The following is a 57671-nucleotide window of genomic DNA, read 5'->3' as shown; positions in this document are numbered from 1 at the left end:
CAATTCTCGTATCATCCTGATACTCGCCCCTCCGGGGCCGCCGCGAGCGGCGTTCAAAAGTGTTCCCGACACTTTTGTCGCATGCCCATGCTCGTGCAGAGAATTTCCTGATACCAGATAAACAAAAAACCCCAGCCGTCAGGCTGAGGTTTTTTGTTTTATTTGATGCCTGGCAGTTCCCTACTCTCGCATGGGGAGACCCCACACTACCATCGGCGCTACGGCGTTTCACTTCTGAGTTCGGCATGGGGTCAGGTGGGACCACCGCGCTACGGCCGCCAGGCAAATTCTGTTATTGACCGCTATGCTCGCGCATAACCATCAATCTAATCCTGAACTAAGCTGAAAATCTCTCTAAAACACCTTCGGTGTTGTAAGGTTAAGCCTCACGGATCATTAGTACTGGTTAGCTCAACGTATCACTACGCTTACACACCCAGCCTATCAACGTCGTAGTCTTCAACGTTCCTTCAGGACCCTTAAAGGGTCAGGGAGAACTCATCTCGGGGCAAGTTTCGCGCTTAGATGCTTTCAGCGCTTATCTCTTCCGCATTTAGCTACCGGGCAATGCCATTGGCATGACAACCCGAACACCAGTGATGCGTCCACTCCGGTCCTCTCGTACTAGGAGCAGCCCCCCTCAATTCTCCAGCGCCCACGGCAGATAGGGACCGAACTGTCTCACGACGTTCTAAACCCAGCTCGCGTACCACTTTAAATGGCGAACAGCCATACCCTTGGGACCTACTTCAGCCCCAGGATGTGATGAGCCGACATCGAGGTGCCAAACACCGCCGTCGATATGAACTCTTGGGCGGTATCAGCCTGTTATCCCCGGAGTACCTTTTATCCGTTGAGCGATGGCCCTTCCATTCAGAACCACCGGATCACTAAGACCTGCTTTCGCACCTGCTCGAGCCGTCACTCTCGCAGTCAAGCTAGCTTATGCCTTTGCACTAACCTCACGATGTCCGACCGTGATTAGCTAACCTTCGTGCTCCTCCGTTACGCTTTAGGAGGAGACCGCCCCAGTCAAACTACCCACCAGACACTGTCCGCAACCCGGATCACGGGTCTACGTTAGAACATCAAACATTAAAGGGTGGTATTTCAAGGTTGGCTCCACGCAGACTGGCGTCCACGCTTCAAAGCCTCCCACCTATCCTACACATCAAGGCTCAATGTTCAGTGTCAAGCTATAGTAAAGGTTCACGGGGTCTTTCCGTCTTGCCGCGGGTACACTGCATCTTCACAGCGATTTCAATTTCACTGAGTCTCGGGTGGAGACAGCCTGGCCATCATTACGCCATTCGTGCAGGTCGGAACTTACCCGACAAGGAATTTCGCTACCTTAGGACCGTTATAGTTACGGCCGCCGTTTACCGGGGCTTCGATCAAGAGCTTCTCCTTGCGGATAACCCCATCAATTAACCTTCCGGCACCGGGCAGGCGTCACACCGTATACGTCCACTTTCGTGTTTGCACAGTGCTGTGTTTTTAATAAACAGTTGCAGCCAGCTGGTATCTTCGACTGCCTTCAGCTCCACCCGCGAGGGGTTTCACCTACCGACAGCGTGCCTTCTCCCGAAGTTACGGCACCATTTTGCCTAGTTCCTTCACCCGAGTTCTCTCAAGCGCCTTGGTATTCTCTACCTGACCACCTGTGTCGGTTTGGGGTACGATTCAATGTTACCTGATGCTTAGAGGCTTTTCCTGGAAGCAGGGCATTTGTTACTTCAGCACCGTAGTGCCTCGTCATCACACCTCAGCGTTAACAGAAGTCCGGATTTACCTAAACTTCCCGCCTACATGCTTAAACCGGGACAACCGTCGCCCGGCTAACATAGCCTTCTCCGTCCCCCCTTCGCAGTAACACCGAGTACAGGAATATTAACCTGTTTCCCATCGACTACGCCTTTCGGCCTCGCCTTAGGGGTCGACTCACCCTGCCCCGATTAACGTTGGACAGGAACCCTTGGTCTTCCGGCGAGCGGGCTTTTCACCCGCTTTATCGTTACTTATGTCAGCATTCGCACTTCTGATACCTCCAGCAAACCTCACAGTTCACCTTCAACGGCTTACAGAACGCTCCCCTACCCAACAACACATAGTGTCGCTGCCGCAGCTTCGGTGCATGGTTTAGCCCCGTTACATCTTCCGCGCAGGCCGACTCGACCAGTGAGCTATTACGCTTTCTTTAAATGATGGCTGCTTCTAAGCCAACATCCTGGCTGTCTGTGCCTTCCCACATCGTTTCCCACTTAACCATGACTTTGGGACCTTAGCTGGCGGTCTGGGTTGTTTCCCTCTTCACGACGGACGTTAGCACCCGCCGTGTGTCTCCCGTGATAACATTCTTCGGTATTCGTAGTTTGCATCGGGTTGGTAAGCCGGGATGGCCCCCTAGCCGAAACAGTGCTCTACCCCCGAAGATGAGTTCACGAGGCGCTACCTAAATAGCTTTCGGGGAGAACCAGCTATCTCCCGGTTTGATTGGCCTTTCACCCCCAGCCACAAGTCATCCGCTAATTTTTCAACATTAGTCGGTTCGGTCCTCCAGTTAGTGTTACCCAACCTTCAACCTGCCCATGGCTAGATCACCGGGTTTCGGGTCTATACCCTGCAACTTAACGCCCAGTTAAGACTCGGTTTCCCTGCGGCTCCCCTATACGGTTAACCTTGCTACAGAATATAAGTCGCTGACCCATTATACAAAAGGTACGCAGTCACCCCATAAAGAGGCTCCCACTGCTTGTACGTACACGGTTTCAGGTTCTTTTTCACTCCCCTCGCCGGGGTTCTTTTCGCCTTTCCCTCACGGTACTGGTTCACTATCGGTCAGTCAGGAGTATTTAGCCTTGGAGGATGGTCCCCCCATATTCAGACAGGATACCACGTGTCCCGCCCTACTCTTCGAACTCACAACTTGTGCATTTTAGTGTACGGGAGTATCACCCTGTACCCTGCGACTTTCCAGACGCTTCCACTAACACACAAACTGATTCAGGTTCTGGGCTGCTCCCCGTTCGCTCGCCGCTACTGGGGGAATCTCGGTTGATTTCTTTTCCTCGGGGTACTTAGATGTTTCAGTTCCCCCGGTTCGCTTCATTACGCTATGTATTCACGCAATGATAGTGTGACGAATCACACTGGGTTTCCCCATTCGGAAATCGCCGGCTATAACGGTTCATATCACCTTACCGACGCTTATCGCAGATTAGCACGTCCTTCATCGCCTCTGACTGCCAGGGCATCCACCGTGTACGCTTAGTCGCTTAACCTCACAACCCGAAGATGTTTCGCTTCAGATTATGAAAATTTGAGAGACTCGAACATGTCTTAACCTCATTCTTTATTACGGAAGAATGAGACGACATGTCGTTTCAATTTTCAGCTTGTTCCGGATTGTTAAAGAGCAAATACTTCGCAGTACACCGTCACCGGTACACTCTGAAGTAAGTTTTGGTGCATGAAATGATGGTGGAGCTAAGCGGGATCGAACCGCTGACCTCCTGCGTGCAAGGCAGGCGCTCTCCCAGCTGAGCTATAGCCCCATCGATTTCGTAAAAACCTTATTTCCACCTCAATTTTTCACTGATCAAGGCGCAACTTAGCGACGCATACTGAGGTATGCGAGTCTGAGGTGCAACGCAGAACAGGGGAAAATTTGGTAGGCCTGAGTGGACTTGAACCACCGACCTCACCCTTATCAGGGGTGCGCTCTAACCACCTGAGCTACAAGCCTATAAGGTTTTACTGCTCGTTTTCTATCAGACAATCTGTGTGAGCACTACGCGGGTTGTATCTATTAGGTAAGGAGGTGATCCAACCGCAGGTTCCCCTACGGTTACCTTGTTACGACTTCACCCCAGTCATGAATCACAAAGTGGTAAGCGCCCTCCCGAAGGTTAAGCTACCTACTTCTTTTGCAACCCACTCCCATGGTGTGACGGGCGGTGTGTACAAGGCCCGGGAACGTATTCACCGTAGCATTCTGATCTACGATTACTAGCGATTCCGACTTCATGGAGTCGAGTTGCAGACTCCAATCCGGACTACGACGCACTTTATGAGGTCCGCTTGCTCTCGCGAGGTCGCTTCTCTTTGTATGCGCCATTGTAGCACGTGTGTAGCCCTACTCGTAAGGGCCATGATGACTTGACGTCATCCCCACCTTCCTCCAGTTTATCACTGGCAGTCTCCTTTGAGTTCCCGGCCGAACCGCTGGCAACAAAGGATAAGGGTTGCGCTCGTTGCGGGACTTAACCCAACATTTCACAACACGAGCTGACGACAGCCATGCAGCACCTGTCTCAGAGTTCCCGAAGGCACCAAAGCATCTCTGCTAAGTTCTCTGGATGTCAAGAGTAGGTAAGGTTCTTCGCGTTGCATCGAATTAAACCACATGCTCCACCGCTTGTGCGGGCCCCCGTCAATTCATTTGAGTTTTAACCTTGCGGCCGTACTCCCCAGGCGGTCGACTTAACGCGTTAGCTCCGGAAGCCACGCCTCAAGGGCACAACCTCCAAGTCGACATCGTTTACGGCGTGGACTACCAGGGTATCTAATCCTGTTTGCTCCCCACGCTTTCGCACCTGAGCGTCAGTCTTTGTCCAGGGGGCCGCCTTCGCCACCGGTATTCCTCCAGATCTCTACGCATTTCACCGCTACACCTGGAATTCTACCCCCCTCTACAAGACTCAAGCTTGCCAGTTTCGAATGCAGTTCCCAGGTTGAGCCCGGGGATTTCACATCCGACTTAACAAACCGCCTGCGTGCGCTTTACGCCCAGTAATTCCGATTAACGCTTGCACCCTCCGTATTACCGCGGCTGCTGGCACGGAGTTAGCCGGTGCTTCTTCTGCGAGTAACGTCAATCGCTAAGGTTATTAACCTTAACGCCTTCCTCCTCGCTGAAAGTACTTTACAACCCGAAGGCCTTCTTCATACACGCGGCATGGCTGCATCAGGCTTGCGCCCATTGTGCAATATTCCCCACTGCTGCCTCCCGTAGGAGTCTGGACCGTGTCTCAGTTCCAGTGTGGCTGGTCATCCTCTCAGACCAGCTAGGGATCGTCGCCTAGGTGAGCCATTACCCCACCTACTAGCTAATCCCATCTGGGTTCATCTGATGGCAAGAGGCCCGAAGGTCCCCCTCTTTGGTCTTGCGACGTTATGCGGTATTAGCTACCGTTTCCAGTAGTTATCCCCCTCCATCAGGCAGATCCCCAGACATTACTCACCCGTCCGCCGCTCGTCACCCAGGAGCAAGCTCCCCGTGCTACCGCTCGACTTGCATGTGTTAGGCCTGCCGCCAGCGTTCAATCTGAGCCATGATCAAACTCTTCAATTTAAAAGTGTTTGATGCTCAAAGAATTAAAACTGTTTATAAAATCAGTAGTCACTCTTCAAGACTTGATATTTATTTGCATCCGAAGATGCTGAGATATCAATCCTGCGAGTGCCCACACAGATTGTCTGATAAATTGTTAAAGAGCAGTGCTACTTTCTCAGTAGCGCGGGCTGTGCATATTACGCTTTCCCGCTGCGTAGTCAAGCATTTATTTTTCGCTTCACTCCGCCTGACACGCCGCTTTGCAAGCCGTTGTTCCGTGTCAGTGGAGGCGCATTATAGGGAGTTCTTCGGCGGTGACAAGCGTTTATTTAAAAAAACTTTCTGACCGCATTCTTTTTCGCCAACCCGCTTATTTACAACGCTATTTGGTGCTTAACTGTGCAATTTCACGGGCAAATCGGGCTACCTGCGGCCAATCGGTATAAACCACTTCTTTACTTGTATCCGTTTCACCGTCGGTCATTTTCATAATTAAGCGGATCATGAAGCGGTCCAGCCAGCCATAACGCGGGTAACGCAATGCACCGGCAAACACGGCACAATGATCGGGCTGCCAAACCGAGTTAAGCAAAAACTTACGGGTGTAAGGGTTTGTCTGCGGCGAACGTTTCTCTGGTTTACGGGCAACAAGGTTGACCGCGAAAAATGCACTCGCGCGCTCCTTCAACTGCAACTGATACTTCTTCACGAACGTCTCAACAGAGGCATGGAAATGGCCGTAGCGAATAGAAGCGCCAATGATCACCCGGTCGTAATTCGCCCAGGTAATTTCCTCGCAGCGATGAAGATTGACCACATCACTCTCCACGCCCAACTCTTTCAGTTCAGAAGAGATATAAGAAGCAATCTCACGAGTTTGACCATCTCGGGTCGAAAACAGAATTAAGGTTTTCACACAGGCTCCGGTTACTCGCGCCAGAAAGTAGGCGTGAACAGTACTAGCAGGGTAAATACTTCAAGGCGGCCAAACAGCATATTCACAATCAGGATCCATTTGGCCACGGGATTCATGCTGGCAAAGTTGTCGGCAACGACGCCAAGGCCCGGGCCCAGGTTATTGAGCGTTGCAGCAACAGAGGCAAAAGCAGAGAAGTCATCGACACCGGTCGCGATGATAGCCAGCATACTGACGATAAACACCAGCGCATAAGCAGAGAAGAATCCCCATACCGCTTCAAGGATTCGTTCCGGCAAGGCCCGGTTCCCAAGCTTGATGCTGTAAACGGCATTCGGGTGCACCAGGCGTTTCAGCTCGCGGTTACCTTGTTTAAACAGCAGCAGGATACGAATCACTTTCAAGCCACCGCCGGTAGACCCGGCGCAGCCACCAATAAAGGCAGAGCAAAGCAGCAATACCGGCAAGAATAGCGGCCAACGAGCGATGCTGTCCGTGGTAAAGCCCGCGGTGGTCGCCATCGACACGACCTGGAAGAAAGCCTGGTTCAGCGTCTGCCAGGCTGACTGATAGGTATTATGGAACCAAAGCACCAGCGTGCAGACCAGAACCAGCGAGAGCTGAACGCCGATAAACATCCGAAACTCCGGATCGCGCCAGTACACCTTGAGGCTGCGCCCGCTCAGCAGGGAAAAGTGCAGGCTGTAGTTACAGCCAGAGATCAGCAGGAAGATGGCAATGATGGTATTGATGGTTGGGCTATTGAAGTAGCCCACGCTCGCATCATGTGTCGAGAAGCCGCCAATGGCAATAGTAGAGAAGCTATGCCCGATAGCGTCAAACGCCGGCATCCCCGCGAACCAAAGCGCCAGCGCGCAGGCAATCGTCAGCAGGACATAAATAAGCCACAGCGTCTTTGCCGTTTCGGCGATACGCGGGCGCATTTTGTTATCTTTAAGCGGCCCCGGCATTTCTGCCCGATACAGCTGCAGCCCACCGACGCCAAGAATAGGCAAGATGGCCACCGCCAGGACGATGATCCCCATCCCGCCGAACCATTGCAGCATTTGCCGATAGAAAAGAATCGCATGAGGTAAAGAGTCCAGCCCCACCAGCGTTGTCGCACCGGTCGTTGTCAGGCCAGAGAAGGATTCAAAAAAGGCGTCTGTTACCGTCAGATTCGGCCGCTCGGCAAAGACAAACGGCAACGCACCCACGCTACCCAGCACGGTCCAGAACAGCACAACGATCAGGAAACCTTCTTTGGGTTTGAGATCTCTTTTTTCGCGGCGGTTCGGCCACCACAGTAAAGAGCCTATCGCCAGCGCAACAAAAAAGGTTTGGGTAAAGGCGCGGCCGGCACCGTCTCGATAGATTAGAGCCACTAAGCCGGGGAGTATCATGGTTCCGGAAAAGAGGATAACCAACAGGCCAACGATTCGGGTAATGGCGCGAAAATGCATTTCAGCCGCTTCCTTAAATATCTATAAATAACGAGGTGGGATTATTGTTCAAACGGCAATAAATGCAACGCACCGCGGCTAAAGTCACTCAACCTGCCGCTGAAGGCAGCCAACTGGGTTTGCGGCAATGCGACTCGCAGAGCAACGATGGCCTGGAAGTCGCTTTCCACGATGAAGCCATCGCTTTGCTTGAGCAGCGCTTCCACACCCGCCAGCTGCGAATAGTCGCACCGCAAAGTATATTCGGTTAACGGCACTTTGAGCACTGTCGTAAGCTGGTTCAACGCCAGCTGTACACCGCCGCCATAGGCTTTCACCAGGCCACCAGTGCCAAGCTTAACCCCACCGTAGTAGCGCACCACCACCGCAGTGATTTCACCAATACCCTTCCCCATCAGTTGGGCTAGCATGGGCTTTCCTGCGGTGCCAGCAGGTTCTCCGTCATCTGAGAAACCTAGCTGCTGCGAGTCATCCGGCGCGCCAGCGACCCACGCCCAGCAGTGGTGGCGGGCGTCCGGGTGTTCAGAGCGGACTTTCTCAACAAACGCTTTCGCCGCTATGACCCCGTCCGTATGGGCGACAAGGGTAATAAAGCGGCTTTTCTTGATCTCCTCGCTGACCGTGACAGGCTCAGCGGGGATTGGCCAGCTTTCCATTACGCGAGCTTCAGGTTACGCGTCATGTTTTCGATGCTGTTTTCATAGATAACGACGTTATCTTCAATGCGGATGCCGCCAAACGGCTTCAGGGCTTCAATACGCTTCCAGTCGAAGTGCTTGCTGTACTGCCCTTCACGCCACGGTGCCAATAGCGATTCGATAAAGTACAGACCTGGCTCGATGGTCAGCACCATGCGAGGTTCCAGCACGCGGGTACAGCGCAGGTAAGGATGCTGCGAAGGTGCAGCCAGATGTGTCCCGGTATCGTCCTGCATAAACCCGGCTACATCGTGAACCTGCAACCCAAGCGGATGCCCGATGCCGTGCGGCATGAACGGGGTAGTAATCCCGGCTTCCAGCATCGCCTCTTCACTGATGTCGTTCACCAGCTTGTGGCGACGCAGCAGCTTAGCCAGACGCTGATGGAACTGGATGTGGTAATCGGTATAACGCACGCCGGACTTCATAGTATCAATCAGCGCCAGTTGCTCTTCGTTCACGTCTTTAATCAGGTGGGCGAAATCGCTGTCGCTTTGTGTCGTCCAGGTCCGCGTCAGGTCTGCAGCATAGCCGTTATATTCTGCGCCAGCGTCCAGCAGGAAGCTGCGGATTTCTGCCGGTACGCGATGATCCAGCTTAGTGTAATGCAGCACCGAAGCATGCTCATTGAGCGCCACGATGTTGCCATACGGCACATCGGTATCGCGGTGACCGGTCGCCGTCAGGTAAGCGATGTTAATATCAAACTCGCTCATACCAGACAAGAAGGCTTCGTGCGCAGCACGGTGACCAACGACTGCCGTTTTCTGAGCTTCGCGCATGCAGGACAGTTCATAGTCCGTTTTATAAGCGCGATAATAATGCAGATAATCGATAACCCCTTTCGGGTTGATGTTAGCTGGCGTGATATCCAGCTGTAATGCACGCTCTGGCACCGGGCCAATGTAGCCAATATTGCCGCGTGCGGCAGGTAGCTGGCTGCCGATACCGTCGGCTTTTGGCAGCGCAATCACTTCAATATCATCAGTCCAGAAGGATTCCGGCAGCGGCTCCACGTTGTGCCAGTAATCCACCGGCAGATAGAACCACAGCTTCGGCTTATTCACGCCGTCCACCAGCAGCCAGCAGTTAGGCACCTGAGTCACCGGCACCCAGGCCTTAAACTGCGGATTTACTTTAAACGGATAGGCATGATCATCGAGGAAGACATTGAACAGCTCCCCGGAGTGAATAAGTAATGCATCAAGGTTAAAACGCGCCAGAACGTTGCGGGTACGCTCCTGTAGCGTTGCCACATGATCTTTATACAGCGCGGCCAGTGATTCCATAATTTATCCTTCTGTTTTTGTCTCTGTTCGCATCGCATCTTAGCATACCGGACAAACCACCGAGTTATTTCCGCCGCCTGTGATCGAGTTTGCAAATATTTAAAGAGAAATTTGCATTTCATTAACATCAATTCCACACTCCGCTTCATCTGGTACGACCAGATCCCATTGCTGGATTCAGGAGACTGACATGCTCTACCAAGGTGAAACCCTACATCTCGACTGGCTGGAAGACGGCATCGCCGAACTGGTTTTTGATGCCCCCGGCTCCGTCAACAAGCTGGATACGGCGACCGTCGCCAGTCTCGGCGAAGCGCTGGCCATACTTGAAAAACAGCCTAACCTCAAAGGCCTGCTGCTAAGTTCCAGCAAATCCGCCTTCATCGTTGGCGCCGACATTACCGAATTCCTGTCGCTGTTCCTGGTCCCTGCCGAACAGCTGACCCACTGGCTGCAATTTGCCAACAGCGTGTTTAACCGCCTGGAAGATCTCCCCGTCCCAACCATCGCTGCGGTGAATGGCTATGCGCTGGGCGGCGGATGCGAATGCGTTCTGGCAACCGATTATCGCCTGGCAACGCCGGATACCCGCATTGGCCTGCCGGAAACCAAGCTAGGCATCATGCCGGGCTTTGGCGGTTCCGTTCGACTGCCGCGTTTATTAGGTGCAGATAGCGCGCTGGAAATTATCACTGCTGGCAAAGATGTTAGCGCTGCAGAAGCGCAAAAACTTGGCCTAGTTGATGGTGTGGTAAAAACCGAAAAACTGCGCGATGGCGCCCTGGCAGTCCTCCGCCAGGCGATCAAAGGCGAGCTGGACTGGCAGGCAAAACGCGCCCCGAAACTTGAGCCGTTACGCTTAAGCAAAATCGAAGCCGGTATGAGCTTCACCATTGCTAAAGGCATGGTGGCGCAGATCGCCGGGAAGCATTACCCAGCGCCAATGACTGCGGTAAAAACCATTGAAGCCGCCGCCGGTCTTGGCCGCGATGAAGCCCTGAAGCTGGAAACCCAAAGCTTTGTGCCGCTGGCTCGCTCCAATGAAGCCCGCGCGCTGGTCGGCATCTTCCTGAACGATCAGTTTGTCAAAGGCAAAGCGAAAAAACTCACTAAAGATATCGAAACCCCTAAACACGCGGCCGTACTCGGCGCGGGTATTATGGGCGGCGGGATTGCTTATCAGTCCGCCTGGAAAGGCGTGCCGGTCTTAATGAAAGACATTAACGAGAAGTCGCTGGCACTGGGCATTAATGAAGCCAGCAAGCTGCTGAACAAACAGCTTGAGCGCGGCAAAATTGACGGCATGAAGCTGGCGCAGGTGATTTCGACCATTCAGCCAACGCTGGAATACGCCGGGTTCGATCGTGTAGACGTTGTCGTTGAAGCCGTAGTTGAAAACCCGAAAGTGAAAAAAGCAGTGCTGGCAGAAACCGAAGATAAGGTTCGCCCTGATGCCGTGCTGGCTTCCAACACCTCAACCATCCCGATTAGCGAACTGGCCAGCGTGCTGAAACGCCCGGAAAACTTCTGCGGAATGCACTTCTTCAACCCGGTGCATCGCATGCCGCTGGTTGAAGTCATTCGCGGAGAAAAAACCTCAGACGCCACCCTCGCCAAAGTTGTGGCATGGGCAAGCAAGATGGGCAAAACCCCTATCGTGGTCAATGACTGCCCGGGCTTCTTCGTCAACCGCGTATTGTTCCCCTACTTTGCAGGCTTTAGCCAGCTGCTGCGCGACGGCGCGGATTTCCGCCAGATCGACAAAGTGATGGAAAAACAGTTCGGCTGGCCGATGGGCCCTGCTTATCTGCTGGACGTGGTTGGAATTGATACCGCCCATCACGCACAGGCGGTCATGGCCGCAGGCTTCCCGCAGCGTATGAGCAAAGATTATCGCGACGCGATCGACGTTCTGTTTGATGCCGGACGCTATGGCCAGAAAACCCAACAGGGCTTCTACCGCTTTAAAGAAGACAGCAAAGGTAAACCGCGCAAAGAGCAGGACGAAGCTGTTGATAGCCTGCTGGCAGACGTGAGTCAGCCTAAGCGCAGCTTCAGCGAGGAAGAAATTATCGCCCGCATGATGATCCCAATGGTCAACGAAGTGGTTCGCTGTCTCGAGGAAGGCGTGATTGCCAGCCCGGCAGAAGCCGATATGGCGCTGGTTTACGGCCTCGGATTCCCTCCGTTCCACGGCGGCGCGTTCCGCTGGCTGGATACCCTGGGCAGCGCGAAGTATTTCGATATGGCGCAGCAGTACCAAAACCTCGGCCCGCTGTACGTCGTGCCTGAAGGCCTTAAGGCCAAAGCATCACGCAACGAGCCGTACTATCCCCCGGTCGAGCCAGCCCGCCCGGCCAGTGATCTGAAAAGCGCCTGAGGAGTGAATATGGAAAAGGTTGTTATTGTTGATGCCATCCGTACGCCGATGGGCCGCTCGAAAGGCGGCGCGTTCCGCAACGTACGCGCTGAAGATCTGTCGGCGCATCTGATGCGCAGTATCCTGTCCCGCAACCCGGCGCTCGAAGCCGCCGCGCTGGATGATATTTACTGGGGCTGCGTCCAGCAGACGCTTGAGCAAGGTTTCAATATTGCCCGCAACGCGTCGCTGCTGGCAGAAATCCCTCATTCGGTGCCTGCCACCACGGTGAACCGCCTGTGCGGTTCTTCCATGCAGGCGCTACACGATGCAGCACGCATGATTCAAACCGGCGATGCGCACGCCTGCCTGATTGGCGGCGTGGAGCATATGGGCCACGTGCCGATGACCCACGGGATTGATTTCCACCCAGGCCTCAGCCGCAACGTGGCAAAAGCCGCAGGCATGATGGGCCTGACGGCTGAAATGCTCTCCCGCCTGCACGGCATCAGCCGTGAAATGCAGGATCAGTTTGCCGCTCGTTCACACCAGCGTGCCTGGGCTGCCACAGAAGCCGGCCACTTCAAAGCGGAAATTATGCCGACCAGCGGTCACGATGCCGACGGCGTTCTGAAGCGCTATGACTTCGATGAAGTGATTCGCCCGGAAACCACGGTTGAAGGTCTGGCTGCGCTGAAACCTGCGTTTGATCCGGTCAACGGCACCGTCACCGCAGGCACATCTTCAGCGCTGTCCGATGGTGCATCCGCGATGCTGTTGATGAGCGAGACACGCGCCAAAGAGCTGGGTCTGAAAATCCGCGCACGCGTTCGCTCTATGGCCGTCGTCGGCTGCGACCCGTCCATCATGGGCTACGGCCCGGTGCCAGCATCCCGGCTGGCGCTGAAAAAAGCGGGCCTGACCGCGCAGGATATTGACCTGTTTGAGATGAACGAAGCGTTTGCAGCCCAGATCCTGCCGTGTATTAAAGATCTGGGGCTGATGGATAAGATCGACGAGAAGATCAACCTGAACGGCGGTGCGATCGCGCTGGGCCACCCGTTGGGTTGCTCCGGCTCGCGTATCAGCACCACGCTTATCAACCTGATGGAGCGTCGCGACGCGCAGTTTGGCCTGGCTACCATGTGTATTGGCCTGGGTCAGGGCATCGCAACCGTATTCGAACGCGTTTAATAAAAAACGAAACTGAGTTTAGTTGCCGTGTTTCCCGCCTGTCAGGGGCGGGTTTTTTATATCTGAAAGATAAAAAAAACCACCGACGATGCGGTGGCTTATTCTGACGACGAACGCCCTTAAATAAAGGAGAAAGCGTCGCCGAACATATGTTCAACCAGCGCCCCGCGCTCGTTGCAGAACAGTTCACGGGCAATTTTCGCCATTTCGAAACGGCCTGCGATATAGATATCGTGCCCGCTCAGTGAAGCGTGATCCTGCATAACGGCGGTGAGCACAGTCCCGCTCCGGCCACGCCAGCCTTCTTCCGGCTGCTCCACCACGGCTTCAACACGCAGATTTGGATGCTGCAGAGTTAACCCTTCCAGCTCGGCCAGATCGTAAAGATGCTTCTCTTCACGCCCACCCCAATAGATTGCAATCTCACGCTCAGGGTTACGCGCCAGCGCCGTCAGCAGAATAGAACGGACGTAAGAGAACCCAGTGCCGCCGGCAATCAGGATAAGAGGACGATCTTCGTCTTCACGCAGCCACGCATCACCGTGTGGCATATCGATCACAATTTCCTGTTCTTTCAGAATACGGTCCATGACCGCCATGGCATAGAGGTTGAGCTCAGAGGCACCAATATGTAGCTCAATGAACTCACGCTCGCTCGGCGTGGAAGCCATAGAGAACGGGCGCTTATCCCGCTCATCCATTACCACCATCAAATACTGCCCGGCCTGGAATGAGAAATCGCCTTCCGGCAGCAATCGAACGCGATATACCGTGTCGGTTATCGCTTCTACCGAGGTCACTTTACAGCTTAAGGTTGTCATGCGTCCCCTCTGTCGGGTCAATAATGCTAAACCGTAAAGGTCGCCGCTCAGGCGCCTTTGTCGTTATCAAAAATAGCCAGTTCATCCCAGATTGCATCAATACGCGCGCATACCTCAACATCTTTCTTGATTGGGCGCCCCCATTCACGCTGGGTTTCGCCCGGCCATTTATTGGTGGCGTCCAGTCCCATTTTAGAGCCCAGCCCGGAAACCGGGGAGGCAAAATCCAGATAGTCTATCGGCGTGTTATCTACCAGCACCGTATCACGGGACGGATCCATGCGCGTAGTGATCGCCCAGATAACATCGTTCCAGTCGCGCGCATTAACGTCGTCATCGCATACGATAACAAACTTGGTGTACATGAACTGACGCAGGAACGACCAAACCCCCATCATCACTCGCTTAGCATGCCCGGCATACTGTTTTTTGATCGTCACTACCGCGAGGCGGTATGAACACCCTTCAGGCGGTAGATAGAAATCAATAATTTCCGGAAATTGCTTTTGCAGGATGGGCACCAGCACTTCATTCAGCGCCACACCCAACACAGCAGGTTCATCCGGTGGGCGACCGGTATACGTTGAATGATAAATCGCATCCTGCCGCTGAGTGACATGGGTTACGGTGAATACAGGGAAGCTATCCACTTCGTTGTAGTACCCCGTATGGTCGCCATATGGGCCTTCCGGTGCCATTTCACCAGGCTCAATGTAACCTTCCAGCACAATTTCCGCACCTGCAGGAATTTCAAGATCGTTGGAGATACATTTCACGACCTCAGTTTTTGTCCCACGCAGCAGCCCGGCAAAAGCATATTCGGAAAGCGTATCCGGCACCGGCGTCACAGCGCCAAGAATAGTTGCAGGATCTGCGCCTAGCGCTACGGAAACAGGGAAACGTTCTCCGGGGTGAGCCTCGCACCACTCCTGGAAATCCAGGGCACCGCCGCGATGAGATAACCAGCGCATAATCAGCTTGTTTTTGCCAATCAGCTGCTGGCGGTAAATACCGAGATTCTGGCGCTCTTTATGCGGGCCGCGGGTGACCGTTAATCCCCAGGTAATCAGCGGGGCGACATCTTCCGGCCAGCAGCGCATGATCGGAATGCGATTAAGATCGACTTCATCTCCTTCCCAAACCTGTTCCTGGCAAGGTGCATTACGCAGACGTTTCGTCGGCATATTCAGAACTTGTTTGAACTGCGGCAGCTTATCAAACAGGTCGCGGAAACCTTTTGGCGGCTCCGGCTCTTTTAGGAAGGCCAGCAGTTTCCCGACTTCACGCAGGGCTGTGACATCTTCCTGCCCCATGCCCATCGCTACGCGTTTCGGCGTTCCAAACAGGTTACATAGCACCGGCATGGTGTAACCTTTCGGGTTTTCAAACAGCAAAGCCGGGCCGCCAGCTCGCAGCGTGCGATCGGCAATTTCGGTCATTTCCAGATTCGGATCGACAGGCAATGCGATACGTTTGAGTTCGCCCTGCTGCTCAAGCAGCGCAAGAAATTCGCGTAGGTCGTGGTATTTCATGCAATTTATCGTGACGTCGGATTTGGCCGTCATTATACGGACTTCACCGCCGGCATGCTGTATTTTTGTTAAATTAGCGTGAAACCAGCTGCCTGCGGCCGCTTCTGGACAGGTTATACTGAAGCTGTGTATCTCTGCGAAGGGCGTTTTGTTATTCTGACGCGCTTAAGCGGGCAAAAAGAGAAATTATGCAATCCTGGTATCTTCTTTACTGTAAACGTGGTCAATTACTGCGCGCCAAAGAGCATCTTGAGCGCCAGGAAGTTAATTGCCTTACACCAATGATCACGCTGGAAAAAATGGTGCGTGGTAAAAGAACTGCGGTCAGCGAGCCTCTGTTCCCTAATTATCTGTTTGTCGAGTTCGATCCGGAATCCATCCATACCACCACGGTGCATTCCACCCGTGGCGTCAGCCATTTTGTTCGCTTCGGCGCGCAGCCGGCAACGGTTCCGGAAACCGTGATTGATGAGCTGATGCACTTCCAGGCAGAGGATATCACCGACCCGGAAACACCGTACCCCGGCGACAGCGTGGTGATTACTGAAGGGGCGTTCAAGGGATTAGAAGCCATCTTCGCTGAACCAGACGGCGAAGCCCGCTCGATGTTGCTGCTGAACTTACTGAACAAGCAGGTGCAGCAAAGCATCAGGAATACTGACTTCCGCAAGGTTTAATGCAAAAAGGCCAGCAAATGCTGGCCTTTTTCTTCCCGAATCGCAACTAGCGCTGCATCTGCTCATCGTGCAGCCATTGGGCAACACGTTTTGAGAAGTACGTCAGCACGCCATCCGCGCCAGCACGCTTAAAGCACATCAACGATTCCATAATGGCCGGTTTCTCGGCCAGCCAGCCGTTCTGAATCGCAGCCATATGCATGGCATATTCGCCGGATACCTGATAAGCAAAGGTAGGTACGCCAAAGGTGTCTTTCACGCGGCGCACAACGTCGAGGTAAGGCATCCCAGGTTTAACCATCACCATGTCAGCCCCTTCCTGCAGGTCTTGCGCTACTTCCTGCAAGGCCTCATCGCTGTTAGCCGGGTCCATCTGGTAAGTCTTCTTATTGCCACCCTTCAGGTTACCGGAAGAGCCAATGGCATCGCGGAACGGGCCGTAGTAACAGGAAGCATATTTTGCGGCATAGGACATGATCTGGGTATTCACGAAGCCATCAGCTTCTAACTGTTCCCGGATTGAGCCAATACGTCCATCCATCATATCGCTAGGCGCAACGATTTCGGCCCCGGCTTCAGCATGGGAAAGTGCCTGACGAACCAGAATCTCGCGGGTGACGTCGTTGATCACATAGCCATCAGCGTCAATGACGCCATCCTGCCCGTGGGTGGTGTACGGGTCCAGGGCAACGTCAGTCAGCAATCCAAGCTCAGGCACAGCATCTTTCAGCGCACGCACAGCGCGCTGTACCAGGCCATTTGGGTTATAGGCTTCTTCTGCATGCAGCGATTTCCCGTCGCTTTCAATGACCGGGAACAAAGAGAGCACCGGTACACCCAGCTTCGCGACCGCCTCTGCTTCTTTCAGCAGTTGATCGATAGTCATGCGATAAACACCCGGCATTGACGGCACTTCCTGCTGCTGGTTGTGGCCTTCCATGACAAACACAGGGTAAATAAGGTCGTTTACCGTCAGTTGGTTTTCAGCCACAAGGCGGCGGCTGAAGTCATGGCGGCGTACGCGGCGCATACGGCGCCCGGGAAACGTACCGGGAAATGCATAGCTCATTTAACTTTCTCCTGATTAAAACCCAGTCGGAATAACCGACGAGCATTGTCATCTGTTACCTGCGCAAGCCAGGCCGGGTCTTCACCGCGCCATTCGGCGACCTTATTCAGGATATGGGGCAGATAACAGGGTTCGTTGCGGCGGGACGCAGGTTTTGGTTGTAGATCCCGGGGCAACAAATAGGGCGCATCGGTTTCCAGCAGCAATTGCTGAGCGGGGATAACCGGTAGTAACTCTCTTAATGCCAGGCCACGGCGCTCATCGCAAACCCAGCCGGTAATGCCGATAAACAACCCGCGAAGCAGGCAATCGCGGGCTTCCTCTTCAGTTCCGGTAAAACAGTGCAGCACCACGCCAGGCAGCTGATCCAGCCAGGGATCAAGTAACGTAAGAAAACGTTCGTGTGCATCCCGGCAGTGCAAAAATACAGGCATCATCAGCTCCGCGGCCAGCGCCAACTGGGCGGTGAAAGCATGCTCCTGCTCTGCCGGAGTGGAGAAGTTACGGTTAAAATCCAGACCGCATTCTCCGATAGCGACGACCTGGGGTGCCGCCGCTAAACGGCGGATGGCGTCCGCAGTTTCGTCATTCCACTGGCTGGCATCATGGGGATGTACTCCGGCGGTGGACCAGCAGTTTTCATATCGCTGCGCCATGAGTAACGCTTGTTCACTTTCATGGAGGTTGGTGCCGGTCAACATCATGCCACTCAGGCCAGCCTGCCATGCGCGTTCGACCACATCCTCGTGATCTTTTGCGAATTGAGAACTGGTTAGATTCACGCCAATATCAAACATCTCTCCCTCCAAACGACAACCGCCCCTGAGGGCGGCTATTTCATTACTGCTCTTTTTCCGAGCGCGTCTCTTCAGATTCAGGCTCATCATCTTCATCGCCATTACGCCCTTTACCGACGTAGAAGCGGGAGAAGAAGACGCCAACCTCAAACAGACAGTACATTGGCACTGCCAGAAGAGTTTGCGAGAAAACATCCGGCGGCGTTAACAGCATGCCGACCACAAAAGCCCCAACCAGAATATAAGGGCGCTTCTGTTTCAATGATTCCGGTGTCGTCACCCCCATCCAGCACAGCAGGATAATGGCGACGGGCACCTCAAACGCTACGCCAAAGGCCATAAACAGCGACATCACAAAGTCGAGATACTTCGTGATATCCGTCGAGACGACCACACCTATTGGCGCGGTTTTTGTCAGGAAGCCAAAGGCCAGCGGGAAGACGACAAAGTAAGCAAAGGCAATCCCGATATAAAAAAGCAGGGTGCTGGAGAACAGCAATGGCATCACCAGCTTACGCTCATGTTTGTACAATGCGGGGGCAACAAAAGCCCAGATCTGGTACAGAATGACCGGCGCGGCCAGGAACACCGAAACGTAAATGGTTAATTTTATCGGGGTAAAGAACGGTGAAGCGACATCGGTCGCAATCATCGTTGAGCCTAATGGCATGTGTTTGATCAGCGGCGCGGAAACCACCTGATAGATGTCATTAGCGAAATAGACCAGCGCCAGGAAAATCACCAGCACGGCGATCATGCTGTTCAGCAGACGCTTACGCAGCTCGATCAGATGGCTAATGAGCGGTTGGGTATCTTCAACAGCCATAGTTACGATTTTTCACCTGGAGGTTGCGTTGGGGTGACAGCAGGTGCAGCTTCGGGCAAAGGCTTCACCTGAGGCTCGGCAGCAGGTTCGACGACGTTTTCAACCGCCACTGGCGCCGGAGGCACAGCCTCTGACGGTACGGCATCAGGCGCAGCCGCCTGATGTGCCGCATTGGCTGGCGTTACGCCTTCATGACTTTGCTGTTCATCCTTTACCAGCGGGTTATGGATGGTATGAGCTTCGTCGCTGTTCTTTTCAGGATCGTGCTGGGTATAGGAACGCTTCATCGACTCAGCGGCCTGGCGCAGTTCGTCCATTGACGCCTTCAGTTCAGGCGTCAAATTATCCATACTGGCTTTCTCGACCTTTTTCAGGCTGTCCTGCAGTTCCTGCAGCTTCAGTTCCTGAGCGAGTTCGTTCTGCACCGTGGTAGCCAGAGAGCGCAGCGCGCGCACCCAGCCAACAACTGTTTTTACCGCCACCGGTAAGCGCTGCGGACCCAGAACAATCAGGCCAATCACAAACACCAGCAGCAGTTCGCCAAAACCAATGTCGAACACGGTTTATACCTGCTCTTTATCGTTGCTTTTTGCTTCGTCTTTTTTCACGTCGCTCGGTTTTTCAGAGAGGGATTTCGCTGTGAAATCAGCATCCTTCTCACCATTTTCTTTCTCTTTGCTGTCGTCGTCACTCATGGCTTTCTTGAAACCCTTAATAGACGCGCCAAGGTCTGAACCTAAAGAGCCCAGTTTCTTGGTGCCAAACAATAAAACAACGATAACAACAATGATTAGCAATTGTGGCCAACTGATGCCCATACCTACTCCTGAATAAAGATGTTAAGGCAATGAGAACCGCTATTATACGGCAATCACCCGTTAATTCCGATTAAAGTTCAGGCAGAGCGCCGCCAGCCAATCAGCCAGACAACGATTCCCCCCGCCATCAACCAGGCAGGCATAAAGTCCCACTCAGGTTTGTTGATCAGCAGCAGCGTCCCGCTCAATATAAGCGTGGCACCGATGCCGAACAGGTAACGCGACTGTCCCTGCCGCACGTGATGAAGTTGCAGGTCGCGCTGAATTTTATCAACGCTAAGCTGTAATTGCTTGCCCTGGCGCAAACTGTTGTACACCAGTTCCGGCAATTCCGGCATTTTTTCCACCCAAAAAGGCGCTTTTTCTTTGAAAGCACGTACCAGGGCAGGAATACCAACCTGATCTTTGATCCAGCTTTCCAGGAAAGGTTTCGCCGTTTTCCACAGATCCAGCTGCGGGTAAAGCTGCCTACCGACGCCTTCAACGTATAAAAGCGTCTTCTGCAGTAAAACTAGCTGAGGCTGAACTTCCATGTTGAAACGACGCGCGGTATTGAACAGGTTCAGCAGCACATGGCCAAAGGAGATCTCCGCCAGTGGCTTCTCAAAAATAGGTTCACAAACAGTACGAATCGCAAACTCGAACTCTTCGACATTTGTATCTGCCGGCACCCAGCCGGAGTCCACATGCAGCTCGGCTACTTTGCGGTAATCCCGATTGAAGAAGGCAATAAAGTTTTCTGCCAGATAGCGTTTATCGTCTTTGTTCAGCGAGCCGACGATACCGCAGTCGATACCGATGTATTGCGGATCTTCCGGATGGTCGTAGCTCACGAAAATGTTGCCCGGATGCATATCCGCATGGAAGAAGCTGTCGCGGAAGACCTGCGTAAAGAAGACCTGCACGCCACGTTCGGCAAGCAACTTCATGTTGGTGCCCTGAGCTTCGAGCGCAACGGTGTCGGAGACCGGAATGCCATAAATCCGCTCCATCACCATCATGTTCTCGCTGCAGTAGTCCGAATAAACCTCCGGCACATACAGCATCGGGCTATTTTCGAAGTTACGGCGCAGTTGGATGGCATTCGCCGCTTCACGCAGCAGGTTTAACTCATCGATCAGCGTTTTTTCGTATTCACGCACCACTTCCAGCGGACGGAGACGCCGGCCATCCGGCAGCAAACGCGGCACCCAGCGGGCGAGACGATAGATAAGCTTCATATCGGCTTTGATCACCGGCAAGATATCAGGCCGAATGACCTTAATCACGACCTCTTTGCCGCTCTCTTTCAGGCGTGCGGTATGCACCTGAGCAATGGAGGCGGAAGCCAGAGGCTTGATGTCAAAATCGTCGAACCAACTTTCAACGGGAATGCCACCCATCGCCAGTTCAATCTGTTTCTTCGCCAGCGCGCCGTCAAAAGGCGCAACTCTGTCCTGTAGCATAGCCAGTTGGTCAGCAATGATCGGTGGGAACAGATCGCGACGGGTTGAAAGCATCTGACCAAACTTGATCCAAACGGGCCCAAGCTCCTGCAGCGCAAGGCGAAGACGTTCTCCCAAAGGCTTATCGCGGTGACGATTCGGCATCCAGAACAGGCAACGCCGCCACAAACGTAACGGCAGGGTAATGCGCATTTTGGGAATCAGTTCATCAAGGCCATAGCTCAGAAAGGTACGGACAATGAAATAAAGGCGGCGAATTTCTCCTGGCGTCATTTGCCCTCCAGCTTATCCAGCCGTTTGCTGAGTGCGTCCACCAAGCGTGCCAGCGCTTCGGTTTCCTCTGAGAACCAGGCCACTTCCAGCGAACCCGGCGCAACACGCCACTCTTCAGTGAGCGCTTCCCCCAGATACTGCTGATTGCGGATCAATCCTTTCTTCAGCAGCTTTCCGCCATGACGCGCAAACTTACTGATACCTTCGGAGGCAATATCGCCTATATACGGAGCCAGCAGTTCCGCAGGGTCAAACTCCGCGAGATCCATCAACGATGCCAGATTTTGTACAACCTGAATGTCACCCGCCACGTCAAGTTCACCGCTGCGAATCAGAGCGGTGAGTTGCTGGCGATCGCGCAGTTTCGGCAGCACGCCGATATGGGTTGTGACGCTACAATCTGCCTCACCTTCCCACTGACTCAAGACGTCCAGCTGTTGTTCACTGAACACCAGTACCAACGGCGCTGAAAATTCTTTCAGGTTAACGCGCAACGTCTTGCCCTGCAGGCGTTGACGTGCGGATTTCAGGCTACGATCGCGCCAGAGGAAGGTGTTCAGCACACCTTCGATTCCGGCAGTCATCAGCGACATAAATGGCATCGCGGCTCCCTGTTAGAATTTATAGCCACGGTGCAGGGCGACAATCCCACCGGTCATATTGTAGTAGGTGGTGTTTTCAAACCCGGCTTCTTCCATCATGCCTTTCAGCGTTTCCTGGTCCGGGTGCATGCGAATGGATTCTGCCAGGTAACGATAGCTTTCGCCGTCCTGAGCCACCATTTCACCGATGCGCGGCAAAATGTGGAAGGAATAAGCGTCATAGGCTTTGTTCAGTGGCTCGAAAGCCGGTTTGGAGAACTCAAGCACCAGCAGGCGGCCACCAGGTTTGAGCACACGGAACATAGAGCGCAATGCAGCGTCTTTATCCGTGACGTTACGCAGGCCAAAGGAGATGGTGATGCAGTCAAAGGTGTTGTCCGGGAATGGCAACGCTTCGGCGTTAGCCTGCACGTATCTGACGTTCCCCACGATGCCGATATTGCGCAGCTTTTCGCGACCCATTTTCAGCATTGAATCGTTAATATCGGCCAATACGACTTCACCGGTCTCACCAACGAGACGAGAGAATTTCGCCGTCAGATCGCCCGTACCGCCCGCAAGATCCAGCACGCGCTGGCCACGACGCACACCGCTACAATCTATGGTGTAGCGTTTCCACAACCTGTGGATACCAAAAGACATCAGGTCGTTCATTACGTCGTATTTCGCCGCAACAGAGTGGAACACGTTCGCCACCATATCGACCTTTTGCTCTTTAGCTACGGTACGGAAGCCAAAGTGCGTTGTTTCCTGGGATCCGGACTCCTTGGATTCATCAACCATCTCAATGCCTGCTTAATAAAGAAAGTGTTCGGGAAGTGTAACAGAATGGGCGTGAAAGCCCTATGATTCAACCGTGCTACTCAGCCTCAGTTTAACGCTCTTCACCCGTGCGCGATGAAGACAAAGTATCGAATTCAGCCTCAGGTTCTTCGCCCTCACGACCCAGTCTAGCCGAATCATCCTCATCTTCCTGACGGGCTCGTTCGACCAGATCCGGATTCATCTCGCGTTTGACTTCTACGCCAAGACCGCGAAACGCATCCGCCTGAACCAGAATATTCCCACGCCCGGATGAAAGTTTTTTCATCGCCTGCCGGTAGTTATCCTGCGCCTTATCGAGGCTTTGCCCAATCGCAGACATATCATCCACGAACAGTCGCATTTTATCGTACAGGCGCCCCGCCCTGTCGGCGATTTGCTGGGCATTGCGGCTTTGATGTTCATAGCGCCACAGATTGGCAATAGTGCGCAGCGCCACCAGCAGCGTCGTCGGGCTCACCAGCATAATATTATTTTTCAGCGCTTCGCTAATCAGTTCAGGCTGCCTGTCGATAGCCAGCAGGAAAGCGGGCTCAACGGGAATAAACATCAACACGTAGTCCAGAGAACGTAGCCCCGGCAGTTGTTGGTAATCTTTGCGCCCCAGCAGGCGAATATGGCTGCGGACAGCGGCGATGTGCTCATTCAGTGCACTTTCACGCGTGAGTTCATCTTCACCATTGAAGTAGCGCTCATAGGCTACCAGCGTCATTTTTGCATCAATAACAACGTCTTTGCCCTGCGGCAGGCGAACGATAACATCCGGCTGCATACGACTGTTGTTTTCAAGCTGGATGTTTACCTGAGTCTGATATTCATGGCCTTCACGCAGGCCAGACGCTTCCAGTACCCGAGTTAACACCACTTCCCCCCAGTTACCCTGGGTTTTGTTGTCGCCCTTTAGCGCTTTGGTGAGGTTGAGCGCCTCTTGCGCCATTTGTGCATTGAGCTGCTGCAGATTGCGGATTTCATGCGTCAGCGTATGCCGTTCACGGGCTTCCTGACCAAAACTCTCCTGAACCTGGCGCCGGAAGCCATCTAGCTGTTCACGAAGTGGGGAAAGCAGCACGTTCAGGCTTTGGCGGTTCTGCTCTTCAACCTTTCGCCCGCTTTGCTCAAAAATACGGTGGGCCAGATTCTCAAACTGTTCGTTCAGCCGTTGTTCACTGTTAAGCATCTGGCGATGCTTATCTTCGGCATTGAGTCGGGTTTGCTCGAGCAATGTGGTCAGCTCGCGAATATCTGCTTCCTGCCCACTGTTGATTTCCATTTGGGCACGGACTTCACGGTTAAGCTGGTCGCACTCTTCCCGCCAGTGCTGGTTTTGCTGAAGCTCCTGCCGCGCGGCTGTAAGCTCGCCGTAGATTTCACGCTGTTCTCCATGCAAAGCCGCCAGCCGCTGCGCCGCCCGCAGACTGGCAATAAGCCAGCCGGTCAGCAAGCCCACCAGCCCGATGCCCAGCCCAAACAACAGTGAAATATCCATGCATCCCCCAAAACAATATCAACATCGGCAAAATAAAATTCTGCTGTATAAATGTCCAGATGAAAAGGGATTTTCCGGAAGGGAGTGCGCAAAGCATAAAAAAAGCCGGCGAGCGCCGGCCTTATGAACGGAAAAGCAAAACTACAGCAGGCGACGCGCCGCCTCGACCACGATTTTCACCGCGTGGCTTTCCGTTTTCTTCATCGTCTCAGCATTAGGAATCTCTTGCTGAGTACGGTTCACAATGACCCCGGCAACCATACCCGCACGCAGGCCCTGGCTGGAACACATGGTCAGCAGCGTGGCAGATTCCATTTCATAGTTCATCACGCCCATTTCCTGCCACTCTTTCATTGAGCCTTTGAAGCGGCTCACCACGCGGCCGGACAGCGTATCGTAACGCTCCTGCCCAGGGTAGAAGGTGTCGGAGGATGCGGTCACGCCGATGTGGGTCGTCGCGCCCACGGCTTTTGCCGCTTCAACCAGCGCAGTAGTACATGCGAAGTCTGCCACAGCCGGGTATTCCATTGGCGCGAAGTGCAGGCTGGCACCATCAAGGCGAACGGATGCGGTGGTCACGAGCACATCGCCCACGTTGATGTTCGGCTGAATCGCCCCGGTCGTCCCGACGCGCAGGAAAGTACGGATGCCAAGCTGCGCCAGTTCTTCAACAGCAATAGAGGTAGATGGGCCGCCGATACCAGTAGAACAGATGATCACCGGCTTGCCGTCGAGTTCAGCACGCCAGGAAGTGAATTCACGGTGGGAAGCCAGCTTAACCGGCTTGTCCATCAGCGCGGCGATTTTTTCCACACGCTCAGGATCGCCAGGGACGATGGCAAGCGTAGCCCCTTGCAGGTCATTTTTAGTGAGGCCGAGATGGAAAACATCAGACTTGGACATAACAGACTCCTCTGTTGAGTAGGTTTCAGGAGAAGCAAAGCGACACTTTACAGAACCCCTGAGCATAATTTCGTGATGACGCTCACTTTGAATGAAACAAATTACATTATTTGTATATTCACATGCGATCAGCATCACAATTAAGTGTCGATCGGGCTATTTTTTGAACTTTGACGGCGTTTTTTGCCCGCCAGATTTGCTACTAATCCTGGCTATAGTTATCACACTGCGCTAATGCTGGTTCGGAGAAAACCATGAAACAAAAGCAAACAACACATAACACACCGGGCGAAGGCTTCGCACCGGCGGCCTCACCCATCGCCCCCACTGCTTTGCTAACGCCGGACGACGCTATTCTTTCTGGGGAAACGTCTATTCCAAGCCAGGGCGACAATATGCCGGCTTACCACGCCAGACCCAAAAATGCCGATGGCCCGCTGCCGGTCGTTATTGTCATTCAGGAGATTTTTGGCGTTCACGAACATATCCGAGATATTTGCCGTCGGCTGGCGCTTGAAGGCTATCTGGCCATCGCCCCGGAGCTTTATTTTCGCCAGGGAGAACCGGGTGACTTCGCCGATATCCCCACGTTGTTAAGTGGCCTGGTCTCAAAAGTACCGGACAATCAGGTGCTGGGCGATCTTGATCATGTGGCCAGCTGGGCGTCACGCAACGGTGGCGACGTGCATCGCCTGCTGGTAACCGGTTTTTGCTGGGGCGGGCGAATTGCCTGGCTTTATGCGGCGCACAATCCACAGCTCAAAGCGGCCGTCGCCTGGTACGGCAAGCTGACGGGTGAGAAAACGTTGAATTCTCACCATCACCCGGTAGATATCGCCGTCAATCTTAATGCGCCAGTGCTAGGCCTGTATGGTGGCCAGGATACCGGGATCTCTCAGGAAAGCGTTGAGACCATGCGCCAGGCACTAAGAGCGGCCAATGCCAGGGCGGAAATCATTGTTTACCCGGAAGCCGGACATGCTTTTAACGCAGATTATCGCCCGAGCTACCATGAAGAGTCGGCCAAAGATGGCTGGGAAAGGATGCTCGAGTGGTTTAAACGCTACGGCGTGAGAAAGTAATAAGAAAGGGGGCTAATAAGCCCCCTTTGTGCCTGGCATCAAGCGGTGCGCAGATTCTGCGCCGCTTGCACCATGTTAGCCAGCGCCGCACGGGTTTCCGGCCAGCCACGGGTTTTCAGGCCGCAGTCCGGGTTAACCCACAGGCGCTCTGCCGGAACGGATTCCGCCGCTTTCTTGAGCAGGGCTTCAATCCATTGCACATCCGGAACGTTTGGAGAGTGGATGTCGTACACGCCAGGCCCGATTTCATTCGGGTATTCAAACTCTTTAAACGCCTCCAGCAGATCCATATCGGAACGGGAAGTTTCGATGGTGATCACGTCCGCATCCAGCGCCGCAATGGAGTCCATGATGTCGTTGAACTCGCAGTAGCACATGTGGGTGTGGATTTGGGTGTCATCTCGCACCACGGCGGCGTTCAGACGGAAGGCTTCCACGCCCCACTCCAGATAAGCCTGCCAGTCAGACTGGCGAAGCGGTAAACCTTCTCGCAGAGCGGGTTCATCAATCTGGATGATACCGATACCTGCGGCTTCCAGATCCGCTACTTCATCACGCAAGGCCAGCGCAATCTGCTTCGCGATAGTCTCGCGGGAAACATCTTCACGCGGGAAGGACCAGCAAAGAATCGTCACCGGGCCGGTCAGCATGCCTTTAACTGGTTTGTCGGTCAGGGACTGCGCGTATTTGGCCCACTCAACGGTGATCGGCTCCGGGCGACTGATATCACCGATAACAATCGGGGGCTTCACGCAGCGAGAGCCGTAGCTCTGCACCCAGCCGTTTTGAGTAAAGACGAAGCCGTCCAGATGCTCGCCGAAATACTCAACCATGTCGTTACGCTCGGCTTCGCCGTGCACCAGCACATCCAGGCCCAGACGTTCCTGCTCAGCAATCGCCTGTTTAATATGTTCGGCGATACCGGTCCGATAGTTGTTGGCGTCCAGTTTTCCCTTTTTGAAGTCCAGGCGCAGGCCGCGAATTTCAGTTGTTTGTGGGAAGGATCCGATGGTCGTCGTTGGCCAGGCAGGCAGGTTGAAGCGTTCACGTTGTGCCGCCGCACGGGCAGTGTAAGCATTCTGGCGCTGGCTGTCCTGAACGGTAATTTTAGCCAGACGCTCGCTGACAGCGGCATTGTGCACACGTTTGGACTGACGACGAGCCAGAATCGGTGCGCTCCATTCAGCAATTTTTGCGGTATTCCCGCTGTTTAACGCTTCAGTCAGCAGAGACAACTCGGCACACTTCTGCAGGGCAAAAGCAAACCAGCTTTTCACTTCGGCATCCAGGCGAGTTTCTACGCTCAGATCAATGGGACTGTGCAGCAGGGAACAGGAAGATGCCACCCATAGCTCACGTTTACCCACCAGATCTTTTAACTGAGCATATTTCTCCGTTAGATCGGCACGCCAGACGTTACGACCATTGATAACCCCCGCAGAGAGTAGCCAGTTTGCAGGCAGTTTCTTATGGATGTCATTCACGTCATCTTTGCCATGCACAAAATCAACGTGCAGACCCTGCACCGGCAGTGCGGTGATGGTGTTCAGGTTTGGCCCCACGCCTTCGAAGTAGGTGGTAAGCAGCAGCTTCACCTGGCCGGTCAGCGCGTCGTAAGCGAGTTTGAAGGCTTCCAGCCATGCTTTTGGCAGCTCCAGCACCAGCGCAGGCTCATCGATTTGTACCCACTCAACGCCACGCTTCGCCAATTCGGCCAGCACCTGCTGGTAGACCGGCAAAATATCTTTCAACAGGCCCAGGCGATCAAACGGTTCACCTTTCACTTTGCCCAGCCACAGGTAAGTCACTGGCCCAAGCAGGACAGGTTTCACCTTGTGGCCCAGCGCAAGCGCCTCGTCGACTTCTTCCAGCAACTGCGCCCAGGTCAGTTTGAACTGCTGCCCCTTAGTAAATTCCGGCACCATGTAGTGGTAGTTGGTATTGAACCATTTGGTCATTTCTGCGGCGGCGGCAGGCTCGCCGGTTGGTGCCCGGCCACGACCGATGCGAAACAGCGTATCGATATCGACGCTGCCGTCTTTGTTCTGATGACGAGCCGGCACATTACCGAGCAACAGGCTGGTGGTCAGAACATGGTCGTACCAGGCGAAATCGCCTACCGGCAGTAATTCGACGCCAGCTTGTTTTTGTTGGTCCCAGTGGCGGGCACGCAGTTCGCGGCCAACCGCCAGTAATTCTTCGCGGGAGGTATTCCCTGCCCAGTAGCTTTCCTGTGCTTTTTTCAACTCGCGCTTAAGGCCGACGCGAGGGAACCCCAGGGTGTGATTATGGATTGTCATGGTCTTTCCTCTATTCGGTGCGATGTATTTAGCCATCCAGATGTTTACACTTCTATAATCAGCAGGTACTGTATAATCCTCAAGCGCAATTTGTTCATGCCGAAGTGAAGGACTTTCATGATCGAGATTAAACACCTGCGGACGCTGCAAGCGTTACGACACAGCGGTTCGCTGGCCGCCGCTGCCGCCGCCCTGCATCAGACTCAGTCGGCCCTCTCTCACCAGTTCAGCGATCTGGAGCAGCGGCTCGGCTTCCGCCTGTTTATCCGTAAAAGTCAGCCACTTCGCTTTACGCCGCAAGGGGAGATCCTGCTGCAGCTGGCGGAACAAGTGTTGCCACAAATTGGCCGTGCCCTGCAGGCCTGCAATGAGCCGCATCAGACCCGGTTACGCATTGCGATTGAATGCCACAGCTGTATTCAGTGGCTGACGCCTGCGCTGGAGAATTTCCGCCAGCACTGGCCGCAGGTGGAGATGGACTTTAAATCCGGCGTGACGTTTGATCCGCAGCCTGCGCTGCAGCAGGGCGAGCTGGATATCGTTCTGACTTCCGATATTTTGCCGCGGAGCGGGCTACATTATTCGCCGATGTTTGATTTTGAAGTGCGACTGGTGATGGCGACCGACCACCCACTGGCGAAGAAAGAGAGCATTGAACCTGAGGACTTAACGCTTGAAACGCTGCTTATCTATCCGGTGCAGCGTGAGCGCATGGATATCTGGCGTCATTTCCTGCAGCCCGCAGGGGTTAGCCCCTCACTGAAAAACGTGGATAACACGCTGCTGCTGATTCAGATGGTGTCGGCACGGATGGGGATTGCCGCCCTGCCGCATTGGGTGGTGGAAAGCTTTGAGCACCAGGGCCTGATTGTCACCAGAACCCTGGGTGAAGGTTTATGGAGTCGGCTCTACGCCGCGGTACGTGACGGAGAACAGCGTCAGCCGGTGACCGAAGCGTTTATTCGCTCGACGCGCCAGCATGCCTGCGACCATTTACCGTTTGTGAAGAACGCGGAGCGACCCATCGGCGATGTACCCACAGCGAGGCCATTATCACCGTTCCCCCAATAATAAAGCTCGGCCAGTGGGGCTGCTCCTGCCAGATGGCAAGATTCACCAGCAGCCCGGCCGGGACGTGCACGTTGTTCATGATACCAAGCGTGCCGGCGTCCACCTGAGTTGCGCCATAGTTCCACATAAAATAGCCCAGCCCGGAAGCAACCACGCCAAGCCAGACCAAAATCCCCCACTGTAGCGTCGTGGTGGGGAGTTTCTGCGGATTGCCAAGCGCAAACCAGGCCACAACGGCGACAATAAACGCCCCCAGATAGAACCACGAAAACGCGCAGTGCTGCGGCATCGGGTGCGTTTCCATCAGGCGCTTGTAGCCCACCATACCGATGGCGAAGCAGATGTTCGCCCCCTGCACCAGCAGCAGGCCGATCCAGAAGTGATCGCTCACTTTGTCGTAACGAATAATCGCCGCGCCAATCACCGCCAGTACCGCACTCAGCGCGTAACCCCAGCGCAGTTTATTGCCGCTCAGTAAGTCGTAGATCAGCGTGACGTACAGCGGCGTCATTACCGTGAAAAGCAGGAATTCGGATACCGTGAGATAGAGGTAAGCGCGGAAGCTGAAGAGGTACATCACGCCCAGCTGTAGCGCCCCCACCAGCATGTACAGCAGCAAGGTTTTAAGCGGATAGCCTTTAAAACGCAGGAACGGCAGAAACACCAGCGCCGCCAGACCAACGCGCATCAGCACCGAGAAATAGCTGTCCACATGCCCGGCAAGGTATTCCCCAATCAGGCTAAACGAGAAGGCCCACAGAATCGTGGTAATGATGAGTAATGGCACAATGAGCAATCCACAACGAACAAGATTGCGCCATTGTACTGAGAGGATGCTACATTGGCTTAACTATTTAGTTGACGAGTGGTTATTAATAAACCACTCGTCATTTACCGATCACTCAGCTTTGAGGAACAGTTTGCGCAGATAGTGCGGCACGGCGTTATCGCCGTTGGTGCCAATCACTTCCAGCTCAGGCAGCAGATCTTTCAGACGCTGATGGGCGTTGCCCATGATGCAGCCCTTGCCCGCCATGCTCAGCATCTCGGCGTCGTTCATGCCGTCGCCAAAGGCAATGCAATCCTTCAGGCTGTAACCCATCGCTTTCGAGACGGCTTCCAGCGCGTGCCCTTTGGAGACACCGCCCGCCATCACTTCCAGGCAAGTCAGTGTCGAAAAGCTGACGTTAACGCGGTCACCCCAGCGGGCGTTGATCGCCTGTTCCAGCGGCAACAGCGTGTCGTGATCGTCGCAGGTAAAGAATACTTTGCTGACGCCGTCGGCTTCCAGCAGGCCCGGTTCAAACAGGGTGTAGCTGAATTTGGCTTCCTGGAAATATTTCATCTCTTCCGGGCGGTGGCGGTTCATAAACCACTCGTCGCCTTTGTAGACGTTGGTTACGATATCCGGGTTGTTATGCACCACGCCAAACAGATCCTGGGCGATGTCGTGGTCGAGATCGTGGGAGAAGAACAGATTACCCTCAGTGTCATGCACGCGAGCGCCGTTCGAGGTGATCATGTACGCCTTGATCTCAAGGTTGTCGCGAATTTGCGCCACGTCGATATGGTGTCGGCCGGTCGCAAAAACAAAGTTAACGCCTTCGGCGGTGAGCAGTTTTAACGTTTCTTTCGCGTAAGCGGAGAGGAAATGATCGGGAGACAGCAAGGTGCCATCTAAATCTGAAGCAACAACATGGTACATAGGGATATCAGCCTCTGGAGAGATATTTTCAATTAGTTATGCCGGTCGAAAAACTCAAGCACGGCAGACAATGCTCTGGCTCGCATAGCGTCCTTCTCAAACAGGATCTCGTGATACGCGCCTTCAATGACGTAAGGTGTTTCCCCCTCACAAGGGTGGCCCGCCGAGGCCATAATTTCGCAGAATTGCTGGTGCGCGCGGTTATCGACCACTCGCTCCTCTTCCGCCTGGAGTAGAAAGATCGGCGTGGTGATAGCAGTGGCTCCTGCTAACACCTTTTCTCCGGCGAGGATCCCTTCTCGTACCCAATGGAACGTTGGCCCGCCCACCCGCAATGCTGGCTCATCAGCATAAAAACGTAGGCTGCGGCGGTACCGCTCTTCGCTGTGGGTCAGGACGTTAACGCTAAACGGCAGCGCACGCCAGCGGCCCGTCCCAATGGCGTATCCTTCCCGAATACGTGGATGCCCTTCGGCCCAGTCAAGAATATGGCGCACCATCCATTCCGGCCAGCGCAGGATAATACCAAACATCGGGGCGCAGAGCGCGACCGCATCAAAAGCGTCCGGTGCTTGCTGTAGCCATAACGCGGCAATCGCGCCGCCCATCGAATGGGCCAACAGATAGCGTTTACGCCAGTGTCCTGACGCCACTTCCTGTTGGTAAAAGCGGTCAAAATCTTCGACATAGTCACTAAAGTTGACAACGTGGCCACGGTGGGAGTCCGACAGCATACGCCCTGAACGCCCCTGCCCGCGGTGGTCGATGATCAAAACATCAAACCCACTGTGGAAAAGGTCATACGCCAGCTCAGCATATTTCACGTAGCTTTCTATTCTGCCAGGACAGACAACAATCACACGATCGTGCTGCGGCGAACAAAAACGAACGTAGCGAACCGGCACGTCATCCACGCCGGTAAATTCGCGCTCTTCCCGCTTGCGCCAAAAGTCCGTCAGGGGACCTGTGGCAAAAGCAGCAAATGCGCCTTCCCGTTCTAACCATCCATTTTTATGCTGAGACATAGGGGTCGGCATCAGGTATCTGTGGTTTTTTTAGGGCCCGTGGCACGCTTATCAACAATAGCGTATTGTGGCATAAAAGCGCGCGTTCAGGGAGTTTCGCATGACCTTCGAGTGGTGGTTTACCTATCTGCTAACCACAATAATTCTTAGCCTTTCCCCCGGCTCCGGGGCCATCAATACGATGACCACCGCCATCAGCCACGGCTATCGCGGTGCGGCTGCGTCAATTACCGGGCTACAAACCGGGCTGGCGCTGCATATTGTGCTGGTTGGCGTTGGGCTTGGGGCTCTGTTTTCACGCTCGCTGCTGGCTTTTGAAGTGCTGAAGTGGGCAGGGGTGGCCTATCTTATCTGGCTGGGGATCCAGCAATGGAGAGCCGCTGGCGCGCTGGATTTAAATACGCTAGCCACCACCCAACCGCGCAGCAAACTGTTCAAGCGAGCGGTGTTTGTTAACCTGACCAACCCGAAAAGCATCGTGTTTCTTGCCGCCCTCTTCCCGCAATTTATTGTCCCGCATCAGCCCCAGGCGATGCAGTACGTTGTGCTCGGTGTTACCACAGTCGTCGTCGATATTATTGTGATGATTGGCTACGCGACCCTGGCCAAGCGGATTGCAGCCTGGATTAAAGGGCCGCGCCAGATGAAAGCCTTGAACCGGGTCTTTGGCTCGCTGTTTATGCTGGTTGGCGCGCTGCTTGCGGGAGCACGCCAGGCCTGATTATCGGGAGATGATCAGGTGAATACCAAACCCGGTGAACAGCGCGCCCGCCATACCGTCGATCCATTTGGCGAGGCGCTGATAGCCGCGACGCATTTTTGGTAATGCGAACAGGCTCGCCACAATAGTGAACCAGGCGAAGGTTTCAATCGCGATCAGCACAAACAGGCCCCAGCGCTCGGCGCTACCCACGTTGTCGCCGACAAATAGCGAAAACACGCTGCCGAAGTAGATAATCGCTTTCGGGTTAGCCAGGTTCGTCAACAGCCCTTTCACAAAGCTCTTCCCACCGCTCGCCAGCTCGACTTTCGGCGCTTCTTCGCCTTTAGCTTCTTTCTTGAATGCGCCGCGCAGCATCTGATAGCCCATCCAGCAAAGATACAGCCCGCCGCCAACCATGATGATGTTATGCAGCCAGGCCATTTTTTCAAGGATAAGGTGCAGGCCTAGCAGCGCCACGCCCGCCCAAACCATGACGCCAGCGGTGATCCCCAGCACGCCCATCATCGCCTCTTTGCGAGAGCGGCTTACGGCTGTCTGGGAAACAAAGAAAAAGTCAGGCCCCGGGCTCATCAGGGCAACGATGTGCACCAGCGCCACGGTCAGAAATAGCATTAACATAGGGAATAGCTCGCGTGCAGATAATTCGAAGAGTCATTATCCTGCCACTTTTCCTCGCGGCAGGCTACTCTTCATCCACGCCGTCAACGTGGTCGCGGATCAGCGTCATAAACGGGCGACCAAAGCGCTCAAGTTTGCGCGTCCCCACCCCGTTAATGCCCAGCATTTCACCGGGCGACAGCGGCATCTGCTCCGCCATTTCAATCAGCGTGGCATCGTTGAATACCACATAAGGCGGAATATTTTCTTCGTCCGCGATAGATTTACGCAGCTTTCTGAGTTTGGCGAACAGTTTGCGATCGTAATTGCCGCCAAAGACTTTCTGGCTGGCTCGAGGCTTGATAGCAACTACGCGTGGCACCGCCAGCATCAGCGGCTCTTCACCACGCAGGTAAGGACGTGCCGCTTCCGTGAGCTGCAGCGCTGAGTGAGCGGCGATATTTTGCGTCACCACGCCGAGGTGGATGAGCTGGCGGATCACGCTGACCCAGTGCTCCGTCGTATGTTCGCGGCCTTCGCCGTAAACCTTCAGCTTGTCGTGGCCAAGGTCGCGGATGCGCTGATTGTTAGAACCACGCAGCACTTCAACCACGTAGCCCATCCCAAAGCGCTGGCCGACGCGATAAATGCAGGACAGCGCTTTTTGCGCGTCCATCAGGCCGTCATAGCGACGAGGCGGATCGAGGCATATATCACAGTTGCCGCAAGACTGCTGGCGACCTTCGCCGAAGTAGTTCAGCAACACGAGGCGGCGACAGGTTTGTGCTTCGGCAAACGCGCCCATGGCGTTGAGCTTGTGGCGCTCGATGTCCTGCAGCTGTCCCGGCGCTTTTTCTTCAAGGCATTTACGCAGCCAGGCCATATCCGCCGGATCGTAGAACAACATCGCTTCCGCAGGCAGGCCATCGCGCCCGGCACGGCCCGTTTCCTGATAGTAAGATTCGATGTTGCGGGGAATATCGAAGTGGGCGACAAAACGCACGTTCGGCTTGTTGATACCCATGCCAAACGCGACGGTCGCGACCACAATTTGCAGATCGTCGCGCTGGAATTTTTCCTGCACTTCACCACGCACCTGATGCTCCAGCCCCGCGTGATAAGCACCGGCGCTGATACCTTTGCTTTGCAGTCGGGCGGCGATGTCTTCCACTTTTGCCCGGCTGTTGCAGTAAATAATCCCGGACTTACCGCGCTGTTCCTGAATATAGCGGGTGAGCTGATCGAGCGGCTTAAACTTCTCCATCAGCATGTAGCGAATATTCGGCCGGTCAAAGCTGCTGATTTGGATAAACGGATCGTGGAGCCCCAGCAGGCGCACGATATCGAGCCTGGTGGTGTCATCCGCCGTGGCCGTTAATGCAACAAAGGGGACGGCAGGCAATCTTTCGCGAAGCTGACCAAGGGCGGCATATTCCGGGCGGAAATCGTGTCCCCATTGTGAAATGCAGTGGGCTTCATCCACTGCCACCATCGAAAGCTGCCAGTTGCTGAGATGGTCAATAAAGTTGTCCATCATCAGGCGCTCAGGGGCGATATACAGCAGGCGAATCTGCCCGGTACGGCAGCCGGTCATCACTTCGAGCTGCTGTTCGCGGGTTTGGGTGGAGTTAAGGCAGGCCGCCGCCACGCCGTTTGCCAGCAGCTGATCGACCTGGTCTTTCATCAGCGAAATCAGCGGAGAGACCACCACGGTCAGGCCGCCAAACACCAGCGCAGGAATTTGATAACACAGGGATTTACCGCCACCGGTCGGCATTACCACCAGGCAGTCACGCCCCTCCAGCACCGTGTCAATGATGGTTTCCTGACCTGGACGGAACTGTTGATACCCGAAGGTATCCTGCAGAACCTGTCTCGCCAGCGACGCCTGATTGATTACTTCCGCCTGTGCCACGCTATCCCCACTACCTAAAATTCAGGCGCCATTTTCAGCGCCTGGAAGAGAAACTGCAATGCTTTAGAAAAGATCGTTTAGCATAACGCCTACGCCAACCCGTGTCTGGTTAAAGTTGTAATCGATCAGCGATTCGCCGTAGCCGCTGTAGACCTGGGTATAGAAGCGAACGTTTTTCGAGATCGGGTAGCTCACACCAAATTCTGCCCCACCGTAGCCGCTGTTCCAGTTGTATTGCCCCTTCACGCTGAAAATCGCCTCACCCAGCGCATAGCCAACCTTAAGCTGGTAGTAGCCCATATATTTGGTGATGTCCGGGTTGTCCTCAACGCTCCCCACCACATACCAGGGTTTCACTTCCACCTGCCAGTCGCCGTTTTGTGCCATCAGGCGGGTGTACAGGCGGTTCCAGCCGCGCGAGGTTGGGTCAGAACGGCCGTTTGAGTCGTGGTTATAGCCAAACTCTACGTCTCGCAATGTCCAGCCCGCAAACGTTGCATCCGTTGCAAAGCCGAGGAATAGCTGAGGCTCATAGTTGGTTTCACGAAACGGAGAGGATTCATTGCGGTTAGAGAGCTGCCACCAGGATTTTTGGGTATAGGAGGCGGCCAGCACGGAGTTATCCCCCAGGATACCGCGCCACAGCGGGAAGGCCAGGCTGAGCTGGAACTTCACCTCATCTTTACGCGCGTTGCTGGCCCAGTCATAAGAGCTGATTGCCTCTTTGTTCATATCGCTGGTCCAGGTGTACAGCAGGTAATTCGTGTCGTACGGGTACAGCGTGAAAGGGTTGTCGTGTTCCTGCAGCAGATTAGCAATGATGCTGCCTCGCACCGCGGGCTTGTCGTGGATCTTATCGATAGTGGTTTCTTGTGCGAAGGCGGTTAAAGGCAGCATCGCGGCGACTCCCCACCCCAAAGGTTTCAGCATTAGTCCCGTTCTCCATAACAAAAAAGTGTCTAAATATTTATCGCCAAACATTTTACAGCAGGATGCCTCAAAGCACGTCTCTGCTGTTCCGAAAGTGGAAAGCAACAATTGAGAAGCATAAACTACACACTTTGTTAACTTATTCGTTATTTGTTCGAGGAATGAACGATGTCTTCCCCTGTACTGACCACAGAAGCCGCCCTCAAGCTAGTGGGCGAAATCTTTGTGTATCACATGCCGTTCAACCGCGCGCTTGGCCTGGAGCTGGAGCGTTACGAAAAAGCGTTCGCCCAACTGAGTTTTAATAATCAACCAATGATGGTGGGCAACTGGGCGCAAAGTATTTTGCACGGTGGCGTTATTGCCTCCGCGCTGGACGTGGCGGCAGGCCTGGTCTGCGTAGGCAGTACGCTGACTCGCCATGACACCATCACCGAAGACGAACTTCGCCAGCGCCTGTCAAAAATGGGCACCATCGATTTGCGCGTGGATTATCTGCGTCCGGGCCGGGGAGAACGCTTCACGGCCAGCAGCAGCCTGTTGCGCGCCGGTAATAAAGTTGCGGTGGCGCGCGTAGAGCTGCATAACCAGGATCAACTGCACATCGCCAGCGCAACGGCTACCTACATGGTAGGGTAAGGATGTAAACCCTGTTATTATTTGCTCACTATTTTTTTGCTGAGTTTTTTTCATGGATCCGAAACAGACACGTCAGGGGATCTTGCTTGCCCTGACGGCCTACTTCATCTGGGGCATCGCGCCGGTATATTTCAAACTGATTCACTATGTACCGGCGACCGAAATCCTGACCCACCGCGTTATCTGGTCATTCTTCTTTATGCTGGCGCTGATCACCGTCTGCCGCCAGTGGCCGCAGGTGAAACGCTCCTGCCAGAACCGTAAAAAGATCCTCGCACTCGCGTTAAGCGCCGTGCTGATTGGCGGGAACTGGCTGCTATATATCTGGGCGGTGAATAATCAGCACATGCTGGAAGCCAGCCTGGGCTACTTCATTAATCCGCTGGTGAACGTGCTGCTGGGGATGCTGTTTTTGGGTGAACGCTTCCGGCGAATGCAGTGGGTCGCGGTATTGCTGGCCTTCTGTGGCGTGCTGGTTCAGCTCTGGACTTTCGGTTCGCTGCCGATCATCGGCCTGGGCCTGGCCTTCAGCTTCGCTTTCTATGGCCTGATCCGCAAAAAGATTGCCGTTGATGCACAAACCGGGATGCTGTTCGAAACGCTGTGGCTGCTGCCGATTGCGGGCATTTATCTGTTTGGCATTGCCGACAGTACCACCAGCCATATGGGGATGAACCCGTGGACGCTGAACCTGATGCTTATCGCCGCCGGGGTGATCACCACAGTGCCGCTACTTTGCTTTACTGCGGCCGCGACCCGTTTGCGCCTTTCAACGCTGGGCTTCTTCCAGTATTTAGGGCCGACGCTGATGTTCGTGCTGGCGGTGACGTTCTACGGCGAAGTGGTGACGGAAGATAAGCTGATTACTTTTGGCTTTATCTGGGCGGCGCTGGCGCTGTTTATCGCCGATGCGGTTTATACTCAGCGTCGAACGAAAGCAACGTCGCTGAAATAGAAGTAAAAAAGGAGCCTTTGGGCTCCTTTTTTCTTACAACCAGTTCTTACGCTTAAAGTAGAGATAGGGCGCTAAACCAGCGAGCATCATAAAGATGATCGCGCCGGGATAGCCAAAGCTCCACTTCAGCTCAGGCATAAACTCGAAGTTCATCCCGTAGCTGGACGCTACCAGCGTTGGCGGCAGGAAGACAACCGAAACCACCGAGAAGATCTTGATGATGCGGTTCTGCTCGATGTTGATGAAGCCCATCGCCGCCTGCATCAGGAAGTTAACCTTCTGGAACAGGGATTCGTTATGCGGTAGCAGGGATTCGATGTCTCGCAGGATTTCGCGAGCCTGCTCCAGCTGGCTGCCCGGCAAACGCGCCTTACGCACCAGAAAGTTCAGCGCGCGCTGGGTATCCATCAGGCACAGGCGAACCTTCCAGCCGATATCCTCCAGTTCCGCCAGCGTCGAAAGCGCGGCGTCATATTCGTCGCCCTGATGCCCTTCCATGATCACGCGGCTAAGCTGTTCCAGGTCGCTATAGATGTTTTCGATTTCATCCGCCAGCTGTTCGATTTTGGTTTCAAACAGATCCAGCAGCAACTCCCACGCGTTGCCGTCCGCCATGGACTGATTACGGGCGCGCATGCGGTACAGGCGAAACGCAGGTAGCTCGCGCTCACGTAGCGTGTACAAGCGGCCTTCACGAATGGTAAAAGCGACGGTGCTGTTGCCCGCGTGATCGTCCGCATCTTCAAAGAAGAAAAAGGAGTGGATGTGAAGGCCGTCTTCGTCCTCAAAAAAACGCGCGGACGCTTCGATGTCTTCCAGCTCTGGTCGGGTTGCCAGGCTTTGGCCAAGTTCCGTTTGCACTCGCTCTCGCTCGCTCTCTTCCGGCTCGACGAGATCGACCCATACCGAATTGGCAAGGGTATCCGTCTCGTCCAGCTCAATGCGGGCAAGGCGATTATTTTCCAGTTGAAATGCGCTCAGCATGACCGGGACTCCCAATGCAAAAAAAGATCAGGGACAATTCGGTTGGCACACAGACAGAAACAATAGAGGTTTCAGACCATTAAACAGTCTGACTCAAGGGGCGACGGAATGAAAATACACGAGGTCGCTGACAACCACGAAGGCTATCAGCATCAGAGGATAGCCTTAGAAGTTGTACCTGGATGACAGGTTATTGAGCCAGCATCTACTGGGTGTGTCCAAGGCGAGTGTCCTCTTAGCGTATTCGTGCGCGCATGTTACGCCACCACTAATATGGCGTCAACACGCAACGGGACACGGCTGAACAAGTTCATGCCAGTGACATATTAAGGGTAGCCCACGCACTAAAAATTGTAATTAATTTCTGTAGGTTACACGGTTTCCAGGCGTGCATAAGCGGCGACTAACCACTTGATTCCCTGCCCCTGGAACGCCACCTGCAGGCGGCTGTGCTCCCCGCTACCTTCCAGGTTCACAATAGTCCCTTCACCGAACTTAGGATGGCGTACGCGCTGCCCCAGGCTAAAGCCAGAATCGTTCTGGGCGATAGGCGTCCCCATTCGCTGATGGCTGACCGGGCGGCTGATACTTGCGCGCAGGCGAACCTCTTCCACGCAGTTTTCCGGTAGCTCGCCGATAAAGCGCGACGGGCGATGGTAGGCTTCTTTGCCGTACAGGCGGCGCGTTTCCGCATAGGTCAACGTTAGCTTTTGCATCGCACGGGTAACGCCCACGTAGGCCAGGCGGCGCTCTTCTTCCAGACGGCCACCCTCGTCGAGGGACATCTGGCTTGGGAACATGCCCTCCTCCATCCCGACGATAAACACCTGCGGGAATTCCAGACCTTTGGCCGAGTGCAGCGTCATCAGCTGCACCGCATCCTGCCAGGTATCCGCCTGGCCTTCCCCCGCTTCCAGCGCGGCATGGGAGAGAAACGCCTGCAGCGGCATCAGATCTTCGTCTTCGTCGTTGTAGCTGAACTGGCGCGTGGCCGTCACCAGCTCTTCTAAGTTCTCAATACGGGTCTGTCCTTTCTCGCCTTTCTCCTGCTCATACATGATGAACAGACCGGAATCTTTAATCACCCGGTCCGTCTGGACGTGGAGCGGCATATCCGCCGTTTCATGGGCAAGCGCGTCAATCAGCTCCATAAAGCGCTGCAGGGCCGACGCCGCACGACCGGCCAGCGCTTTTTCCTGCAGCAGCAGGCGGCAAGATTGCCACAGTGTCAGCTGCTGGTCGCGCGCGGTCTGGCGCACAACGTCGAGCGTGCGGTCACCGATCCCGCGGGTTGGTGTATTCACCACGCGTTCAAAGGCAGCATCGTCATTGCGGTTGGCAATCAGGCGTAGATAAGAGAGCGCGTCTTTGATTTCCTGGCGTTCGAAGAAACGCATCCCGCCGTAAATACGGTACGGCATACTGCCCTGCAGCAGCGCCTCTTCCAGCACGCGAGACTGGGCGTTACTGCGATACAGAATGGCGCATTGCTCCAGCGCCCCGCCGTTTTCCTGCCAGGTTTTAATGCGGTTTACTACAAAGCGGGCTTCATCCAGTTCGTTAAATGCGCAATAAATCGAAATAGGTTCGCCGTCGCTGCCGTCGGTCCACAGCTCTTTGCCGAGTCGGCCAGAGTTATTGGCGATCAGGGCGTTAGCCGCATTCAGAATGTTGTTCGTCGAGCGGTAGTTTTGCTCCAGACGAATCGTTTGTGCCCCCGGGAAGTCATTCAGGAAGCGCTGGATATTTTCAACCTGCGCCCCGCGCCAGCCGTAGATCGACTGGTCATCATCGCCCACGATCATCACTTTGCCGGTGTCTCCGGCCAGCAGGCGGATCCACGCATACTGAATACTGTTGGTATCCTGGAATTCGTCCACCAGGATATTGGTGAAGCGCTCGCGGTAATGGTTCAGGATATGTGGTTTGTTCAGCCACAGTTCGTGGGCGCGCAGCAGCAGCTCAGCAAAGTCTACCAACCCGGCGCGATCGCAGGCTTCCTGATAGGCCTGGTATACCTTCTGCCAGGTTTGCTCCACCGGGTTACCGTAGCTTTCAACGTGATGCGGACGCAGGCCTTCGTCTTTTTTGCCGTTGATGTACCACATCGCCTGGCGCGGCGGCCATTGCTTCTCGTCCAGGTTCATCGCTTTAATCAGGCGTTTCAGCAGGCGGAGCTGATCTTCGCTGTCGAGGATCTGGAAGTCCTGCGGCAGGTTGGCGTCCATATGGTGCGCGCGCAGCAGGCGGTGGGCCAGGCCGTGGAAAGTACCGACCCACATGCCGCCCTGGCTGGTGCCCATCAGTTGGCCGATACGGTGGCGCATTTCCGCCGCCGCTTTGTTGGTAAAGGTCACCGCCATGATGGAGTACGGCGAGCAGTTTTCGACCGTCATCAACCACGCAATGCGGTGCACAAGAACGCGCGTCTTACCACTGCCCGCCCCGGCCAGCACCAGCATATTGCTGCGCGTGGCGGCGACCGCTTCGCGCTGTTTGTCGTTGAGGCTGTCGAGCAGGTAAGAAACGTCCATTGGCACCGCCGAAAAAGAGAAAGAGTTGGCCCAGCCAACTACTGGAAATTTGTACAGAGTTGCTGCTGATTATATCAGCGCGGTGAGGGATGCCAACCGCGAAATCTCCAGATGCGGCAACAGACGGCTGTCATCTATCCGCATCAGGTCGCCTTCGCGCAGGTTAATCCAACAGGCCTGCATTCCGCAGCGCACGGCACCGGCCACGTCGGTGGTCAGATCATCGCCGACATGCAGAATTTGCTCGAGCGGCACACCTAAACGCTGCGCAGCAGTGTGATACATATCGCTGAAAGGCTTAGCTCGCCCGTCCGGCCCGGCCCGCAGAATGAATTCGAAGTAGTTATCCAGCCCGAACAGGTGCGGCTCTGCGTTACCGTTGGTGATCGCCACCAGCGGCCATTTTTCAGCAAGCTTTGCCAGCGTGTCGTGCGTTTCCTGTGGGATGTCGATGCGGCTGCGCCATTTTGCGAAGTTCTCCATGGCGGCACCGGCACCGGCAAAAGCCTCTTCCGGGCTAAGCCCGGCATCCAGCATTATTTGCTCGACGGCGCGGCGGCGCCATTCGGTGACATCATGATAAATGTCCGGTTCTTTCACTCGCAGCGTCTCGCGGCTGCGATGAAAATCCAGGGCGGTAAACGCGCTGAGCTTCGGGTGATAATTCTGCATAAAGGCCAGAGACTCCTGAGTGGTGCGCAGGATCACCGGATGATTGTCATAAAGCGTATCGTCGAGATCGAACGTCAGAGCAGCAATGTGCCCGAGCGGGCGGTAAAAATGCATTACGATTTCCCCCGTTTGGCGCGTGGATGCGCGGCATCATACACCGAGGCTAAATGTTGAAAGTCGAGATGGGTATAGATTTGCGTAGTGGACAGGTTGGCGTGCCCAAGCAGTTCCTGAACGGCGCGTAAATCGCCGCTGGATTCCAGCATGTGGGTGGCAAAAGAGTGACGCAATTTGTGGGGATGCACATGGCTGCTTAGCCCCTGCTTGATACCCCATTCGCCAAACCGCTTTTGCACATTGCGGGCGGATATTCGCTTTCCCGTTTTCGCCAGAAATAACGCATCGTCGTCCGGGCCAAAAAGTTCGCGTAAATCCAGCCAGTGTTCAACCCAGGTCACCGCGCTCCGGCCAACGGGTACGCGGCGCTCTTTGCTGCCTTTCCCCATCACCCAGACCTCTCCGGTGGAAAGATCGATATGACCGCAGTTCATGTTCACCAGTTCGGAAAGACGCAGGCCTGCGCCGTACATCACTTCCAGCATCGCGCGATCGCGCACGGCCAGCGGATCGTTCAGATCGATGTCCAGCAGATGGTTCACATCATCAACTTCGATGTTTTTAGGCAAATGTCGGCCGGCTTTTGGCGTAGTGATACCTTTGGCGGGATTCGCTTTCAGCTCGCCCTGGCTAACCATCCAGTCGAAAAAACTGCGTAGTGCCGAAAGTCTTAACGCCAGGCTAGAGGCCTGCAGGCCTGCCCTGCGGCTACGCACGGCCAGTGAGCGCACGGCGGCGGCATCGCATTGCTGCCAGCTGGTGAGCTTCATCTCTTCGGCAATGTTAATAATCGCCGTGAGCTGGCGCTGGTAGTTCAGGAGAGTGAGCGGGCTGAGCTGACGCTCAACCTTGAGGTATCGCAGAAAACCATCAACGTGAGATGTTAATACGGAAGTGGTCATGCCCGTTCAATCCAACGCTCCAGCAAGTCTGGCAGCATCAGCGCCAGCTCGTGCAGCAGCTGAGTGCCCTGCCCCTGTTGATAATGTTGTGGGTCGCGGCTGCTGAACAGCAGAACGCCAAGATCGCCCTCGTTGCCCATCAGCGACAGAGCAACGGAACCAATGGCTTTTGCCTGCGGCAAGACCAACAAAAGTTCCGGGCCATTAAGCGGGCCGAGGTAGTGCTGGCTTTCGCCAAGACGCTGAATACGCAGCGGCTCGAAGGCCTGGCGGTTCAGCGCGAGATGCGTAAAGTCTGACGGAGCACCGATACGCCAGCGGTCAGCAAAAAGCCGGATATTCGCCCCGGCAAGACCTATGTCCCGCGCCCAGCGATGCAGCCGGTTCAGCATTTCCTGCAGGCTGGAAGCCGAAGCCAGCCGCCCCTGAAGCTTCAGTAGCCGATAGAACAGGCCTTCGTTAGCGCTCGCCTGCTCCATCAGCAGCGTCATATTCTCTTCGAGGTGGTTGATGTGGTTACGGCTGCGGGCCATATGCCACTCCACCAGCGAAACGCTGCCGCGCACCGGGTGAGGAACCTGCATGCTCTCCACCTGGTGGGCATTGCGAATAAAGAAATCAGGGTTGCGCTGTAAATACTCGGCAACCGCGACATCGTTAAGCTCAAGAAGGGCTTCTTGCTGTTCCTCGGCATTCTTCATAGATGTATAAATCCATCGTAGACGTGGGCCGCCGGGCCGGTCATGTAAAGCGGTGACCCAGGCCCTTTCCAGGCGATATCAAGACGGCCACCAGGCAGCTCAACGCGCACCTGTTCCGCCAGTAATCCTTGTTGAATACCAACCGCCACTGCACCACAGGCTCCGCTGCCGCAGGCTTGAGTTTCGCCCGCACCGCGTTCGTAAACGCGCAGCCGGATGTGTTCGCGGCTCACCACCTGCATAAAGCCGATGTTGGCTCGCTCAGGAAAGCGTTCATGGCTTTCCATCACTGGGCCCAGGCTTTCAACCGCGGCGGTTTCGATGTCATCGACCTGAATGACGCAATGCGGGTTACCCATTGAAACCACGCCGCACATAATGGTTTGTTCGGCGGCACGCATAATATAGGTCTTTTCTGCTTTGTTTGCCCGGAACGGCACCTGCGAAGGATCGAAGTTAGGCTCGCCCATATTGACTCGCACCATCTCATCTTCCGTCACGCTCAGCACCATTCTGCCATTGGCGGTACTGACGCGAATTTCACGCTTATTGGTCAGCCCTTTCAGGCGCACAAAGCGGGCAAAACAGCGCGCCCCGTTACCACATTGGGAAACTTCGCTGCCGTCAGCGTTAAAGATCCGGTAATGAAAGTCGAGATCGGGATCGTAGGGAGGCTCAACGATCAGCAGTTGATCGAAGCCGACGCCAAGATGACGATCCGCAAGCCGACGGATCAGCTCCGGAGAGAAATAAACATTCTGCGTCACCGCGTCGACGACCATAAAGTCATTACCGAGGCCATGCATTTTAGAGAACTGCATCTTCTGCTCCATTAGCGCGGTTACAAAGCACGATTTAGCTAGTAAACAACCTGAGTCGGGGCATCATCAATGCCGCGGCTGTTGCGGACAGGTGCCGTCTGGACAGGTTGTTCTGGGGTTGCGCTATGCGTTGTCGGTGTCGCTTTTTTATCAGCCGGAGGGAAATAAAGGGGCCCCTTCAGGCCGCAACCGGTGAGGCTGACGAGCGTCAGTGCCAAAGCTAGAGGGCAGAAAATCTTCTTCATAATCGGGTAGCCTGTGATTCACTATTCTGCCGTCTATCATCGCAGGTGACCCCTGAAAAGCAATACTCTTCGTCGCCCAGACCGCTGAAAATCACCAGGCTGCCAACCGGGCAAGAAAATAATCGCTGGTAGCTGGCCCCTTCTCATCGCTGACGCAGGTTGTCTTTCAAAAGGTGGTACAGATGAAACGGATGAGTATTACGGCCCTGAATGATACCTGAGCCGCAGTTTCTAATTACCGGCGATGCTCTTATACTGCCCTGAAATCCCAACAGGAAGCAGACATGAACGACAGCGAATTTCACCTTTTAGCCGATAACCTGTGGCGCACGATTGAAGAGCGTCTGGATGACTGGGACGGCGATAGCGATATTGATTGTGAGATCAACGGTGGCGTGCTGACCATCAGCTTTGAAAACGGCAGCAAAATCATTATCAACCGCCAGGAGCCTTTGCATCAGGTGTGGCTGGCGACCAAAAGCGGCGGCTACCATTTCAACCTGAAAGGTGACGAATGGATTTGCGACCGGAGCGGCGCAGAGTTTTGGCAGTTGCTGGAAGAAGCCAGCACGCAGCAGGCGGGTGAAGCGGTTAGCTTCCGCTGATTACGGCTGGTACTGCTGCAGCAGCGGCGCTGAGTTGTCATCCTGATTAACCGGCGCGGCTGTTGTGATTGACTGGGTGCGGAACGGAATGACCTGCACCCGCCCATCCGTTTTCACAATCTGATAGAACTGCGGCAGGTTGAAGTTGATGAAGCTTGAGCCGTAGGTAAAACGATCGTGGGACGAGGAGTAGAAGCGGCTGACGTCGCGCACCAGCTCTTCTTTGCTGCCTTCGCAATGATGATAGACTTCCGCCCGATTGCTTTCATCCAGGATATAGATGTTGAAGCCCTGGTCTTCACTGGCTTCTTCAAAGAAGAACTGAATAATCCCTTCACTGGCAAAGCCATCCACCACCGCTGGCAACTGAACCTGGTTAGTGCCAACCTGCACCGACAGGCCATGCAGCTTGTTGTGCGAAATCGCACCATAAAACTCAACGGCGTTTTCCAGTTTTTGTACCGAGACATTCAGACGCTCGAAGAACAGGCCCCATGTCTGCCCGGAGACGCGCAGCGCTTTAAAGCGGCCCGGCTCCTGACGCGTGCTGGAAAGACGGAACTCGATGCATTCAGACACCAGCTGCTGCACGCGAGTGCGGATCAGACCGCGCAGGTGCTGACTGTAGCAGAAGACTTCCACGCTATCCGGCGGCGCGGCGTCCTGGTGCATTTTCCCAAGAATGGTTTTCAATGCCTCGATCATCGCCTGCTCGCCGTTAAAGTGCAGGGTACGCACTTCATTCCACGAGTTGCGATACAGCAGGTCAACGCTGCCAATCAGGCACTGCTGCTGCTCACCGAAGCTGAACACATCCAGTTTGCGGAAGTCGAAGTGCACAACCTGATTGCGGAAGGCGGCCGTCGGGTCATATTCAAGGTTGACGATAATCGCCAGATGGCGAATCTCGCACGGGCTATACAATGCTTTTGGCGTCGGTGCCGGGAGCCGCAGTGGGAAGTGATGGGAGACATCCGCCACCATCTCCTGCAACTTAGGCAAATCACAAATACCGTTGCCCTTAATAAACAGGCGGGTACGCGAGGTCAGCAGGCCGTTAAAGTAGGCCCACGCCACCAGCTTATTAAGATAACGGTTATATTCCAGCGGTTGATGGCTGACGATGGAGTCCATGTTCGGCGCGCGGTTGTAGAGATACCAACCAGAGCGGTTCGCACGGCCAAGCGGCACATGGATAAAGGTCAGGTTCGGTTCAGACAGATCCGGGGAAATTTGCGGGTTTACCAGCGTCACTTTACCAGGCAAAGCTTCAAACGCAGCGTACAGCTTACGCGTTAATACGCCGATGTCCTGCGGACTGGCGGAAACGCTAAGGTTATTACGGCGCGCAAAGCGGATCAGGTTGCGGTAGCTTTGCATCATCGCGTCGAGCAGCTCGTTGTGCGCTTCGCGGACCTGGTCGATTTTCCAGTTTGCACGGTTGTCCAGCATCGCCAGACGCGCTTCGTCCCAGCCCCAGCTCTTCACCAGTTGGCTTAAAACTTCACGGCGCCAGCCAACACAGGCGCGCTCACGGGAAAGTTTTTCACAAACTTTCAGATAGAAACAGCGGCGCACCAGGTCCAGACGCGCATGATCTTCGATTTGCGTCAGGTACTCGGTGACGCGTTCCAGCATCATGCAGTACGGATCGAGGCCAAAGGAGACAATTTCGCCGTCGTGCAGGCGCTGTTTAATGTCTTTTGCCAGCAGGCGCGTGTTCGGGTATTCCCAGGAATACGCCTCCAGCAGCAGCGTTTTCAGCACAGCTTTATACGGCGAGTCGATGCTTTTATAGAGCTGCCACAGGCTGGCACCAAAGTACTCTTCAGCAGACAGCGAGCTTAAACCGCCAAGATCGAGCCATTCGTTCGGCGTCAGGACACCCTGCGCGTAAAGGGTCATCACGTAATCATCGTAATGCTCTTCTTCATCGCCCGGCACCATGTTCCACAGAATGCGCTTCCCGGCCAGACGTACCGCAGTGCGGTAAAATTCGTCCAGCAGCAAGATGTGCTGGGTAGAACCGCAGTCTTCGCCGCCCAGGCTGCCGCTTTCGTTGTGGCGGAAACGGTTTTCATCAATCAGGAAGAAACTGACCTCAACGCCAAGGGAGGCCGCCCAGCTTTCCAGCAGGCTGCATTTGCGCTGCAGCAGTTGTCGCTCGTCGTTATCGAGCCAGGCCTGGTGGCAAACCCAGATATCAAGGTCAGATGAGCAGCTCTGCCCCACGGAGGAGGTGCTGCCCATAGAATAGAGGCCGGTGATCGGCAGTTCGCCCGCGGGCGTCTCCTGAGGCGGCATGCCGCGTTGCAGTTCGAGTTCGTCCAGGTAGTGGCGTTGGGTTTCATCAGGCGTGTAGAGGCAAATGCCGCGGGGAACGTTACCGTCAAGGTAACCCGGCATCAGCGGGTGATGATAATGTAATAACGTTGGCAGTAGACTGTAGACCTGTTGGAAGGCAGGCCCCATAGCAGCAAGCGCACGATCTACGCGCAGTTGGTTGATGGCATCCAGTCTCTGTTTAAGTGTCTCAATATAGAGGTACAAGACGTATCGCCTGATGGTTTCAGTATTACGAAAAAACCCGTTTCCTGGTTGTTGTCCCCATTATTATAAACGATCGGGACAGCAATTGCTGGAAACGTGATCAATTTAACACCTTGCCTGTTGACCGTAAAGAAAGATGCGCTACCAAAGTGGTAGACGCCCTGGCCACAGGCTGTTTCTTCCATAATACGAATCATGTCCCTCTGTTGCCGGAAAAACCGCCGAACCTGACAGCCTTCCGCTAAGAGTGGTAGGATGGTCAGTGGACGATAATTACGGTAACAAGCATGTTAGACAATATACTCAGAATTGCCACTCGCCAAAGTCCCCTTGCACTTTGGCAAGCACATTATGTTAAGCAACGTCTTGAAGCTTTTCACCCACAGCTCACCGTTGAACTGGTGCCAATGGTCACCCGTGGCGACGTCTTGCTGGATACGCCGCTTGCCAAAGTCGGCGGCAAAGGGCTGTTCGTTAAAGAGCTGGAGCTGGCAATGCTGGACGGGCGCGCGGACATCGCCGTCCATTCCCTGAAAGATGTGCCGGTGGCATTCCCTGAAGGTCTGGGGCTGGTCACCATCTGCGAGCGCGACGATCCCCGCGACGCTTTTGTTTCCAATCATTATCAAACGCTGGATGAGTTGCCTGCCGGCAGCATTGTGGGCACCTCAAGCCTGCGCCGTCAGTGTCAGATAGCCGAGCAGCGTCCAGATCTGGTGATTCGTTCCCTGCGCGGCAATCTTGGCACCCGCCTTGGTAAACTGGATAAAGGCGAATACGATGCCATTATTCTTGCCGTCGCCGGGCTAAACCGCCTTGAGATGCAGGATCGCATTCGCTACGCCTTACCGCCGGAAGTATCTTTACCCGCGGTCGGCCAGGGCGCCGTCGGCATCGAATGTCGCCTGGACGATGAACGCACCAAAGCACTGCTGGCACCGCTGAATCACCATGAAACCGCCGTTCGCGTTAGCGCCGAACGTGCAATGAATATGCGCCTTGAAGGTGGCTGTCAGGTGCCGATCGGCAGCTATGCAGAGCTGAAAGATAACGAGCTTTGGCTGCGCGCATTAGTTGGCGCTCCGGACGGTTCCATTATGGTTCGTGGTGAACGTCGAGGTAAGCCGGAAGATGCCGTGGCAATGGGTGTTTCACTGGCCGAAGAGCTGTTGAATAACGGCGCCAGGGAAATCCTCGCCGACGTTTATGATGGAGACGCTCCCGCATGACGATCCTCGTCACCCGCCCCTCCCCAGCCGGGGAAGAGTTAGTGAGCCGACTGCGCACACTCGGGCAGGTGGCTTACAGCTTCCCGCTTATCGAGTTCTCGCCCGGCCGGCAACTATCGCAGCTTCCGGCCCAGCTTGCGGCGCTCGCACCAGGCGATCTGGTCTTTGTCCTCTCACAGCACGTCATTGACTATGTCGCCCCACTTTTGCGCCGTAACGGCATCCCGTGGCCGGGCAATCTCAGTTGGTTCGCCATCGGCAGAACGACCGCGCTGGCTTTCCATACCGTCAGCCATATTCCTATTCGTTACCCACAAGATCGGGAAACCAGCGAAATCTTGCTACAATTACCGGAATTACAAAATGTTGCTGGTAAGCGCGCATTGATTTTACGCGGTAATGGCGGGCGTGAACTGTTGGCCGAAACGCTGGAAGCGCGAGGTGCCGAAGTCAGTTTCTGTGAGTGCTATCAGCGAAGCGCTATTATTTACGATGGAACAGAAGAAGCCCACCGTTGGCACGCCCGGGGGATCTCAACGCTGGTCGTGACCAGCGGCGAAATGCTACAGCAGCTTTATACGCTTACGCCTGACTGGTATCGCGAGAACTGGTTACTTCGCTGCCAGTTACTTGTTGTCAGCGAGCGTTTGGCAAGCCTTGCCAGGACATTGGGTTGGCAGAATATTCGGGTCGCCGCGAATGCGGACAATGACGCGCTGCTTCGTGCGTTACAACACACCTAACAATAACAGGACGCCACAATGACGGAACAAAATACTTCCTCCGCCATAGTTGAGGAAACCACACCCGCGGCGGAGACGCCATCACACGCCGAGCCCGTGACGAAGAAAAATCGTTCCGGAATTGCAGGTATTGCGCTGGGGGCCATCGCGATTGCCATTGCCCTGGCATTAGGTGGCGGGCTTTATAGCTATGGTAAGCATCAGGCATCCACTCAGACGGCTACCAGCGATGCGCTGGCAAATCAGCTGATTGCCCTGCAAAAACAGCAAGAAGAACAAAAAAGCGAATTCGAAGCGTCGCTAAAACAGCAGACGACCGCACTTAGCGACGCCAACAAACAGCAGGCCGTGCTGGCACGTCAGTTGGACGAAGTGCAGCAAAAAGTCGCGACTATTTCGGGTAGCGATTCCAAAACCTGGCTGCTGGCACAGGCCGATTTCCTGGTGAAACTGGCCGGCCGCAAGCTGTGGAGCGATCAGGATGTCACCACGGCCGCTGCGTTATTGAAAAGCGCTGACGCCAGCCTGGCAGATATGAACGATCCAAGTCTGATAACCGCTCGCCGTGCGCTGACAGACGACATTTCGACGCTGTCTACGGTAACGCAGGTCGACTACGACGGGATTATCCTCAAACTAAATCAGCTTTCTAACGGCCTGGATAATTTGCGTCTGGCCGACAACGACAGCGATGATTCCCCGATGGATTCTGACAGCAGCGAGCTGTCGGGGACTATCACCGAATGGCGCCAAAATCTGGTGAAAAGCTGGCACAGCTTTATGGATAGCTTTATTACTATCCGCCGCCGCGACGAAACCGCTGTTCCGCTCCTGGCACCTAATCAGGATATCTACCTGCGCGAAAACATCCGCTCCCGCTTGCTAGTCGCCGCGCAGGCGGTGCCACGCCATCAGGAAGATACTTACAAGCAGGCGTTGGATAACGTTTCAACGTGGGTTCGCGCCTATTACGACACCAATGATTCCGCCACCAAAGCGTTCCTTGAAGAGCTTGATGGCCTGAGCCAGCAAAGCATTCATATGGATATTCCGCAAACGCTGCAAAGCCAGGCCCTGCTTGAAAAGCTGATGCAAACCCGGGTTCGCAATTTGCTTGCCCAGCCGGCCAGTCCTGTCGCCAATAACGCACAGCCAGAAGCGGCACCGGCTCAGCCGGCACCTGCCGTAAGTCAGGGGGAATAAGCATGATTAAAGTCTTATTGCTCTTCCTGCTGCTGATTGCGGGTATCGTGCTGGGTCCAATGCTGGCAGGCCATCAGGGCTATGTTTTAATCCAGACTGATAACTACAACATTGAAACCAGCGTGACCGGGTTAGTTATTATTCTGATCCTGACAATGGTGGTGTTGTTCGCCATCGAATGGGTATTGCGCCGCATTTTCCGTACCGGTGCCCGTACCCGTGGGTGGTTCCTGGGTCGCAAGCGCAGCCGTGCCCGCAAGCAAACTAAAGCCGCGTTGTTGAAACTGGCCGAAGGCGATTATCAGCAGGTTGAGAAGCTGATGAGTAAGAATGCCGATCACGCCGAACAGCCAGTGGTCAACTACCTGCTGGCAGCCGAAGCCGCCCAGCAACGTGGGGATGAAATTCGTGCGAACCAGCATTTAGAGCGCGCCGCCGAACTGGCGGATAACGATCAGCTCCCGGTCGAAATCACACGCGTTCGCCTGCAGCTTGCCCGCAATGAAAACCATGCCGCACGTCATGGCATTGATAAGCTTCTGGAAATTGCGCCGCGCCATCCTGAAGTGCTTCGCCTGGCCGAGCAAGCTTACTTACGTACCGGCGCATGGAGTTCCCTACTGGATATTCTGCCGGCCATGGAAAAAGTGCAGATTGGTGATGAAGCCCACCGCGATGCGCTGCAACAGCAGGCGTGGATCGGTCTTATGGATCAGGCAATGGCCGGGCAGGGTAACGAAGGCCTCAAAGCCTGGTGGCGTAATCAAAGCCGTAAAACGCGCCACCAGACCACGCTGCAGGTGGCCATGGCAGAGCATCTTATTGAGTGTGATGATCACGACGCCGCCCAGGAGATCGTTCTTGACGGACTGAAGCGTCAGTATGACGATCGTCTGGTATTGCTGATGCCGCGTCTGAAGTCAGGTAACCCGGAGCAGTTAGAGAAAGCGTTGCGCCAGCAGATCAAAACGCAAGGGGATCGCCCTTTACTGCAGAGCACGCTTGGCCAGTTGCTGATGAAACATGGCGAATGGCAGCAGGCATGTGATGCATTCCGTGAAGCCATTAAACAGCGCCCGGATGCCTACGATTACGCCTGGCTGGCAGACTCTCTCGACAAATTACATAAGCCTGAAGAAGCAGCTCTCATGCGTCGTGACGGTCTGTTACTCACCCTGCAAACTCCCTCTAACACCTGATCATCAGGGCGGCGCTCTGCCGCCCTTTTCTTTTCCCCACGCAAAAAAAAACACCTGCCAAAAGGCAGGTGTTAAAACAGGTCTGTTTGACAACTAAGTGGTGCTTCACTCAACGTTATGTCCAGGGTGTTCGATGAGACCCCATAGGGGCGACATCTGTCGGTGGACGATAAGCACCGTAATCGGCTCTGCGTCATTCCTGGGTTTATGAAGCCGAAGCAAGCATAAGAAGTGGAATGAGCATCTACGCAGGTATTATTGCACAATGTATGCCAGGTTTGCATTTACAAACTAACCAAACTGCTAATATTAGTAGTTTCATAGTATTAGCAGGGCCAAAGTATTCCTTTCAGATACCCTGACAGTTCATTTATCACGAAAAACTTTTGTCTCCTTAAGGAGACGAGTTAACGCCTTATTTATAAATCTATTTTAAAACAATGCATTAAATGTCTCCATTTGGAGACATGAAATAACCCTATTGTCGTGTCTGAGCGACAATAACAGCATATGGCAGCATTAAGGCTCAAAAGACAGGGTTGGGGTATCTGGCATTAGCGAGGGAGATTGGGTGATACACTAAAAACAAAAAAGCCAGCTCGAAAGCTGGCCTTTTCTAAGGTGGTCGGCGAGAGAGGATTATTCCCCTACGGGCCGTTGCTGAAGCAACGTTGTCTCGCTGCGCTCGGCTCAAACCTCCTTCGGAGGTTCTCATCCTCTTTGAGCTTCAGATGCAAAAAGGCCAGCTCGAAAGCTGGCCTTTTTAAGGTGGTCGGCGAGAGAGGATTATTCCCCTACGGGCCGTTGCTGAAGCAACGTTGTCTCGCTGCGCTCGGCTCAAACCTCCTTCGGAGGTTCTCATCCTCTTTGAGCTTCAGATGCAAAAAGGCCAGCTCGAAAGCTGGCCTTTTTAAGGTGGTCGGCGAGAGAGGATTCGAACCTCCGACCCACTGGTCCCAAACCAGTTGCGCTACCAAGCTGCGCTACTCGCCGAAATACTGCTTTTACTACTGCTTTCAACACATCAAAAGCTTATTAAGACTTCGGGCTGAAAGCAAAAACCCTTCTTCAGAAGGGCTTTTAAAATTTGGTCGGCGAGAGAGGATTCGAACCTCCGACCCACTGGTCCCAAACCAGTTGCGCTACCAAGCTGCGCTACTCGCCGAAATACTGCTTTTACTGCTGATTAATTTAGGTGTGGTGCGAAGAGAGGGACTTGAACCCTCACGTCCGTAAGAACACTAACACCTGAAGCTAGCGCGTCTACCAATTCCGCCACCTTCGCATACATCTAAATTAATGGGGTGGCTAATGGGACTCGAACCCACGACAACTGGAATCACAATCCAGGGCTCTACCAACTGAGCTATAGCCACCACTGTAAAACTTTCACGCGGTACATGATACCACCGCAGCTCTAGCGCCATTATAATAAATGGTGCGCCCGACAGGATTCGAACCTGAGACCTCTGCCTCCGGAGGGCAGCGCTCTATCCAGCTGAGCTACGGGCGCGTAGCGCCGTTGCGGGGTCGGATAATACGGGCTTCGTGCTCAGCTGTCTAGTGCTTATTTCAATAAAATACTCGCAAAACTGCGCGTTTGGTTATGCTTTGCGCATCCTGGTGCTTATCCGTTCAGTTTTTCACTAACAGCATGCTTATTCAGGCCAAAAACCTTATAAACCAACGTCACCGCAGCAAGAAAAACAACGCCGACCGTCAGCGACATCCGCGTATCTTCATTCAAGCCCATCCCCACCAGCACACACGCAAGGAACGCCATGGTCAGGTAGTTCGCCCACGGGAATAAAATAGATCGGAACGGGTGGCTGGCAATGGCTTCACGGTGCGCCTTACGGAAGCGAATCTGGCTAATCAGGATCACAAACCACGGCACCATGCCCGGTAGTACGCTAGCGCTGTAGACATAAACGAAAACGCGCTGTGGATTTGGAATGATGTAATTCAGACAAGAACCGAGCAGCAAAATACCGATAGAAACGGCCACTCCAACGACAGGCACACCACTACGGGAAACCTTCGCCATTTTAGCCGGGAGCTGGCGGTTTTTCGCCAGGGCATACAGCATACGCCCACAGCTGTACATGCCGCTGTTACAGCCAGACAATGCCGCCGTCAAAACAACAAAGTTAATAATCCCTGCCGCCGCGGTGATACCTATTTTCGCGAAGGTCAGTACAAACGGGCTACCTGTAGTACCGATTTGGTTCCATGGGAAAATGGTGACGATAACGAAAATCGCGCCCACATAGAAAATCAAAATACGCCACAGCACTTTCCCTACAGCACTGCGTAAGGTGACCTGCGGGTTCTTCGCTTCGCCGGCGGTAATACCAATTAACTCCACGCCCTGATAGGAAGCCACAACAATACACAACGCGGTCAGGAAGCCTTTCCAGCCACCGGCAAAGAAGCCGCCGTGCTCCGTAAGGTTGCTAAAACCCGTCGCCTGGCCATGATTTCCAAAACCGAAAAAGATAACGCCAAGGCCCACGACAATCATCACGATGATGGTTGTCACTTTAATCATTGCAAACCAGAACTCGATTTCCCCGTAAAGGCGCACTGCCGCAAGGTTTGCCAGCGCCACAAGCCCTACAGCAAAAATGGCGGGCAGCCACTGAGGAAGATCCGGGAACCAGTATTGGACGTAGACGCCAATCGCCGTGATCTCTGAAATACCTACGGCCATCCACATAAACCAGTAGGACCAGGCCGTCAGATAGCCGAAAAAGGGGCTCATATAGCGGTGCGCGTAGACGGCAAACGACCCGGCTACGGGTTCAAGGAACAGCATTTCTCCCATTGAACGCATAATAAAGAACACGAACAGGCCCGCAATAATATACGCCAGCAGTACCGATGGCCCGGCCCATTTGAGGGTACTGGCGGCGCCCATAAACAGGCCAACACCAATGGTCCCTCCCAGGGCGATAAGTTCGATGTGTCGAGCTTCCAGCCCGCGCTGCAGCTCTGCTTTTTTCTCTGCCATAAATCCTCTGTATTGTGTTTGCTTTACTCCGGTTTTTACCGGTTATTGTGTTTGGTTGTTGCCAGACTCAATAACAGGCCATGCAGCGTCGGCAAGAGATTTGCTGGCGCAACATCACTACGGCACTGCATCGAGTGGGCGCAATGGTTCCGTATTTTTTACAAAATTACAAATAACTGCGTAACAAACTGGAATAAGTCTGGTTGAAAATCGCGCAGAGAAAGCAAAACGCGCCCGGATGAGCGCGTTGAAAGGTTTAAAGCTTGCCGGTCAGATGCCAGCGCTGATAGCGCAGCAGCCTGAGCTGTCTTTTGATTCTGGTTGGCTGGGCTAACAGCCGGTATAACCACTCCAGCCCGAATTTTTGCCAGACCTTAGGCGCCCGCTTTACTCGCCCGGTAAATACGTCATATGTTCCGCCCACGCCCATATAAAGCGCGTGGGGATGTACCTTGCGGCACGCCTGCATCAGGATCTCCTGACGTGGCGAGCCCATCGCGACGGTAACAAGCTCCGCCCCACTGTCACGAATGCGATCAAACAAGGCTGGCCGCTGCGCATCGGTAAAATAACCGTCCTGGCTGCCGACAATATTGACCTGCCAAAGCTGTCGTAGCTTAGCTTCGGTCTGTGCAAGAACATCGGGCTGACCACCCACTAAAAATACCGGGGTTCCTTCCTGACCCGCCCGCACCATCAAGGCTTCCCACAGATCGGCCCCCGCTACGCGATTAACCACTGCTTCAGGGTATTTTTTCCGGATGGAGCGAACGACGCTGATGCCGTCGGCGTATTTGTATTCCGCTGCCGCAATAAGGCCGCGAGTTTGCTCATCGTCTTCTGCCGTCAGCACTTTTTCGGCATTAATCGCCACTAACGTCCCCTGACGCAATCGCCCCCCCGCATAGAGATAATCCAGCGCATGCTGCATATCTCGCCACCCCAACAGGTCAAGGCCACGGAGAGTATAAAAAGGGGCTTCAGTAGAGTTGTTCATGAATATCCTTGTCATGCATTTTGCGTATCGGCGGCAGGCGCAGGCACGCGGCGCAGGCGCTGATGAATAAGCCCTGCGCTTTCAAATAGCCAATAAAGTAATTTTGCCACAGCCAGGCAGACGCCAAAAATGACCAGGAAGAACACCACGCGTGACACGAAAGAGTCCAGTCCTTCACGGGCCAGAACGATCATATTGAAAATCGCCCCGAAGCAGAACGCGTAGATAATCGCCGCTTTATAGCGGTTGCTTTCCCTGTTCGCCAACTCGTACAGCCAGTCAAACCATTTGATAATCAGCCCAACGACAACCGCGCCTAGTGGGATAAACCACACGCCGCCCATCACTACCAGTGAGCCGATCAACGTTGGGGAAATGGCCAGTCCCGAATGGTTGTTCAGCACCTGCCAGGTGAAATAGTTCGCGGTATTCAGCACCGTGCCAGGGCGATCTGGCCAGACCCAGCTGGGGATAAATACGTAGAAATCTCGAATAATAGGTGCGAGCCCCTGGAATTCAATCTTGTCGTAGTTTTGCAGCAAGAGACCAAGATTCTCCCATGGAGAGAACGTATCTCGGGTCAAATAAAGGAAGGTATAAAACGCTTCGTCACCGCTGACGTTCAGGCCGTATCGCTTAAGCGCCAGCCAGAACATCCCGACGATACCTAGCACACCCGCCGCCGCCAGCATCCAGAGAGAGATCCACCCGCGAATAATACCGATAAACAAGAAGATGGCGAAGGCGATGATGATGTTGGCACGAGTCCCGCCGACAATCATGTACGTTAACAGGCCGAAACCCACAGTACTGACCAGGAAGAAGATCCAGGCCCGGCTGTCCTGACGCAGGAAGTACACCACCAGCATGGCCGGTATAAAGAAATAG

48 protein-coding genes, 7 tRNA genes, 3 rRNA genes and 2 other RNA genes (1 of these 60 only partly in view) are annotated in these 57671 nt (G+C 54.4%); 13 read left to right on the top strand and 47 right to left on the bottom strand.

What is annotated here, in order from left to right; translation table 11 throughout:
• Positions 1-167: 167 nt before the first annotated feature.
• From rrf to pepQ, 9 genes are all read right to left on the bottom strand, one after another.
• Positions 168-283, bottom strand: a 5S ribosomal RNA gene (rrf, locus tag LH86_RS06190).
• Between the two features lie 92 nt (positions 284-375).
• Positions 376-3281 (bottom strand): 23S ribosomal RNA (locus tag LH86_RS06185).
• 197 nt (positions 3282-3478) lie between these two features.
• A tRNA-Ala gene (locus LH86_RS06180) sits at positions 3479-3554 on the bottom strand.
• 114 nt (positions 3555-3668) lie between these two features.
• Positions 3669-3745: transfer RNA gene (locus LH86_RS06175), tRNA-Ile, on the bottom strand.
• Positions 3746-3813: 68 nt separating this feature from the next.
• Positions 3814-5353: ribosomal RNA gene (locus LH86_RS06170) — 16S ribosomal RNA — on the bottom strand.
• The 16S, 23S and 5S rRNA genes sit together here with 2 tRNA genes alongside, the layout of an rRNA operon.
• Positions 5354-5717: 364 nt before the next feature.
• A complete protein-coding gene (hemG, locus tag LH86_RS06165; protein WP_039299348.1) occupies positions 5718-6251 on the bottom strand; it encodes a menaquinone-dependent protoporphyrinogen IX dehydrogenase in 534 nt (177 codons plus the stop codon).
• A gap of 11 nt (positions 6252-6262) precedes the next feature.
• Positions 6263-7714, bottom strand: a complete 1452-nt coding sequence (gene trkH / locus LH86_RS06160; RefSeq protein ID WP_008455438.1) for a Trk system potassium transporter TrkH — start codon at positions 7712-7714, stop codon at positions 6263-6265.
• A 41-nt stretch (positions 7715-7755) separates the two neighbouring features.
• A complete protein-coding gene (locus tag LH86_RS06155) occupies positions 7756-8370 on the bottom strand; it encodes an IMPACT family protein (protein ID WP_039299345.1) in 615 nt (204 codons plus the stop codon).
• Positions 8370-9701, bottom strand: coding sequence for a Xaa-Pro dipeptidase (gene pepQ / locus LH86_RS06150; protein WP_039299344.1), 1332 nt, complete (start codon positions 9699-9701; stop codon positions 8370-8372). The genes LH86_RS06155 and pepQ overlap by 1 nt, the downstream gene beginning before the upstream one ends.
• A 190-nt stretch (positions 9702-9891) precedes the next feature.
• Between pepQ and fadB the strand changes: the two genes are divergently transcribed.
• Both fadB and fadA read left to right on the top strand, forming a co-directional pair.
• The gene (gene fadB / locus LH86_RS06145) at positions 9892-12081 is read left to right on the top strand and encodes a fatty acid oxidation complex subunit alpha FadB (protein WP_039299342.1); all 2190 of its coding nucleotides are present in this window, start codon (positions 9892-9894) and stop codon (positions 12079-12081) included.
• Positions 12082-12090: 9 nt separating this feature from the next.
• Entirely contained in the window at positions 12091-13254 is a 1164-nt protein-coding gene (fadA, locus tag LH86_RS06140; RefSeq protein WP_039299340.1) for an acetyl-CoA C-acyltransferase FadA, read from the top strand.
• A gap of 119 nt (positions 13255-13373) precedes the next feature.
• On the opposite strand, the gene fre is transcribed toward fadA, so the two are convergent.
• Together fre and ubiD are read right to left on the bottom strand one after the other, a co-directional pair.
• Entirely contained in the window at positions 13374-14075 is a 702-nt protein-coding gene (fre, locus tag LH86_RS06135; RefSeq protein ID WP_039299338.1) for an NAD(P)H-flavin reductase, read from the bottom strand.
• Between the two features lie 47 nt (positions 14076-14122).
• Entirely contained in the window at positions 14123-15616 is a 1494-nt protein-coding gene (ubiD, locus tag LH86_RS06130; RefSeq protein ID WP_139827497.1) for a 4-hydroxy-3-polyprenylbenzoate decarboxylase, read from the bottom strand.
• Between the two features lie 179 nt (positions 15617-15795).
• Here ubiD and rfaH point away from each other — a divergent pair, with 179 nt between their 5' ends.
• Complete coding sequence (gene rfaH, locus LH86_RS06125; protein WP_039299332.1) at positions 15796-16284, top strand: transcription/translation regulatory transformer protein RfaH; 489 nt, start codon at positions 15796-15798, stop codon at positions 16282-16284.
• A gap of 46 nt (positions 16285-16330) precedes the next feature.
• Here the strand turns inward: rfaH and hemB are convergent, their stop codons facing one another.
• The 10 genes from hemB to udp all read right to left on the bottom strand — a co-directional run bounded on the left by hemB (position 16331) and on the right by udp (position 25325).
• Positions 16331-17353, bottom strand: coding sequence for a porphobilinogen synthase (gene hemB / locus LH86_RS06120; protein ID WP_039299329.1), 1023 nt, complete (start codon positions 17351-17353; stop codon positions 16331-16333).
• Positions 17350-18150 (bottom strand): 3'-5' ssDNA/RNA exonuclease TatD, encoded by an 801-nt coding sequence (gene tatD / locus LH86_RS06115; RefSeq protein ID WP_039299325.1) that lies wholly within the window; start codon positions 18148-18150, stop codon positions 17350-17352. Before tatD ends, hemB begins: the two co-directional genes overlap by 4 nt.
• 43 nt (positions 18151-18193) lie before the next feature.
• The gene (gene tatC / locus LH86_RS06110; RefSeq protein ID WP_008455457.1) at positions 18194-18976 is read right to left on the bottom strand and encodes a Sec-independent protein translocase subunit TatC; all 783 of its coding nucleotides are present in this window, start codon (positions 18974-18976) and stop codon (positions 18194-18196) included.
• Positions 18977-18978: 2 nt separating this feature from the next.
• A complete protein-coding gene (gene tatB, locus LH86_RS06105) occupies positions 18979-19536 on the bottom strand; it encodes a Sec-independent protein translocase protein TatB (protein WP_039299322.1) in 558 nt (185 codons plus the stop codon).
• A gap of 3 nt (positions 19537-19539) precedes the next feature.
• On the bottom strand, positions 19540-19794 hold the full coding sequence (gene tatA, locus LH86_RS06100; RefSeq protein WP_039289241.1) for a twin-arginine translocase TatA/TatE family subunit: 255 nt from the start codon (positions 19792-19794) through the stop codon (positions 19540-19542).
• A gap of 77 nt (positions 19795-19871) precedes the next feature.
• Positions 19872-21512: a ubiquinone biosynthesis regulatory protein kinase UbiB gene (ubiB, locus tag LH86_RS06095; protein ID WP_039299319.1), complete on the bottom strand. Its 1641-nt coding sequence runs from the start codon at positions 21510-21512 to the stop codon at positions 19872-19874.
• Positions 21509-22114: a ubiquinone biosynthesis protein UbiJ gene (gene ubiJ, locus LH86_RS06090; RefSeq protein ID WP_039299316.1), complete on the bottom strand. Its 606-nt coding sequence runs from the start codon at positions 22112-22114 to the stop codon at positions 21509-21511. The genes ubiB and ubiJ overlap by 4 nt, the downstream gene beginning before the upstream one ends.
• 12 nt (positions 22115-22126) lie before the next feature.
• On the bottom strand, positions 22127-22897 hold the full coding sequence (ubiE, locus tag LH86_RS06085) for a bifunctional demethylmenaquinone methyltransferase/2-methoxy-6-polyprenyl-1,4-benzoquinol methylase UbiE (protein WP_039299313.1): 771 nt from the start codon (positions 22895-22897) through the stop codon (positions 22127-22129).
• Positions 22898-22988: 91 nt separating this feature from the next.
• Complete coding sequence (rmuC, locus tag LH86_RS06080) at positions 22989-24422, bottom strand: DNA recombination protein RmuC (RefSeq protein ID WP_039299310.1); 1434 nt, start codon at positions 24420-24422, stop codon at positions 22989-22991.
• A 141-nt stretch (positions 24423-24563) separates the two neighbouring features.
• Positions 24564-25325, bottom strand: a complete 762-nt coding sequence (gene udp, locus LH86_RS06075; RefSeq protein ID WP_008455474.1) for a uridine phosphorylase — start codon at positions 25323-25325, stop codon at positions 24564-24566.
• A gap of 254 nt (positions 25326-25579) precedes the next feature.
• On the opposite strand from udp, the gene LH86_RS06070 reads away from it, so the two are divergent.
• Positions 25580-26407, top strand: coding sequence for a dienelactone hydrolase family protein (locus tag LH86_RS06070; protein WP_039299307.1), 828 nt, complete (start codon positions 25580-25582; stop codon positions 26405-26407).
• A gap of 38 nt (positions 26408-26445) precedes the next feature.
• Here the strand turns inward: LH86_RS06070 and metE are convergent, their stop codons facing one another.
• Positions 26446-28707, bottom strand: coding sequence for a 5-methyltetrahydropteroyltriglutamate--homocysteine S-methyltransferase (metE, locus tag LH86_RS06065; protein WP_039299304.1), 2262 nt, complete (start codon positions 28705-28707; stop codon positions 26446-26448).
• Between the two features lie 117 nt (positions 28708-28824).
• Between metE and metR the strand changes: the two genes are divergently transcribed.
• The gene (gene metR, locus LH86_RS06060) at positions 28825-29778 is read left to right on the top strand and encodes an HTH-type transcriptional regulator MetR (protein WP_008455485.1); all 954 of its coding nucleotides are present in this window, start codon (positions 28825-28827) and stop codon (positions 29776-29778) included.
• On the opposite strand, the gene LH86_RS06055 is transcribed toward metR, so the two are convergent.
• The 3 genes from LH86_RS06055 to pldB form a co-directional block, all read right to left on the bottom strand.
• Positions 29666-30565, bottom strand: a complete 900-nt coding sequence (locus tag LH86_RS06055; protein ID WP_039299301.1) for a carboxylate/amino acid/amine transporter — start codon at positions 30563-30565, stop codon at positions 29666-29668. The two genes, metR and LH86_RS06055, sit on opposite strands and share 113 nt — an antisense overlap.
• A 111-nt stretch (positions 30566-30676) precedes the next feature.
• Entirely contained in the window at positions 30677-31483 is an 807-nt protein-coding gene (gene yigL / locus LH86_RS06050; RefSeq protein WP_039299296.1) for a sugar/pyridoxal phosphate phosphatase YigL, read from the bottom strand.
• A gap of 32 nt (positions 31484-31515) precedes the next feature.
• A complete protein-coding gene (gene pldB / locus LH86_RS06045) occupies positions 31516-32508 on the bottom strand; it encodes a lysophospholipase L2 (protein ID WP_039305955.1) in 993 nt (330 codons plus the stop codon).
• 100 nt (positions 32509-32608) lie between these two features.
• Between pldB and rhtB the strand changes: the two genes are divergently transcribed.
• Positions 32609-33229, top strand: coding sequence for a homoserine/homoserine lactone efflux protein (gene rhtB, locus LH86_RS06040; RefSeq protein WP_008455495.1), 621 nt, complete (start codon positions 32609-32611; stop codon positions 33227-33229).
• Here rhtB and rhtC read toward each other — a convergent pair whose 3' ends face one another.
• The 3 genes from rhtC to pldA form a co-directional block, all read right to left on the bottom strand.
• Entirely contained in the window at positions 33230-33850 is a 621-nt protein-coding gene (gene rhtC, locus LH86_RS06035; RefSeq protein WP_039299294.1) for a threonine export protein RhtC, read from the bottom strand. It abuts the gene before it with no gap.
• A gap of 64 nt (positions 33851-33914) precedes the next feature.
• A complete protein-coding gene (gene recQ / locus LH86_RS06030) occupies positions 33915-35744 on the bottom strand; it encodes an ATP-dependent DNA helicase RecQ (protein WP_039299290.1) in 1830 nt (609 codons plus the stop codon).
• A gap of 63 nt (positions 35745-35807) precedes the next feature.
• The gene (gene pldA, locus LH86_RS06025; protein ID WP_039289230.1) at positions 35808-36674 is read right to left on the bottom strand and encodes a phospholipase A; all 867 of its coding nucleotides are present in this window, start codon (positions 36672-36674) and stop codon (positions 35808-35810) included.
• Positions 36675-36842: 168 nt separating this feature from the next.
• Between pldA and yigI the strand changes: the two genes are divergently transcribed.
• Positions 36843-37313 carry an acyl-CoA thioesterase YigI gene (gene yigI / locus LH86_RS06020; RefSeq protein WP_008455502.1) on the top strand — a complete coding sequence of 157 codons (471 nt, stop codon included), beginning with the start codon at positions 36843-36845 and terminating at the stop codon, positions 37311-37313.
• 52 nt (positions 37314-37365) lie between these two features.
• Positions 37366-38268 carry an EamA family transporter RarD gene (gene rarD / locus LH86_RS06015; RefSeq protein ID WP_039299287.1) on the top strand — a complete coding sequence of 301 codons (903 nt, stop codon included), beginning with the start codon at positions 37366-37368 and terminating at the stop codon, positions 38266-38268.
• Positions 38269-38301: 33 nt separating this feature from the next.
• Here the strand turns inward: rarD and corA are convergent, their stop codons facing one another.
• The 8 genes from corA to lptM form a co-directional block, all read right to left on the bottom strand.
• Positions 38302-39252, bottom strand: coding sequence for a magnesium/cobalt transporter CorA (gene corA, locus LH86_RS06010; protein WP_039289228.1), 951 nt, complete (start codon positions 39250-39252; stop codon positions 38302-38304).
• Positions 39253-39417: 165 nt separating this feature from the next.
• A complete protein-coding gene (gene ysgD / locus LH86_RS23010) occupies positions 39418-39474 on the bottom strand; it encodes a YsgD/CorL family protein (protein ID WP_353591484.1) in 57 nt (18 codons plus the stop codon).
• A 149-nt stretch (positions 39475-39623) separates the two neighbouring features.
• Positions 39624-41786 (bottom strand): DNA helicase II, encoded by a 2163-nt coding sequence (gene uvrD, locus LH86_RS06005; protein WP_039289227.1) that lies wholly within the window; start codon positions 41784-41786, stop codon positions 39624-39626.
• Between the two features lie 69 nt (positions 41787-41855).
• Entirely contained in the window at positions 41856-42572 is a 717-nt protein-coding gene (yigB, locus tag LH86_RS06000; protein WP_039299284.1) for a 5-amino-6-(5-phospho-D-ribitylamino)uracil phosphatase YigB, read from the bottom strand.
• Positions 42572-43477: a tyrosine recombinase XerC gene (xerC, locus tag LH86_RS05995; protein ID WP_039299281.1), complete on the bottom strand. Its 906-nt coding sequence runs from the start codon at positions 43475-43477 to the stop codon at positions 42572-42574. Before xerC ends, yigB begins: the two co-directional genes overlap by 1 nt.
• Complete coding sequence (locus LH86_RS05990) at positions 43474-44178, bottom strand: DUF484 domain-containing protein (protein ID WP_039299278.1); 705 nt, start codon at positions 44176-44178, stop codon at positions 43474-43476. Before LH86_RS05990 ends, xerC begins: the two co-directional genes overlap by 4 nt.
• A complete protein-coding gene (dapF, locus tag LH86_RS05985; protein WP_008455518.1) occupies positions 44175-44999 on the bottom strand; it encodes a diaminopimelate epimerase in 825 nt (274 codons plus the stop codon). The genes LH86_RS05990 and dapF overlap by 4 nt, the downstream gene beginning before the upstream one ends.
• Positions 45000-45037: 38 nt before the next feature.
• Complete coding sequence (gene lptM, locus LH86_RS21935) at positions 45038-45244, bottom strand: LPS translocon maturation chaperone LptM (protein WP_008455520.1); 207 nt, start codon at positions 45242-45244, stop codon at positions 45038-45040.
• A 284-nt stretch (positions 45245-45528) separates the two neighbouring features.
• Between lptM and cyaY the strand changes: the two genes are divergently transcribed.
• Entirely contained in the window at positions 45529-45849 is a 321-nt protein-coding gene (cyaY, locus tag LH86_RS05980) for an iron donor protein CyaY (protein WP_008455522.1), read from the top strand.
• Here the strand turns inward: cyaY and cyaA are convergent, their stop codons facing one another.
• Positions 45850-48399 (bottom strand): class I adenylate cyclase, encoded by a 2550-nt coding sequence (gene cyaA, locus LH86_RS05975; RefSeq protein ID WP_039299275.1) that lies wholly within the window; start codon positions 48397-48399, stop codon positions 45850-45852.
• A gap of 287 nt (positions 48400-48686) precedes the next feature.
• On the opposite strand from cyaA, the gene hemC reads away from it, so the two are divergent.
• Genes hemC through hemY form a run of 4 tightly spaced genes read left to right on the top strand, consistent with a single transcriptional unit; the run spans position 48687 to position 52773 of the window.
• Complete coding sequence (gene hemC / locus LH86_RS05970) at positions 48687-49628, top strand: hydroxymethylbilane synthase (protein ID WP_008455526.1); 942 nt, start codon at positions 48687-48689, stop codon at positions 49626-49628.
• The gene (hemD, locus tag LH86_RS05965) at positions 49625-50371 is read left to right on the top strand and encodes a uroporphyrinogen-III synthase (RefSeq protein ID WP_039299271.1); all 747 of its coding nucleotides are present in this window, start codon (positions 49625-49627) and stop codon (positions 50369-50371) included. The genes hemC and hemD overlap by 4 nt, the downstream gene beginning before the upstream one ends.
• Positions 50372-50389: 18 nt before the next feature.
• Positions 50390-51574: a uroporphyrinogen-III C-methyltransferase gene (gene hemX, locus LH86_RS05960; protein WP_039299269.1), complete on the top strand. Its 1185-nt coding sequence runs from the start codon at positions 50390-50392 to the stop codon at positions 51572-51574.
• Positions 51575-51576: 2 nt separating this feature from the next.
• Positions 51577-52773 carry a protoheme IX biogenesis protein HemY gene (gene hemY / locus LH86_RS05955; RefSeq protein ID WP_039299266.1) on the top strand — a complete coding sequence of 399 codons (1197 nt, stop codon included), beginning with the start codon at positions 51577-51579 and terminating at the stop codon, positions 52771-52773.
• Positions 52774-53395: 622 nt separating this feature from the next.
• On the opposite strand, the gene LH86_RS21930 is transcribed toward hemY, so the two are convergent.
• From LH86_RS21930 to wzyE, 10 genes are all read right to left on the bottom strand, one after another.
• Positions 53396-53509, bottom strand: a non-coding RNA gene (locus tag LH86_RS21930) — RtT sRNA.
• Between the two features lie 33 nt (positions 53510-53542).
• Positions 53543-53656: non-coding RNA, RtT sRNA (locus tag LH86_RS21925), on the bottom strand.
• Positions 53657-53689: 33 nt separating this feature from the next.
• Positions 53690-53766, bottom strand: a tRNA-Pro gene (locus LH86_RS05950).
• A gap of 95 nt (positions 53767-53861) precedes the next feature.
• Positions 53862-53938 (bottom strand) — tRNA-Pro (locus LH86_RS05945).
• Positions 53939-53971: 33 nt separating this feature from the next.
• Positions 53972-54058: transfer RNA gene (locus LH86_RS05940), tRNA-Leu, on the bottom strand.
• Positions 54059-54073: 15 nt separating this feature from the next.
• A tRNA-His gene (locus LH86_RS05935) sits at positions 54074-54149 on the bottom strand.
• Between the two features lie 60 nt (positions 54150-54209).
• A tRNA-Arg gene (locus tag LH86_RS05930) sits at positions 54210-54286 on the bottom strand.
• Between the two features lie 114 nt (positions 54287-54400).
• Positions 54401-55786 carry a bifunctional threonine/serine APC transporter ThrP gene (thrP, locus tag LH86_RS05925; RefSeq protein ID WP_008455535.1) on the bottom strand — a complete coding sequence of 462 codons (1386 nt, stop codon included), beginning with the start codon at positions 55784-55786 and terminating at the stop codon, positions 54401-54403.
• Between the two features lie 256 nt (positions 55787-56042).
• Complete coding sequence (gene wecG, locus LH86_RS05920) at positions 56043-56783, bottom strand: lipopolysaccharide N-acetylmannosaminouronosyltransferase (protein WP_039299262.1); 741 nt, start codon at positions 56781-56783, stop codon at positions 56043-56045.
• A gap of 11 nt (positions 56784-56794) precedes the next feature.
• Positions 56795-57671, bottom strand: the 3' portion of a protein-coding gene (gene wzyE, locus LH86_RS05915) for an ECA oligosaccharide polymerase (protein WP_039299259.1). The gene runs 485 nt beyond the window's last position; 877 of the gene's 1362 nt are visible here — the last part of the coding sequence; its start codon lies off the right edge, out of view; it ends in the stop codon at positions 56795-56797.

The organism is Cedecea neteri, from assembly GCF_000758325.1.
Lineage (GTDB): Bacteria > Pseudomonadota > Gammaproteobacteria > Enterobacterales > Enterobacteriaceae > Cedecea > Cedecea neteri_B.
This window is presented reverse-complemented; position numbering and strand designations above follow the sequence as displayed.

What these genes read in the sequence shown, in the direction of transcription:
- trkH (WP_008455438.1), bottom strand. Translation starts at nt 7,714, where the DNA reads ATGCATTTTCGCGCCATTACCCGAATCGTTGGCCTGTTGGTTATCCTC.
- LH86_RS06155 (WP_039299345.1), bottom strand. Translation starts at nt 8,370, where the DNA reads ATGGAAAGCTGGCCAATCCCCGCTGAGCCTGTCACGGTCAGCGAGGAG.
- pepQ (WP_039299344.1), bottom strand. Translation starts at nt 9,701, where the DNA reads ATGGAATCACTGGCCGCGCTGTATAAAGATCATGTGGCAACGCTACAG.
- fadB (WP_039299342.1), top strand. Translation starts at nt 9,892, where the DNA reads ATGCTCTACCAAGGTGAAACCCTACATCTCGACTGGCTGGAAGACGGC.
- fadA (WP_039299340.1), top strand. Translation starts at nt 12,091, where the DNA reads ATGGAAAAGGTTGTTATTGTTGATGCCATCCGTACGCCGATGGGCCGC.
- fre (WP_039299338.1), bottom strand. Translation starts at nt 14,075, where the DNA reads ATGACAACCTTAAGCTGTAAAGTGACCTCGGTAGAAGCGATAACCGAC.
- rfaH (WP_039299332.1), top strand. Translation starts at nt 15,796, where the DNA reads ATGCAATCCTGGTATCTTCTTTACTGTAAACGTGGTCAATTACTGCGC.
- hemB (WP_039299329.1), bottom strand. Translation starts at nt 17,353, where the DNA reads ATGAGCTATGCATTTCCCGGTACGTTTCCCGGGCGCCGTATGCGCCGC.
- tatD (WP_039299325.1), bottom strand. Translation starts at nt 18,150, where the DNA reads ATGTTTGATATTGGCGTGAATCTAACCAGTTCTCAATTCGCAAAAGAT.
- tatC (WP_008455457.1), bottom strand. Translation starts at nt 18,976, where the DNA reads ATGGCTGTTGAAGATACCCAACCGCTCATTAGCCATCTGATCGAGCTG.
- tatA (WP_039289241.1), bottom strand. Translation starts at nt 19,794, where the DNA reads ATGGGCATCAGTTGGCCACAATTGCTAATCATTGTTGTTATCGTTGTT.
- ubiB (WP_039299319.1), bottom strand. Translation starts at nt 21,512, where the DNA reads ATGACGCCAGGAGAAATTCGCCGCCTTTATTTCATTGTCCGTACCTTT.
- ubiJ (WP_039299316.1), bottom strand. Translation starts at nt 22,114, where the DNA reads ATGCCATTTATGTCGCTGATGACTGCCGGAATCGAAGGTGTGCTGAAC.
- ubiE (WP_039299313.1), bottom strand. Translation starts at nt 22,897, where the DNA reads ATGGTTGATGAATCCAAGGAGTCCGGATCCCAGGAAACAACGCACTTT.
- rmuC (WP_039299310.1), bottom strand. Translation starts at nt 24,422, where the DNA reads ATGGATATTTCACTGTTGTTTGGGCTGGGCATCGGGCTGGTGGGCTTG.
- udp (WP_008455474.1), bottom strand. Translation starts at nt 25,325, where the DNA reads ATGTCCAAGTCTGATGTTTTCCATCTCGGCCTCACTAAAAATGACCTG.
- LH86_RS06070 (WP_039299307.1), top strand. Translation starts at nt 25,580, where the DNA reads ATGAAACAAAAGCAAACAACACATAACACACCGGGCGAAGGCTTCGCA.
- metE (WP_039299304.1), bottom strand. Translation starts at nt 28,707, where the DNA reads ATGACAATCCATAATCACACCCTGGGGTTCCCTCGCGTCGGCCTTAAG.
- metR (WP_008455485.1), top strand. Translation starts at nt 28,825, where the DNA reads ATGATCGAGATTAAACACCTGCGGACGCTGCAAGCGTTACGACACAGC.
- yigL (WP_039299296.1), bottom strand. Translation starts at nt 31,483, where the DNA reads ATGTACCATGTTGTTGCTTCAGATTTAGATGGCACCTTGCTGTCTCCC.
- pldB (WP_039305955.1), bottom strand. Translation starts at nt 32,508, where the DNA reads ATGTCTCAGCATAAAAATGGATGGTTAGAACGGGAAGGCGCATTTGCT.
- rhtB (WP_008455495.1), top strand. Translation starts at nt 32,609, where the DNA reads ATGACCTTCGAGTGGTGGTTTACCTATCTGCTAACCACAATAATTCTT.
- rhtC (WP_039299294.1), bottom strand. Translation starts at nt 33,850, where the DNA reads ATGTTAATGCTATTTCTGACCGTGGCGCTGGTGCACATCGTTGCCCTG.
- pldA (WP_039289230.1), bottom strand. Translation starts at nt 36,674, where the DNA reads ATGCTGAAACCTTTGGGGTGGGGAGTCGCCGCGATGCTGCCTTTAACC.
- yigI (WP_008455502.1), top strand. Translation starts at nt 36,843, where the DNA reads ATGTCTTCCCCTGTACTGACCACAGAAGCCGCCCTCAAGCTAGTGGGC.
- rarD (WP_039299287.1), top strand. Translation starts at nt 37,366, where the DNA reads ATGGATCCGAAACAGACACGTCAGGGGATCTTGCTTGCCCTGACGGCC.
- corA (WP_039289228.1), bottom strand. Translation starts at nt 39,252, where the DNA reads ATGCTGAGCGCATTTCAACTGGAAAATAATCGCCTTGCCCGCATTGAG.
- uvrD (WP_039289227.1), bottom strand. Translation starts at nt 41,786, where the DNA reads ATGGACGTTTCTTACCTGCTCGACAGCCTCAACGACAAACAGCGCGAA.
- yigB (WP_039299284.1), bottom strand. Translation starts at nt 42,572, where the DNA reads ATGCATTTTTACCGCCCGCTCGGGCACATTGCTGCTCTGACGTTCGAT.
- xerC (WP_039299281.1), bottom strand. Translation starts at nt 43,477, where the DNA reads ATGACCACTTCCGTATTAACATCTCACGTTGATGGTTTTCTGCGATAC.
- LH86_RS05990 (WP_039299278.1), bottom strand. Translation starts at nt 44,178, where the DNA reads ATGAAGAATGCCGAGGAACAGCAAGAAGCCCTTCTTGAGCTTAACGAT.
- dapF (WP_008455518.1), bottom strand. Translation starts at nt 44,999, where the DNA reads ATGCAGTTCTCTAAAATGCATGGCCTCGGTAATGACTTTATGGTCGTC.
- lptM (WP_008455520.1), bottom strand. Translation starts at nt 45,244, where the DNA reads ATGAAGAAGATTTTCTGCCCTCTAGCTTTGGCACTGACGCTCGTCAGC.
- cyaY (WP_008455522.1), top strand. Translation starts at nt 45,529, where the DNA reads ATGAACGACAGCGAATTTCACCTTTTAGCCGATAACCTGTGGCGCACG.
- hemC (WP_008455526.1), top strand. Translation starts at nt 48,687, where the DNA reads ATGTTAGACAATATACTCAGAATTGCCACTCGCCAAAGTCCCCTTGCA.
- hemD (WP_039299271.1), top strand. Translation starts at nt 49,625, where the DNA reads ATGACGATCCTCGTCACCCGCCCCTCCCCAGCCGGGGAAGAGTTAGTG.
- hemX (WP_039299269.1), top strand. Translation starts at nt 50,390, where the DNA reads ATGACGGAACAAAATACTTCCTCCGCCATAGTTGAGGAAACCACACCC.
- hemY (WP_039299266.1), top strand. Translation starts at nt 51,577, where the DNA reads ATGATTAAAGTCTTATTGCTCTTCCTGCTGCTGATTGCGGGTATCGTG.
- thrP (WP_008455535.1), bottom strand. Translation starts at nt 55,786, where the DNA reads ATGGCAGAGAAAAAAGCAGAGCTGCAGCGCGGGCTGGAAGCTCGACAC.
- wecG (WP_039299262.1), bottom strand. Translation starts at nt 56,783, where the DNA reads ATGAACAACTCTACTGAAGCCCCTTTTTATACTCTCCGTGGCCTTGAC.